27 protein-coding genes and 4 pseudogenes (2 of these 31 running past the window's edge) are annotated in these 57,671 nt (G+C 49.8%); 8 read left to right on the plus strand and 23 right to left on the minus strand.

What is annotated here, in order from left to right:
- From PVOR_RS32020 to PVOR_RS18470, 10 genes and pseudogenes are all read right to left on the minus strand, one after another.
- Nucleotides 1-1,518, minus strand: the 5' portion of a protein-coding gene (locus PVOR_RS32020) for a non-ribosomal peptide synthetase (RefSeq protein WP_006210955.1). It extends 159 nt beyond the left edge of the window; 1,518 of the gene's 1,677 nt are visible here — the first part of the coding sequence; it begins with the start codon at nucleotides 1,516-1,518; its stop codon lies off the left edge, out of view.
- The gene (locus PVOR_RS18450; RefSeq protein WP_006210956.1) at nucleotides 1,511-17,836 is read right to left on the minus strand and encodes an SDR family NAD(P)-dependent oxidoreductase; all 16,326 of its coding nucleotides are present in this window, start codon (nucleotides 17,834-17,836) and stop codon (nucleotides 1,511-1,513) included. The genes PVOR_RS32020 and PVOR_RS18450 overlap by 8 nt, the downstream gene beginning before the upstream one ends.
- Complete coding sequence (locus PVOR_RS32025) at nucleotides 17,833-23,760, minus strand: SDR family NAD(P)-dependent oxidoreductase (protein WP_234973019.1); 5,928 nt, start codon at nucleotides 23,758-23,760, stop codon at nucleotides 17,833-17,835. The genes PVOR_RS18450 and PVOR_RS32025 overlap by 4 nt, the downstream gene beginning before the upstream one ends.
- A complete protein-coding gene (locus PVOR_RS33180) occupies nucleotides 23,675-24,265 on the minus strand; it encodes a polyketide synthase dehydratase domain-containing protein (protein WP_442952230.1) in 591 nt (196 codons plus the stop codon). The genes PVOR_RS32025 and PVOR_RS33180 overlap by 86 nt, the downstream gene beginning before the upstream one ends.
- Nucleotides 24,266-24,376: 111 nt before the next feature.
- Nucleotides 24,377-28,222, minus strand: a pseudogene (locus PVOR_RS32030) (beta-ketoacyl synthase N-terminal-like domain-containing protein); the annotation flags it as partial.
- Between the two features lie 15 nt (nucleotides 28,223-28,237).
- Nucleotides 28,238-34,066 (minus strand): beta-ketoacyl synthase N-terminal-like domain-containing protein, encoded by a 5,829-nt coding sequence (locus PVOR_RS29300; RefSeq protein ID WP_052649301.1) that lies wholly within the window; start codon nucleotides 34,064-34,066, stop codon nucleotides 28,238-28,240.
- Nucleotides 34,056-34,913 (minus strand): SDR family NAD(P)-dependent oxidoreductase, encoded by an 858-nt coding sequence (locus tag PVOR_RS29305; RefSeq protein WP_052649302.1) that lies wholly within the window; start codon nucleotides 34,911-34,913, stop codon nucleotides 34,056-34,058. Before PVOR_RS29305 ends, PVOR_RS29300 begins: the two co-directional genes overlap by 11 nt.
- Nucleotides 34,914-34,991: 78 nt before the next feature.
- On the minus strand, nucleotides 34,992-37,991 hold the full coding sequence (locus PVOR_RS29310) for a type I polyketide synthase (RefSeq protein ID WP_052649303.1): 3,000 nt from the start codon (nucleotides 37,989-37,991) through the stop codon (nucleotides 34,992-34,994).
- 20 nt (nucleotides 37,992-38,011) lie between these two features.
- Nucleotides 38,012-40,427 (minus strand): annotated as a pseudogene (gene fabD, locus PVOR_RS18465) (ACP S-malonyltransferase).
- A gap of 194 nt (nucleotides 40,428-40,621) precedes the next feature.
- Nucleotides 40,622-41,197, minus strand: a complete 576-nt coding sequence (locus tag PVOR_RS18470) for a 4'-phosphopantetheinyl transferase family protein (protein ID WP_006210960.1) — start codon at nucleotides 41,195-41,197, stop codon at nucleotides 40,622-40,624.
- Between the two features lie 370 nt (nucleotides 41,198-41,567).
- On the opposite strand from PVOR_RS18470, the gene loaP reads away from it, so the two are divergent.
- Nucleotides 41,568-42,146: an antiterminator LoaP gene (loaP, locus tag PVOR_RS18475; protein ID WP_006210961.1), complete on the plus strand. Its 579-nt coding sequence runs from the start codon at nucleotides 41,568-41,570 to the stop codon at nucleotides 42,144-42,146.
- Between the two features lie 159 nt (nucleotides 42,147-42,305).
- Here the strand turns inward: loaP and PVOR_RS18480 are convergent, their stop codons facing one another.
- From PVOR_RS18480 to PVOR_RS18505, 6 genes are all read right to left on the minus strand, one after another.
- Nucleotides 42,306-44,054 (minus strand): RNA polymerase sigma factor, encoded by a 1,749-nt coding sequence (locus PVOR_RS18480; protein ID WP_006210962.1) that lies wholly within the window; start codon nucleotides 44,052-44,054, stop codon nucleotides 42,306-42,308.
- Between the two features lie 175 nt (nucleotides 44,055-44,229).
- Nucleotides 44,230-45,600: an LLM class flavin-dependent oxidoreductase gene (locus PVOR_RS18485; RefSeq protein WP_006210964.1), complete on the minus strand. Its 1,371-nt coding sequence runs from the start codon at nucleotides 45,598-45,600 to the stop codon at nucleotides 44,230-44,232.
- 47 nt (nucleotides 45,601-45,647) lie between these two features.
- Nucleotides 45,648-46,457 (minus strand): ABC transporter permease, encoded by an 810-nt coding sequence (locus PVOR_RS18490; protein WP_006210965.1) that lies wholly within the window; start codon nucleotides 46,455-46,457, stop codon nucleotides 45,648-45,650.
- The gene (locus PVOR_RS18495) at nucleotides 46,454-47,263 is read right to left on the minus strand and encodes an ABC transporter permease (protein ID WP_040680777.1); all 810 of its coding nucleotides are present in this window, start codon (nucleotides 47,261-47,263) and stop codon (nucleotides 46,454-46,456) included. The genes PVOR_RS18490 and PVOR_RS18495 overlap by 4 nt, the downstream gene beginning before the upstream one ends.
- A 90-nt stretch (nucleotides 47,264-47,353) precedes the next feature.
- Nucleotides 47,354-48,373, minus strand: a complete 1,020-nt coding sequence (locus tag PVOR_RS18500; protein WP_006210967.1) for an aliphatic sulfonate ABC transporter substrate-binding protein — start codon at nucleotides 48,371-48,373, stop codon at nucleotides 47,354-47,356.
- A gap of 61 nt (nucleotides 48,374-48,434) precedes the next feature.
- Nucleotides 48,435-49,211, minus strand: coding sequence for an ABC transporter ATP-binding protein (locus PVOR_RS18505; protein WP_006210968.1), 777 nt, complete (start codon nucleotides 49,209-49,211; stop codon nucleotides 48,435-48,437).
- 504 nt (nucleotides 49,212-49,715) lie between these two features.
- On the opposite strand from PVOR_RS18505, the gene PVOR_RS18510 reads away from it, so the two are divergent.
- Both PVOR_RS18510 and PVOR_RS18515 read left to right on the plus strand, forming a co-directional pair.
- Complete coding sequence (locus tag PVOR_RS18510) at nucleotides 49,716-50,288, plus strand: thymidine kinase (RefSeq protein ID WP_006210969.1); 573 nt, start codon at nucleotides 49,716-49,718, stop codon at nucleotides 50,286-50,288.
- Nucleotides 50,289-50,335: 47 nt separating this feature from the next.
- Nucleotides 50,336-50,548 (plus strand): hypothetical protein, encoded by a 213-nt coding sequence (locus tag PVOR_RS18515; protein ID WP_006210970.1) that lies wholly within the window; start codon nucleotides 50,336-50,338, stop codon nucleotides 50,546-50,548.
- 164 nt (nucleotides 50,549-50,712) lie between these two features.
- Here the strand turns inward: PVOR_RS18515 and PVOR_RS18520 are convergent, their stop codons facing one another.
- A complete protein-coding gene (locus tag PVOR_RS18520; protein ID WP_006210971.1) occupies nucleotides 50,713-51,579 on the minus strand; it encodes a YitT family protein in 867 nt (288 codons plus the stop codon).
- Between the two features lie 108 nt (nucleotides 51,580-51,687).
- The gene (locus tag PVOR_RS18525; protein WP_006210972.1) at nucleotides 51,688-52,296 is read right to left on the minus strand and encodes a TetR/AcrR family transcriptional regulator; all 609 of its coding nucleotides are present in this window, start codon (nucleotides 52,294-52,296) and stop codon (nucleotides 51,688-51,690) included.
- A 213-nt stretch (nucleotides 52,297-52,509) separates the two neighbouring features.
- Here PVOR_RS18525 and PVOR_RS18530 point away from each other — a divergent pair, with 213 nt between their 5' ends.
- Nucleotides 52,510-53,406: a CPBP family intramembrane glutamic endopeptidase gene (locus tag PVOR_RS18530; RefSeq protein WP_234973020.1), complete on the plus strand. Its 897-nt coding sequence runs from the start codon at nucleotides 52,510-52,512 to the stop codon at nucleotides 53,404-53,406.
- Between the two features lie 176 nt (nucleotides 53,407-53,582).
- Entirely contained in the window at nucleotides 53,583-54,233 is a 651-nt protein-coding gene (locus PVOR_RS18535) for a TVP38/TMEM64 family protein (protein WP_006210974.1), read from the plus strand.
- A gap of 85 nt (nucleotides 54,234-54,318) precedes the next feature.
- Here PVOR_RS18535 and PVOR_RS18540 read toward each other — a convergent pair whose 3' ends face one another.
- Nucleotides 54,319-55,215 (minus strand): GNAT family N-acetyltransferase, encoded by an 897-nt coding sequence (locus PVOR_RS18540; RefSeq protein WP_006210975.1) that lies wholly within the window; start codon nucleotides 55,213-55,215, stop codon nucleotides 54,319-54,321.
- Between the two features lie 290 nt (nucleotides 55,216-55,505).
- Between PVOR_RS18540 and PVOR_RS29770 the strand changes: the two genes are divergently transcribed.
- The 3 genes and pseudogenes from PVOR_RS29770 to PVOR_RS32040 form a co-directional block, all read left to right on the plus strand.
- A complete protein-coding gene (locus PVOR_RS29770; RefSeq protein WP_006210976.1) occupies nucleotides 55,506-55,778 on the plus strand; it encodes a helix-turn-helix domain-containing protein in 273 nt (90 codons plus the stop codon).
- Nucleotides 55,779-55,818: 40 nt separating this feature from the next.
- Nucleotides 55,819-56,085 (plus strand): annotated as a pseudogene (locus PVOR_RS32035) (helix-turn-helix domain-containing protein); the annotation flags it as partial.
- Between the two features lie 110 nt (nucleotides 56,086-56,195).
- Nucleotides 56,196-56,312: pseudogene (locus tag PVOR_RS32040) on the plus strand (IS3 family transposase); the annotation flags it as partial.
- 37 nt (nucleotides 56,313-56,349) lie between these two features.
- Here the strand turns inward: PVOR_RS32040 and mnhG are convergent.
- The 4 genes in view from mnhG to PVOR_RS18565 are tightly spaced (at most 5 nt apart) and all read right to left on the minus strand, a layout consistent with a single transcriptional unit that may run on beyond the window.
- Nucleotides 56,350-56,760, minus strand: a complete 411-nt coding sequence (mnhG, locus tag PVOR_RS18550; RefSeq protein WP_036637160.1) for a monovalent cation/H(+) antiporter subunit G — start codon at nucleotides 56,758-56,760, stop codon at nucleotides 56,350-56,352.
- On the minus strand, nucleotides 56,744-57,037 hold the full coding sequence (locus PVOR_RS18555; RefSeq protein WP_006210979.1) for a Na(+)/H(+) antiporter subunit F1: 294 nt from the start codon (nucleotides 57,035-57,037) through the stop codon (nucleotides 56,744-56,746). The genes mnhG and PVOR_RS18555 overlap by 17 nt, the downstream gene beginning before the upstream one ends.
- Nucleotides 57,034-57,513 (minus strand): Na+/H+ antiporter subunit E, encoded by a 480-nt coding sequence (locus tag PVOR_RS18560; protein WP_006210980.1) that lies wholly within the window; start codon nucleotides 57,511-57,513, stop codon nucleotides 57,034-57,036. Before PVOR_RS18560 ends, PVOR_RS18555 begins: the two co-directional genes overlap by 4 nt.
- A 5-nt stretch (nucleotides 57,514-57,518) precedes the next feature.
- Nucleotides 57,519-57,671, minus strand: partial view of a Na+/H+ antiporter subunit D gene (locus PVOR_RS18565; protein WP_006210981.1) — the 3' portion only. The gene runs 1,332 nt beyond the window's last position; the window shows 153 of its 1,485 coding nt (coding positions 1,333-1,485); its start codon lies beyond the right edge, outside the window; its stop codon occupies nucleotides 57,519-57,521.

A 57,671-nucleotide genomic window follows, 5' to 3' on the forward strand; every position in this document is an offset into this window, starting at 1 on the left:
ATCCATGACATGCAGGTCCGGGAACTGGCGTTCCCACTCCTTCCAGTATGCCGCTTGGTCTAGAACCGACGAATCTTCGGTTGTCGAGAAGTACGGCTCCAGCTCTCCGAAGATCAAGCCGCCCTTATTGCGGAAATAGTAGCAGGTTACGGCATCCGGGTCGGGAAGCGGCATCGCCGCATATTGATCGAATTGGTAAGCATGCTGTATCTTGACATTCGCCTCGATCATGGACACAATCTGATCCTCGGTCTTGGTGAGTCCGCGTGTGTTTCCCAGCTTAATAAGCTGCTCCAGCAGTTTGCCCTCTTCCACATTAAAGTCCAGTTCATCCCTATGAATCAGCGTCTGGATAAACTTGTCCGGTTCTTGAAAATTCCTCGAGGCAAGCGCCAAGTTAACGGCCTGCAATACGGCCGTTGTTCTTGAGACGGCTCCTTGCTGGAACTCTTTGCCGTATGGGGAGTCCAGCATCACAACCGAATTCACCGCATGCCCCAGTACCTGCAATTGACGCGTTACTTCATAGGCCAGAACCCCGCCTAAGGAGTATCCTCCCAGATCATAAGGACCGTCGGGCTGAACCGATTGAATAATGTGGGCATAATAAGCGGCCATCGCCCCGACCCCTTTTAGAGGAGTACGGTCAGTCAACCACCCTCTCGCCTGAATTCCGTAAAAGGGACGCTCACTCTTTTGCGCCAACTTCTGGTACATTTCGACACCGCCCAAACCCCCATGAAACCAGAATACGGGCGAACCTTGTGATCCTTTGTTAAGCAGGATGAGCTCGGGAAATTGCGGCCAACTGACGGGTGCAATAGACGCATTCTCAGGATGAAGTCTGGGCTGCCTGTCTTCTGTCGGCGGCAATTCAATCATGGCAGCAATATCCATCACCGTCCTGCATTCCTGCAGCTTGACGAGATCAACCGCGGGATCCAGCTGGTGCTGCAGCTGCTGCAGCAGCTGCAGCAATAGAATGGAGTCAAGCCCGTATCGATCCAAGGGCAGCCCCGGATTCATCTCAGCCGGTGCCATGCCCAGTATGCTCGATACGATATCGATCACGCGGCTGCTTATATAAGGATCAGGATCGGTCTCTTGTACATCGTCCAGCTCAGGCCAGCACCTTCTCTTCTCGAATGGATACGCGGGAAGAGATATTCTATGGACTCGTTCTTCCATATGAAGCCATTCCCAAGGGAACTGCCCGCCTTTTGTCCACTGCAGCGCTATGTTGGTCAAATTGTTTTCTGCAAAAAGCGACTGAAGCGCAGCCGAATCCAGTTTGGAGCTTGAGAAGGTTGTATCCCCGGTAAAAATGGCCGGATTCGTAATGGCCCCACCGGGGTTATCCGGCGATGCATTCAGGAATATCCTGAAACCAGTAATCAGTTCCTCCCTGCTGCTGGCAACCATAGCTAACCGGGACTCCATCTGTTCCCTTCCCACCTGTAAGGTATATGCAAATTCCTCTAATGAGAACTCGGAATGACGTTCTGCATATTCAAGCATCTGTGAAGCGTATTCTTGAAGCCGCTCTGTTTTTTTTGTCCGACAGGACGATAATCTGAGGTTTCCCTGAAGGTTCTGCCCGAAGCAACCCTTCATCTGCAGGGATATACTCTTCAAGAATGACATGGGCGTTTACACCGCCGATCCCGTAGCTGTTTATCGCTGCGCGCCGCGGAAGCGTCTTGCCGTCTGCATCGGTTAAGGCTTCCCATTCATGATGCTCTGCGGAGATTCGCAGCGGACTGCCCGCAAGCGAAATATGTTCACTCAGACTTGTAAATCGGACCACCCCCGGGATAAGTTTATGCCTTATCGCCTGTATGGCCTTGATCAACGAAGCCATGCCGGAAGCCACTTCCCCATGACCCATGGCGGGCTTCAAGGTGCTGATATAACAAGCATTGTCCTTGACTGAATCGATTGCAGACGAGCTGTTCGACGCAATCTCCTGATATCCCGCCCTCAGTGCATTCACTTCAATGCCGTCAGCCATCGGGGACGCAATGCCATGAGCTTCGATATAAGATATCGTCCGAGGATGAACTCCCGAGCCTTTAAAGGCTTGAGACATCGCGGCTTTCATGCCTCCGGCATTGGGAGAGGTCAATGACATCCCCTTGCCCCCATGCGAAACGCCTGTCCCTTTGATTACCGCATAAATGAGATTATGGTCCTTGATTGCTTTTGACAAAGGCTTGATGATCATCGCACCAACCCCCTCGCTCCGCACGAACCCGTCCGCGTCGGACTGAAAGGATTTGGCATGTCCATCCGGGCTAAGATAGCCCATGGCATCAAAACCTATGAAGCCTATTGGAGAGATCAGCAGGTTTACGGCGCCAACGATGGCTTGTTCGCATTCTTGATCGCGAATAGAGCGAATGGCACGATGCAAGGCCACCAAGGTTGAGGAACAAGCCGTTTCGTAATATTCGCTCGGCCCTTGCAGGTTTAAGGCATAGGAGATACGGTTCGGAATCAAGGATGGAACGACCCCTGTCATCGCTTGGGGATTCCCCTGCGAGATCGAAGTGATGTTCATATAATCGCCTGGACCTGCAGCCACGAATACACCTGTAGGATCTTGCGACAGCTTGCCCGGTGCAATACCGGCATCCTCAACCGCCTTCCAAACCTGGGTGAGCAGGAGACGCTGCTGGGGATCCATAATCTCGGCTTCTCTCGGGGAAATACCGAAGAATAACGGATCAAATTCTTCCACGCCTTCAATGAAGCCTCCCCATTTTAGACTGGAATGCCCTTGAGCCTCGGAAGGATCATCCAGACACTCCCTCCAGTCCCATCGCTCCTTCGGTATTTCCGTGATACAATCCTTGCCCTCCACGATGTTCCTCCAAAATTCATTCACATCCTGTGCCATCGGAAACAGACCGCTGATACCTACGATAGCCATCGGCTCAGGTTCAGCTTGAGTGTCTTGGGCAACCTGGGTTAACTGGACAGGCTGGACAACTTTCGGCGCCCATCGGGAGCGAGGTTTTCTGACGGGATTCACCTCTTCCTTCTCAACCTCAACCTCTACCTCTACTGCGTTTATCTCTATTACGTTAACCTCTGGAGCGTCCGACTGCATGTCCGATGGAGTCCCAGCGGCAAATGCAGCCGGATGTTCCGCGATCAGGTATTCGGCAAAACTATCCAGCGTTGTATATTCAAAGAACACGGTCGGAGTCAATTCAAGACTGTAGGCTTCATTCAACATGTTGGCAAATTGCGTAAGGGAGATCGAGTCGAATCCATACTCACTGAATTCCGATTGAATATCGATATCTTCCAGCTTGACCTTTAATAGTGTGGACACGTTCTGTATCAACACGGTCTCTACTCTTACCCTCTGCGTGCCGTCATCATGCTTGACGGTAGCTGTCATCATGCTCGGCTGTGGAGCAACGGCATTGGTTGGAGGGAGCATTCTGGGTTTCATTCGTGACATCATGCCTGTCATGACCAGAACCTGATGTCTTCCCGAGGCAAGCCCCTGATACAGGGCTTGAATTCCCGCAGAAGTCTGCATCGGGACGGTGCCCAGACTCTTCAGCATGATTTTTTCGACGTCATCGCCGACGCGCATACCGCCCTCTTTCCACAAGGGCCAATTGATGGATAACATTCGACCATGTCGCTGCTCGGATGCGGCAAGCGTATTTCTATACTCTGCGAAGGCATCCATGAAAGCATTGGCGGCAGCATAATCTGTCTGACCCGGATTTCCCGTCGCCCCAGCCACAGAAGAGAAAGCAATAAACAAATCCAGATGAATATTTTTACTGGCTTCGTCCAAATTTACGAGCCCGTTAACTTTGGGGGCCATCACCTCTTGCAGTTCCCCCACATCTTTTCTAAGAATAAGATTGTCCCGGATGATGCCCGCTCCATGAATGATCCCGTTCAGACGTCCATATTCATCCTGGATACTTCGGATCAAGGCGAAGACCTGCTGCCTGTCCGTCACGTCCACTTGTCTATAATCCACCTTGGCACCGCGAGCTCGCAGTTCGTCCAGCTCCGCCCGCGCCCCTGCTTGCAGCGCAGAACGTCCGGTAAGAATCAACACGGTTTCTTTGGCTGTATTCGTAATCTCTCTGGCAAAAATAATGCCCAGACCGCCAGCACCACCCGTAATCAGATAGATGCCTTGGTCCTTCCACGGAGGAACTGCTTCCTTAACATCAGCATGAAGCTCGCCCCATCCCGCAACCCATCGTTTGCCGTCCCGATATCGGATGCGCTGATCCGACGGCTGGCCGCTGTTCTCCATGGATACACCTGTCAATTTTGCAATTTCAGCAGAGCCTGATTCTATTTCGATAAATTGACACACAAGCTTGGAACTTTCCGACTGTGCTGCCTTCATTAATCCCGAAAGACCCGAGAACAACAACCGGTCATTCTGCGGAAGGGATACAACCTGAATCAGAATTTTATCTTTCGGTTTCTCTTGCAGGACGGCTTGGATTTCCTCAAAAATCCGGCTGGCATAATTTGTATACCGTTCTTCCATTCTTTCCTGAGATGATTCCAGCGTGATACAGCGTGCTTGAGTCATCTGTTGGTTCATGCCCTGCTGCAGGTCCAGACCGATCTCGCACAGGAAGACCAGATGTTTGGCATAACCCTGGGCGCTGGTGATGATAGGGACAGGCTGCTCCCTCCAGATCGGCTCCAGCATAAGAGTCCCGGGTGTCTCTGAAAGACCCTGTGACTTCACCTCACCGTCTAGCACCCTGGTTGAAAAACCTTTCATTATTACAAATACAGTCCCTTGAGCATCGCATAAATGGATATCCAGCTTCTGCACTTTGCTATCTGCTTTATTTCCTTCGCTGTACCGGATCAGAGCCCACATTTCAGACGGGCAGCGGCCAAATACCTCAAGCTCCTGAAGTGCAAACGGAAGTCCCGGCTTCAGGGCAGCGGACGACGCTGGATCTGAGCTCATCATCATGGAAATCGTTGCCTGCAGGGCCGAATCCATCAAGCTGGGATGCAGAGTATACATTTGGGTTGTTTCAGAAACCACGGCGGGAATGGACAGCTTGGCCAATGCCTGACCACTTCCCAAATAAACCTTCTGTATTCCCTGGTGAGCCGGACCGTAATGAATGCCCATGGCTCTGTATGTTTCATAGATCTGGTTTGATGAAATGACATCTCGATTACATTCAGACTGAAGGGCCTGGATATCCAGCGATATATGATCCTCCATACTGCCTAATATCGCACTCCCTTGACTGTGCAGTACAGCTTCTCCATCTGCTTCTGGTTCGCTGCTGTATACTTCATAGGCAATTTCACCATTGTCCTCATGAACAAGATCAATATAGACTTGAACGGGTTCATCTCGCACCGCAATAGGCCGAGCCCACACCACGTTCTTGAGCCGTATTCCCATGCGCTCTTCCTTCAGTATCTCTCCGGCCGTTTGCTCAACAGCCGCTCGCGCCATTTCAAGATAAGCCACACCAGGCAGGACAGGCGCCCCCTTCACCACATGATCCTTCAGGAAAAACTCGTTCCCCGTATACATCGAAGTGAAACGCAGCCCCGACAGGTCAGAGGTATTCCGATGAAGCAAAGGATGAACAACAGATGCTGCCGATGCTTCAGCAGGTCGGCTTGTTTCAGAGTCTGCCCCAGCTTCAGGGATCCAGTACGGTTCACCGGCAAAAGGATAAGTTGGCAAGCCGATCCGAGAAGGTTTAACCTCGCCATAGATCTGGCCCCAATCAACGCTCAGCCCCCTCACCCATAAATTGAGAAGTTTGGCGTGTTTTCCTCGCTGGATCCATCTAACGATGGCATCCTGGATTTCTTCATCAGCCTCAAGAAGCGACATCGTCTCCTTATTGCGCTTGACCTGCCCTCTGAACGTATCCTTAATCGAATCGCAGCCATTCGCGAACTCGTGTAATTTTGCCTTAAGATCGTCCACGGAGCCAACGATCATGGCCAAGCGATCCTCCATGGCCTCGCGTCCCACTTGAAGTGTATACGCTATATCCCGCAGGCTTGCATCCGTCAGCTGTTCTTCGCCGATGGCGTGCATTAGCCTTCTGGCCTGCTCCCGGAGCCTGTCTTCGTTTTTGGCAGATAAGAGTATTAATGCAGGGCTATGTGAATGAACGGCAATAGGAGCCTTATGGCTGTCCTTAGGGATATACTCCTCAACCACGATATGGGCGTTAGCTCCTCCTGCCCCGAAGGACGAAATTCCGGACCGGCGAGGTACCTCCTCCCCATTAATCGTGGGACGCTTCCAATACGACGTTTCACTCTGCACGACAAATGGCGTCTGATTGAAGTCGATGTTAGGGTTCAGTCTTTGTCCGTGCATGACATTTTTCACAAGCGTTTGATGTTTCATTTGAAGCAGCACTTTCGTAAGCTGCGCGATGCCGGCCGCTGCCTCCGCATGTCCGATGTTCGATTTGACCGAGGAGATGGAACAATAGCCTGTTTCTTCGGTATATCTACCAAATACGTCTGTCAAACCTTTAATCTCGATCGGATCACCAAGCGCCGTTCCGGTACCGTGAGCTTCGATGGAGCTGATGCTTCTTGGGTCAATTCCACTTTGGATGAGCGCATTCTCAATGGCCTGTGATTGGGATACCGGACTTGGAACGGTATAACCGTTCGTTCTGCCCGCATGACTGACTGCCGTGCCTTTTATGACTCCATAAATGTAGTCCTGATCTTGGATTGCCTCTTGCAAAGGTTTCAAAAAGACGGCGCCTATCGCCTCGGATGGTACATAGCCTGTGCCGCCTTCACCAAAAGCACGGCATCTTCCGTCTGAAGCGCTGAATTGCCCCTGGCATAACGTAATGTATTTGCTTGGATGAAGGGATAGATTAACGCCGCCTGCAATCGCCATCTTGGACTGTCCGTTTCGGATGCTCTCGCAAGCCAGGTGTACAGCATAAAGCGATGAAGAGCAGGCCGTATCCACCGTTAAGCTTGGACCCGTGAAATTCATGATGTAAGACACCCGGTTCGCTATCGAGAACATCTGGCTCGTCGCCAGATACATATCTTGATTGGCTTGCTTGGCCGCATCGGCCATAAACAGCTGATAGTTGTTAAATGTAGCACCTACAAAAACTCCGATTTGATTGCCATAACCGTCATGCTTCAACGATTCGCGCGTATAACCCGCATTCTCCATGCATCCCCAGGCAACCTCCAGAAACAGCCGTTCCTGTGGATCCATGTACATGGCGTCTCTTGGCGAAATATTAAAAAACAAGGGATCGAAATAGTCAATACGGTCCAAGAAGCCTCCCCATTTGCTATAACTCAGTCCCTTGGCAACAGCTTTAGCCCGGTCCGGCTCATAGAAGCCCTCCAGAGACCAGCGGTTTGCCGGAATCTCTTCAATGCAGTCCTTGCCTTCGTACAAGTTGTTCCAGAACTGCTCCAGCGTCTCCGCTTTCGGATAACGGCCAGCCACTCCAATGATGGCAATATCCGCAGATTGGCTTGGCTGACGTTCCGTTAGAGATATTGATTGTTTGTTAGACGGACTAACGGATGAGATGGAGGCTGAAATAGCTGGCTTTTTTGTTGTTTCAACCTGCTTTAGACTCTTCAGGGGCTTCCCCGCAACGGCCACAGCCGTATCGGCTGCGAGTGCGAAAACCACGTCTTTATACTCCCGGATTAAATAAGCGGCTAATGTCTTGACGCTGTTGTACGTATAGAAGAGGGTGGTATCCAATTTCCCGATCCATAACTCCATTTTCCGATTCAGGGCAGTAATCATCAGGGAATCAAGTCCCAATTCTTCAAAGGAGGCTTCCTCCTCCAATTTATCATGGGGGATCCCGGTAACCTCTCCAAGGAGCATTCTTAATCGTGCTGTGGCTGCCAATACCATCGCTTCCGTATCCACGCTGCCCTGAAGAGGAGTTTGTTCTTCATTAAGGTCATCTTCCAAATCTTCTGTTTGGCTAGCTAATGGAAGCTCTTCTACTTCCGCCACAGAATCGAAGCCCGTCTCTTTCTCCATCCCTACAGCAGCTGGCTCGTTCACGGCTGTTTCGGCAGAATCCACCCAATATTCCTCTTTTTCAAAAGGATAGGTTGGAAGCTTTACCTTATAAGGTTGATCTTCGCCAAACAGCAGATTCCACTCGATGTCGTACCCCTGGCAATACAAATCCGCCAGCGCGAACAGTGTCTCTTGGAATTCGCTTTTACGATGACGCTGGGTGAGGCTCTTCGTAAGGAGCTCCTGGATATAAAGCTGCATCGCTTTTTGCCCGGTAAAGTCCCGCGGAACCCTGCCTGTAAACAGATTTGGCACTTTCTCGCTGCTGGAGGACAACTTCAGTACATACTTCGCATCACCTAAATCCTGAATGACCACGGCACAGCGATGACTGAAGTGGCGGCGTCCCTTTAACAGCGTATAGCTTATATGCGGAAGATCTTCATCATTCCATGTCTCTTGATCAAGCGTTTGGATCATATCCCGGATTTTTTCGTCGAGTGCTTCCTTCGTTTTTGCCGACAAGGCAAGCAGATGGTATGGCGGACGGGCCTTGGACACACCACCTTTTCTATCTCTTGCATAACTCTCAAGAACCATATGCGCATTGGTCCCGCTCATGCCAAATGCGCTAACTGCCCCGGTACGAACTGTTCCTTCCGGTCTGCTCCAAACTTTGGCTTCCCTGTTTACATAGAACGGGCTCGCACCCCAATGGATATAATCGTTCTCTTGTTCAAAATGGAGGCTTGGCGGAATCATTTCATGGCGTAGGGAAAGCACCAGGTTGATCAGACTGACCAGACCGGAAGCTGCAAAGGCATGTCCGAAGTTGGTCTTGGAGGAAGTGAGTGCACAATAACTCTGTTTCCCCGTATGCGCCTTGAAAGCTTCGTTCAAGGCATTGATTTCTACAGGATCGCCTAGCTTTGTCCCTGTGCCATGGGTTACGATGTATTCGATTTCTTCGGGATTTATTTGATATTGTGCATAAATTTCTCTCAACAATTTGCTCTGAGCAACTCCGCTTGGGGCCGTAATCCCATTAGTTCTCCCATCGTAGTTCACCCCGCTGCCGCGAATAACCGCCTGAATAGGATCTCCATCCGCTTCCGCTTGCGACAAACGCTTAAAAACCAGGACGGCAACGGCTTCTCCCGGAACGGTTCCGTTCGCCCGATTGTCGAAGGCGTAACATTTGCCGTCCGCGGATAATATCCCTGCCTGACTAATGCCTGCATAGGCTTGGGGAGTAAGCAGCAAGTTAACGCCCGCCACGATAGCGGTATCGCATTCTCCATTCCGCAGGCTCATACAGGCCTGGTGAGCAGCAACCAATCCCGATGAACATGCCGTATTTATAGCCATATTCGGTCCGCTCAAGTTGAGGAAGTAAGACAATCGAGCTGCCAGGATAGCGTTATGATTAGAGGTTATAGTCCCCTTATCCTTGACCAGCAGATGATAATCGCCATCCTCAACCCCAACAAACATTCCGATCTTGCCTGTACCAAGCCGGTCTTCACCGTACCCGGCATCCTCTAACGCCTTCCAGGATTCCTGGAGCAGCAGCCGCTGTCTCGGGTCCATCGTTTTGGCTTCATTCGGCGAAATCTCGAAGAACATCGGATCGAATTCGCTAACACCCGGAATGGTGCCACACCATTTACAATGAATCTGCCCTGATTCTTGCTCGCCATCCCCGTAATATTTCCGCCAATCGAACCTCTCGACGGGAACTTCCGACACTGCACTTCTGCCTTCAGCCAGAATCGTCCACATCTCATCGATATTCCGTGCTTCCGGAAAGCGCCCGCTCATGCCGATAATCGCGATAGGCTCATGCATGGCCGGCGGTGAGAGGTTCGGTATGGCCTTTCTCACAGACCCTCGTGCCCGCTTAAATGCTGTTTGCTCCGATTCCGACCTATTCAATGGTTGTCGTAAATCCGTATGCTCGATCTGACCTTCCTGATAGAAATCAGCCACCAATTCCTTATGTTCATCCAGGAAATAGCCGATTAATTTCCCAATCGTGGATTGTCCGAAGAACAACGAAGGTGTTATATCCAAGCCATAATGCTCTGTCAATGCGTTTGCGAACTGCGCAAGATTGATGGAATCGAAGCCGAATTCAGCCAGGTTCTCTTCCAGGTCCAGCTTATCGCGAGGGATTTTTAGCAATTGGCTGACGATTTCCTTCAAATCCCGCTCCAGACACTGCTCAAGGCTCAAGCCCTTCATTTCACTCCTCCAGCCCCTGCCTGGAGCGGATAACGCTTGAACGGTCTTCGACTCCTGTTCTTTCGCTTCAATAACGGCGCCACGATCAGCGAGCCCCAAAAATCTGTGTACGCGGCTTCGCTGCCCAACCAGTATCAAATGCTGCGAGTGGCTGTTAGATAAAATGCGCTCAAATATCTGTAATCCCTCTTCGGTCTCCAGAAAGCGCTGACCGCTCGATTTTAAATACAGCTCCGTATTAGCTTTATCCTGGAAGCCCATCCCGCCGTCCTTCCACAGCGGCCAATTGATTACGAAGGTGCGACCGCTGCGTCTCTGTTCGTTCCGATAGCGGGCATAAGCCATCTGAAAACGATTGCCAACCGCATAATCGCATGAGCCGAAATCTCCGAGCACGGCCGAAGTGGACGAAAAATAACAGATAAAGTCCAGCTGCTGTTCCCCTTGAAGCAACGCCTCCAGCGCAAGTGTTCCTTCCACTTTAGGAGCGAGAATCTTATGGAAATCTTCAATCTCTTTTTCAAGAATATTCTGACTGCTGGACATGCCAGCGGCATGAATAACCCCATGAATAGCCCCAAAACGATCTTTTGCAGGGGCCAACCCTTCCCGCATGCCTTCTGCATCGCAAATATCGGCTTGAACGTATACGACATGGCCGCCCCTATTCTTCAACTCCTCCATGCTGACCCGCATTTCGTCGTTCATTGGAGATCTGCCTGTAAGGATTAAATTTGCGCCATATCGCTCAGCCATATGCCTGGCGAAGAGAAGCCCAAGACCTCCACATCCGCCTGTAACAAGGTACGTGCCTCCATTCTTTAACATGTTGGAGCCATTCGCCATCACGGTGGGCTTGATCTGCCTAACATGGCGCTTACCTTTTTGATACCAGACGCTTGTGGCTTGATTGTTGCTTATTTCCGCCAACAGCCTTTGAGTCACTTCTCTCCAGGAAACTTCATGCGGCTGTGCTTGCGACTCCAATGATATGACGCTCACGCTAATGTTAGGCAGCACAAGACCGAGTGAACGTTCAAAGCCTGTCCAAGATTCCATATAACACTGTTCAAGCCGGTTCTCATATTGACCTGCCAATAACAACCGCTTCGGCTTCAGCCTTGCAGAGGCGATGGCTTGAATCAGGTGCACAACGCAAGAAACGTCCTTAACGTAAATGGCATCTTCCATAGGCCACAGATACAGAACCGCATCGATTTCTTTGAAATCTTCCTTGATGCTGCTCAATGCCTGCACGTACGTCTCCCGATCCGTCTCGGAAATGGTGTAATCATACGTTGTGTTCTTGGCAAATCCTGTACTTCGCGAAACAAAAATAACATGGGTGTCCCCACCCAAGCCTGTCGCGGTCTCCAAAAATTTCTGTTGGCTCCCATGCTGGGAAAGGAAACAGATCATCGTCTTCGTTTCTGTATTATGGGTACCCGTTAAGACTTCTTCCTCCCATACCTCTTCAAATGTCATCATCTCGTAGGATTCTTGTGTTTGTGTTTGTTTCATTGAAGCTCCCGTATTGTCCTTGCTCGGTCTGTTTGTGATCCGCATGCTTCGTGATTTGGTTCCGGCAGCATCCGCTTTGACGTCGTTCCGGGACGTCCAATACCGTTCCCTGGCAAATGGATACGTCGGAAGATGGGTTAGCCGAGCCGAGGTGCCTGCATATAAATTTTCGCCGCTCAGCTCATAGCCCTGACAGTAGAAATCAGCTAATGCATGCAGAGCTTCCCGATATTTGTCCGGATCTTCCATCAGAGAAGGCATGGTTCTCATAAGGTCTTGGACATACTGCTGAATCATGCTTTGCCCTTCAAAATCTCGCGGCACTTTTCCGCTGAACAGGCTTGGCAGCCGTACCTTGTCTGCGCTTGTCGACAATGCATATTCCGCATCCTGTTTGTCCCTTACAACAATGGCAATCCGATGGTTAAAATGCTGTCGTCCTTCCAGCAAGGTATAACCCAGATGGCCCATCTCTTCTTGTGATAGCTTCGTGTTCCTGAACATAGCGAGCATGTCTTGAATCTTCTCCTCCAGAGCTTCACTCGTTTTGGCGGAGAACGTAAGCAAATGATATGGAGGACGGTCAGCAGACTCTTCAATCGGCTCTCTGGCGTAACTCTCCAGCACCATATGAACGTTGGTCCCGCTCATTCCAAATGCGCTTACTGCTCCCAAACGATTTTTGACGCTGTTGGAGGGCCAGGGTTTGTTCGTTTTATTGACATAAAAAGGACTTTCCGTCCAATGAATATAATCATTCTCCTCTTCAACATTCAGGCTTGCAGGAATCATTTCATGGCGGAAAGCCTGTATCAAGTTGATCATATTGACTAAACCGGAGGCGGCAAAGGTATGGCCGAAGTTGGTTTTGTTGGAAGTAATCGCGCAATAGCCTTGTTTATCGGTATTCGCTTTAAACGCATCTTGCAAAGCGTTGACTTCAACCGGGTCTCCTAATCTGGTTCCGGTGCCGTGTGTAACAACATATTCAATGTCTTCCGGTGTTACCCCGGACTGCTGATACACGGCTGTTACAAGATCCCTTTGCGCCACTCCGCTCGGAGCTGTGATACCGTTTGTCCTGCCATCATAATTCATGCCGCTCCCGCGGATGATCCCCAGAATCGAATCCCCGTCTGCTTCAGCTCTGGATAAACGCTTGAGTATCACCACGGCAACCGCTTCGCCGGGAACAAGCCCGTTTGCCCGCTGATCAAAAGCAAAGCATTGTCCATCCTTGGAGAGCATGCCAGCCTGACTCATCCCGATATACGGCTCCGGGGTCAGCATCAGATTGACACCTGCTGCAATAGCCGTGTCACACTCCTCGTGCCGAAGACTGAGACAAGCCTGATGCGCTGCTGCCAGCCCAGAGGAGCAGGCGGTATCCACCGACAGCACGGGACCGTTCAGGTTCAAGAAGTAAGACAGCCTTGCTGCCAAAATGGCATTGTGGTTGGAGGTAATCCCCGCTTCCCCTCGGACCAGCTGCTGATAATCTCCTTGCTCTGCCCCAACAAACATCCCTATCTTCCCGGCTTCGATTTTCTTGGTCCCATACCCAGCATCCTCCAAGGCATTCCAGGCCTCCTGAAGCAATAAACGCTGCCTCGGATCCATCAGCTCCGCATCCCTGGGTGAAATTTCGAAGAACAAAGGATCGAATTCACCGACACCCGGAATACAGCCACACCATTTGCTGTCTATCCTTTGAGACTCCTTACCGGAGTCTGTGTAATAATCACGCCAATCAAACCGATCCGAAGGAATTTCTTTCACCGCACTCCTTCCTTCGGTCAGGATGGTCCACATTTCTTCTACATTCCTCGCATCTGGAAATCGCCCGCTCATGCCAATGATGGCAATAGGCTCGGGGACATCCGGGGAAGCGCTGCGTGATATTACCTTAGGCCTCTCAGACGACCGTGGTTTCGTTTTGGAGACGGATGCAACGGGCTTGCTCTCTTCAGCCTCATAATAGAACGCTGCAACCACCTCTTGATGCTCCGTCATCAAGTATTCCGCTATTTTATTTATGCTGGAATGCCCAAAAAACACCGCCGGGGTAAGCTCGATCCCGTAAAGCTTCGAAAGCGATGCTGCCAAGTGGGTCAAGCTTATCGAATCAAATCCAAAATCCGCGAGATTGATTTCACTGTCCAATCGATCCCGCTGGATTTGGAGTAAAGCACCTATCTGATCCTTCAAATCCAGCTCTACGCACTGCTGTTCATTCAAACCTCTCATTTCTCTTTTTCGGCCTTTACCTGATTCGGTTCTTCGATGATCAGCCTGGCGATCCGACTGTTCCATATTTTCATTGGCATCGAATTTTACAGACTCATCCGAACCCAACGGTTCGATGAAGGATGCGGGCGTGGATATTATACGCTCACCATCCAGCTTATCAGCTATAAAATATCGTTCCCTCGCAAATGGATAGGTCGGCAGACTCCTGCGGCGCGGTTTAGGCCCTGTGCTATACAGGCTGTTCCAATCCAAACTTGGCCCTTCGACCCAAAACCTTGCTATACTCTGATAATCCCGTTGCTGCAACCAAATCTCCATGTTTGCATTCACTTCTGTTATATCCTTCAGCTCTTTGCCAGCCTTGTTCTGCCCCTTGCTCAGCCCATCAATGTCTGCCTGACCTTCCAAATAACGCATCAGCTTAGTTTGAAGCTCCTGAATAGAATCCACAACAAGCGCAATCCGCTCCTCCATGGCTTCTCGTCCGATTTGAAGGGTGTACGCTACATCCGGCAGGTCGCTGTCCGATAATTCCCCGGCCCGGATAACCGACAAGAGTTGCCCTGCTCTCTCTTTTAGACCCGCTTCGGTTTTGGCTGACAAAGGAACGATGACCTTCACATGTTTAACTTGCTTCACTTGCATCAGGGTTGGATCATTCCGGGATGCTTCCTCGGGTCTATATTCTTCGAGTATGACATGGGCATTAGAGCCTCCCGCTCCAAAGGAGGATACCCCGGCAATTCTGGGGAATTCCCTCAGCTCGCCGTCGAAATGAATGACCGGTCTTTGCCATTCTTCCAGTGATTGCTGGACAACAAAAGGTGTTTTGGCAAAATGAATATTCGGATTCAGCTCTTGGGCATGCAAGCTGGGCACCAGCATCTTATGCTTCATTTGCAAGACGATTTTGGTTAACCCCGCCATGCCAGCCGCAGCTTCCAGATGCCCGATGTTGGATTTGGCTGAACCGATGGCGCAATACCCTGTATCGTCTGTGTCTTTGGAGAACGCTTGGGTAAGCCCGGTTATTTCTATAGGGTCACCGAGATCTGTGCCGGTTCCATGTGCTTCAATATAACTGACCGCTCTCGCATTTACGCCTGCCTTGTCCAGCGCAGCACGAACAAGCTCGCCCTGAGCCACGGGATTGGGCACGGTGTAACCGTTGGTTTTACCACCATGATTCGTGCTGGTGCTTTTAATGACGGCATGGATCTGATCCTCATCCGCAATGGCGCGTGACAAAGGTTTCAGCAGCACGATGCCGACACCTTCGCCGGGAACGAACCCATTGGCTCCTTGACCAAAGCTTTTGCATTTACCGTCCTTCGAAAGCATCTTCTGTACGCTCAGCCAGTGGTAATTGGAAGGGTGCAAATACAGATTTACCCCGCCTGCAATTGCCATTTCGCAATCACCAAGATGAAGATGTTCGCAGGCTTCATGAATCGCGGTTAGCGAGGAGGAGCACATCGTATCAATCGGCATGCTGGGACCTTGCAAATTCAGATAATACGAAACCCTGTTGGCGACGGAGCTGAAGGATGTGTACGGATTGAGATGTTCCCCCTGTTCCCATAATTCGGGGCCGTACAGATCGTAGCCCGTCTTCGTAATACCTGCAAAAACACCTACCCGGCGGTTATGCTGAACCGCCAGCTGCTCCCGAGTGTATCCCGCGTCCTCTAACGCTTCCCAGCAGGACTCGATGAACAGGCGTTCTTGAGGGTCCATCAGCATGGCTTCCCGGGGAGAAATGTTGAAAAACAGGGGATCAAAATCCGCGTATCCGTCTAGAAAACCGCCCCATTTACTATAACTCTTGCCCTGTGACGCGGCCTCCTGCGGATCCGGATGGAAGAAGCCTTCCATCGTCCAGCGGTCTTCAGGTATTTCAGAAATCGAGTCTTTGCCGGCCTTTAAATTCTCCCAGTACTCGCTCAGATTGCGGGCTCCCGGATACCGTCCGCTTATACCAATGATGGCAATGGGTTCCCGCGTGTTGCGGGCAGGCTTATGGGCAGGGAAGCTATTAGATCGTTTCGTACCTCGTCTGCGTGAAACGAGTGCCGGAAAGGAATTGTCCGGATGCGAAGCTGTTGGATTGCTTGCAGGTATTTCCCTGACGACCTGCTCTTCTCCCATCCCCGTCCACTTCACGCACAACTCCGTATATTCAGCAGCCAGATAATCAATGACTTCTCCCAACGTCTGATACTCATAAAATAACGTTTTGGAAAGAGCTCCGAAGATCCTTTCCAAGTTCATATTCAATTGGTTGATCATGATGGAGTCGATTCCGTAACGCTCAAGGGGTTCGTTTATATTTATTTTGGAAGCATCGAGCTGCGTAATCTCCCCGAATAGCGCTCTGAATTGCTGAGCCGTTCTATCTCTTAAACGTTCCCGATCCACCTGGGATCGATCTGCCGTTTCGGAAATCACTTGCTTAAGGGCGGAACTTGAGAGCAAAGTATCCCTCATCTTAGTGAGTTCACCTGGCAGAATAAGCACTTGATCATGGCCGGAAGCCAGTGCTTGAAACATAGCCTGAATGCCAGCATTCGTCTCCAGTGCCGTCACGCCCCAGCTATGCATCATCCGGTCCTCAGCTTGTGGATCAATTCCCATCCCGCCATCCTTCCATAAGGGCCAGCTGACAGACAAGGCTCGGCCTTGGCGAAGCCCGGATGCCGCCAGACCGTTGCGATGCATCGCGTAAGCATCCATAAAGGCATTCGCCGCAGCATAGTCGGCTTGTCCCGGATTTCCAAAACTGCCCGCTATCGAAGAAAAGAACACAAAGAAATCCAAAGGAAGCTCCTTGGAGGCAAGATCCAGATTCACGAGACCCGCTACTTTGGGATCCAGTACTTGCTGTACCTCTTGTCTGTCCTTCTTAATTATGAAATTGTCGCAAATGACGCCCGCACTATGGATGATCCCGCTCAGCTTCCCGAATTCCTCTACAATATATCGGAACAGACCTTCTACTTGATCCCTATGGGTCACATCCGTTTGCATGTATACGATTTGGGCTCCGCTTGACCTTAGTTCATGGAGTCTGGCATCTGTTTCCCCTGACAGCACAGAACGTCCCGTTAGAATCAGCACAGGGTCTTTCACTTGCCGCACAATATCGTTGGCGAATAGGAGTCCGAGTCCCCCCGCACCCCCGGTAATTAGATATATCCCGTTGTCTTTCCATGAAATCCTCGGCTCTAACGGTGAAGCTGCAATTTCATTCCAGTCTGCCACCATTCTTATACCCTGGTCATACTGCACGCGATCATCAGGCTGTCCCTTGCTTTCGTTCAGTTGCTGCACAAGTTGGTCTATAGTCTCATCAAGTTCTGTTACGATCAATTGAACTCTTAACTGCGGATTCTCCAAGTGGGCCGTTTTCAAAAATCCAAAGAGCCCGGTGAGCAGCTTCTGTTCACCCTGCGCAGACACCACCAGTTGAATAAGGGTCTTCCCTGTCTCTTTACGCTCTAATATCGTTTTTACCCAATCGAACATTTGCTGTGCATAGGTTTGGAATCGTTCATGAATCTCCATATATGGAGAGGATTGCAGCATATGAACTTCTGCACCCGACATTCTAACCTGAACGCTTTCTTGGTATACGTGCTCCATATCGCACAGGATAACCATATGCCGGGTTTCCTCTGCTGGCATGTGTCTGTCCATCATCCCTGCTTCTCTAAAATGCGGCGTAAACAAATGAACCGTGGACGCTGCTACGGACCTATTAGAACCTGAAAGAGTATGTTGATTTCTCATAGTTTTAACCCTCCCCCAACCATGTCGTGTCCTACAGTATATTTATCTTTGCTCTCCGTAAACCGGACTGTAAGTCCCTTCAATCTTGCATATACCTTACCGTGTTGATCATACAAGTCCATATCTACTTGTATATCCTTATTCCCCTGCACGCGATGTTCGCTCTTTCGTACATGGATCCATACTTGCGGTGTGGGTTCACCGATCATTTGCATCTCTTGCAAGTAGAGCGGCAGCATGGATTGGATAACATCACTGCTCATTCGAGGATCCCTATCCGCCAAAAGACCAATAGCCGCCTGCAAAGCGGTATCTGTAATACATGGGTGCAGAATAAACGGATGAGACGAATCCGTCCAGGTTGCATGCAGTGAAAGTTTGGCAAGCACTTCATTCTGTCCGACAAACAGCTCGTCTACCACTCGATGCTCAGGGCTATAGACGGCTTCTGCCTGATCGTATGCCTTATACCAGTCTTCTTTTGAGAAATATTTCACGTTGCATTGTTCCCGTACGAGGTTCAAATCAATTGTTTCAGCTCCTGGTACAGGATAAGACGATACGCTCCCTTGATTGTGTATAACCGGTTCTGTGCTGCTCAGGTCAGAACTGCTGTAGATTTCAAACGAAATACCCTCCTCATCAGGAAAGACGTCGATATGAATCTCCAAGCCTTCCATCCCTAATTCAACCGGACTGGACCAGACCATATCCTTGATCTGGATGCCTTCATGAGGTCCTATAAAAGCTCCCGCCGACATTTCCGCCGCTTTTCGTGCCATCTCGAGATAGGTCAAGCCAGGTATGGTTTTTGTTCCATTGACATTCCCATAAACCAGATAAGGTTCGCTGCCCTTAAACGTCGTGCTGTAGCGAACTCCTGACAGATCCGAGGTATTCCGATGAAGCAAGGGGTGCAGCATGGCCTGTCCTGGTGACGCTGTATCATGGGATGATAAACGTTTGTTTTTCTTATCCGGTACCCAATAGCGTTCTGTCGCAAAAGGATATGTTGGGAGGGACAAAATTCTATAACGTTCACCTGAGAACAATGCTTCGTAGTTAAGCGCATATCCTTGAACGTATAACTCAGCAATCGCAGATAACCGTTCCACGTACCCATTCGGATCTGCTGCGAAGCACTCCTCAATGCATTGATTTCCGTACCGTTTCAGCGAAGGCTGCTCCCGCCGATCATTTTCATTCCGTTCTGAAACGTATACCTGCGGTACTTTGCTCCTGGCCAGCCATTTGCTTAAATACGATATAAGTTCATCCACACTGCGAACAACGCAAGCTAAACGATGGTTGAAATGTTTTCTCCCCGCCAATAACGTGTAGCTTAAGTTGCCGCAGTCCGCCTGCTGATTCCGTTCACAGTATTCGATTAGCTGGTCAGCCTGCTGCCGCAGCTGCTCTGGAGTGCGCGCGGATAACGCTAACAGATACCCTGGTTTCACGGAATGGCTCCCTGCAGGTTCCGGTGCTTCCTCAATAACAATGTGGGCGTTTGTGCCACTGAATCCGAAAGAGCTGACAGCAGCCCGTCTTCTGTCATTGGAGCCGGTTTCCCAATCCCTGAGCGTTGTATTGACATAAAACGGGCTGTCCTTAAATTGAATATTGGAGTTGCCCGACTTGAAATTAAGCGTAGGCGGGATTTGTTGATGCTTCATGGACAGCAGAATTTTGATGATTCCCGCGACGCCAGCCGCATGGGCCGCATGCCCGATGTTGGTCTTGATTGAACCGATGGCGCAGTATTCCTTATTGTCGGTATATTTCCTGAATGCTCTGGTAAGTGCCTGGTATTCAATCGGATCTCCCAGCTTCGTGCCCGTTCCGTGGGCTTCAACTACCTGGATGCCGCTTGGATCAATATGAAACGCATCATATACGCTGCGTTCCAAACTCTCCTGGGAAATGGCGCTTGGCGCCGTAATACCATTGGTGGTTCCGTCCTGATTCATTCCCGATCCGCGGATGACGCCGTAGATATGATCTCCATCATCCATCGCTTCGCTAAGACGCTTCAATACAAGCACGCCGGCCCCTTCACCGGGAACAAATCCATCCGCACGGTCATCAAAGGTATAGCTGTGTCCTGTTGCAGAGAGCATTCCGGCTTTGTTGGTGCTCAAGTAGTACCAAGGCGTAGACTGGATAAACACGCCTCCCGCCAGAGCCATTTCCGTCTCTCCTGCCCACAATCCCTGACAAGCGATATGAACCGCAACCAACGAACTGGAGCAAGCGGTATCGATAGCAATAGCCGGTCCCTTGAGATCAAGGTAATAGGCAATCCGTGCCGGAATGACCGACCCGGCTATGCCCCAGAAGGCCTGCGCGGGTGCATCGTCACCCGACAGCTGGTGATAATCCCCCGCTCCTCCAAGGCAACCGACATAAACGCCGCATTGGCGTCCCTGAATCCTGGAACCGGCATAACCGGAATCCTCCAGTGCCTTCCAGCACTCCTCCATAAACAATCTCTGCTGGGGATCCATATAATTGGCTTCAAGTCCGTTAATATTGAAAAAAGAAGGATCAAATTGATCGATGTTCTCTACAAAGCCGCCGCGGTTGCAATATTCGGCATCCTCCGGATAGTATGCCGTGAGATCCCAACGCGGTGACTCTTCGATAAGCTCCGCTCCATTGGACAGATGTGTCCATAATTCATCCACGTTGGCCGATTGGGCATACTTTCCGCTCATTCCAATTATGGCAATCGGCTCTTTTTGCATGGATGTCTTAAGGGCGACCCCCTGCTGTTCAAGATTAGCCATTTGAGAGTCAGGCAGTGGAGCCGCATCCATAAACCTGCCAAAGTAAGACCTAGGGGCGGAGGCGTCCTCTATATCAGATTCACCCGGCTTAGCCTCAACAACGACAGCTTCGTCTTTAAGGTTTTGTCCGAATTCACTGGCGACCGCATCTCTGTGATCCGATAAAATATATGCTGTGAGCTGCTTCACGGAACTATAATCAAAGAGGCTTGTCGTATCAAGTTCAATGTTTAAGGCTTGATTAAGCACTTGTACCAAATGAACACCGATAATAGAATCCAGACCGTAGTCGGCAAAAGAATCCTCCAGCTCGATTTCGTTCCTGTTCACCTTCAATGCCTCCGAGAGCTTCTCAATGATGGTCTCCTTCACATGATCCTCCAGCATCTGTTCGGTCACAGCCCTGGTTGTTTGCGTAGCCGCGACGTTCTTCTCATGTCTTTTTTCTGCTATAATCGTGGGCTGCAGCGTGGTCTTCGTGTCGATTCGGTTTAGCTTGGACATGCTTCTGACCTCGGCATGCGGGGAAGCATCCTGGAGTGCTATCTTCTGTCGTACAACCCCGTTGCTTCCCGCCGCAATGATCTGCTGTCCCCAATCGTGAGCTTCTTGTGCCGGAAAGAAGACGCCCTCATAGCCTTCGGATTCCAACACGGCTTTCCAGGTTGCGGGATACAGGCCGGGGCTGCCGGGAATGCGTAGAGCTGCATCTTCATACAGCCACCACCCTTCCAGAAGTCCGAAAGTTAAATGAGTGAACAGCCGATTATCGCTGAGCTCGTTGATCAGAATGATGCCGTTCTTTTTTAACACGGCTTTGGCATTTCGTAACGTGTGGCGGATATTGCGCGTCGCATGAAGAACATTGGTTGCGATCGCAATATCGAATGCTCCCGCAGGCGCATTCGGACCGGATGCCGGTGCGTCTACATTGAAGATTTTATAGGTCAAATAGGCATGCTCCGGACCATATTCTTTTTCAGCAAACAATAAAAATGCTTTGGATATATCGGTATAGCAATACTCCTCAATATGGTCACGGTAAGGCTTCAGTTTGTGGAAAAGCATGCTGCTTGTCCCTCCGGTACCAGCCCCGATTTCAATAAGCCGCAGCTTTGCCGAAGGATCTGCCTTGATCCTGTCCTCCACATATGCGATTAAGGCATCTGCAAGAGCTTCATTGAAATAGTCTGCAACCGGATTATTTTTATAAATGCCTTCCACCATGCTCATCGAGGAATTAGGAAACAGGATATCGGTCGCGAGGCGCTGACCCGTTAGAATGTCAGGTAATGCGCGCAGCACCGCCTCCGTCAGTGTCATCCATGCTTTTAAGCTTGGATCTGCCAGCCATTCCTTCTTTCTCAGCTCCCATTCCTTCCACATTGAATCCCTGTCAACGGTTACCGATTTCATGGTTTGGTACGTCTCGCCATCCTGATAAAGGAATTGATTCTCTACAAGAACACGGTGGCTTTCCTCAAGCCATCTTTCGTACATGGGAGCCAATCCCTTGCGGGCGTTACCATCACTCGCCGCCTTTATGCCCGACTTCAATAGCCCCATAGCCGTAAGCTCGCTCAAGAGCATTCTGGATAAGAGGTCAATCATTTCCTTATTCAGGCCCTGACCCTCGTTCAAGCCCGGAGCCTGGTAACCTGCCGCAGCGCTATTCCCCTTGAGGTTAAAACTGTGGATGGTTGGCGGTACGTTGTCCGGCCGGATATCGAAACGCTCCTTAGGATTCATCCCTTCCACCAGGAGGGGTTTGGTTGTTGTAATCATGGCCATCTGATGGATGGGGTTCGATACCAGCAGTTCCACGGCCTTCATTCCATCCTCCGGTGTTATGAGTCCCAATCCGATTCGAGACAGCTGCTGTACATCCTCGGAAGCAGCAGCGTCAGCGCTGCTCCAATACCCCCAGTTCATCACCTTCACCTTACACGGCCACTCACTCGCGAGCCGATGGGCGAACGCATCCTTGAATGTACACCCGGAGGCGTAAGAGCTTTGCCTTGGGTTTTTGATGAGAGCGATCAGAGAAGAGAAAAACAAAACAAAATCCAAAGGTTCCTCACGAAACACCTGAGCCATGCGTACGCTCACGTCAATCTTAGCCGAGAGGCCCGCCTGGAATTGCTCCTCCTCCATATCCGCAAGGCTGCAGTCCGACAGAACCATCGCTGAGTGAACGATGCCGTTAATTCCCGGGAATTTTGTCTTAATTGCTGTGTAGGCTCCTCTGAGTTCTTCTAAATGGGTTGCATCTGCTGCGATATAAACAGGTTTCGGGCCAAATTGTGAGATTCGATCCAAATCCGACTGGATCTGATCATCCATAGGTCTGCGGCCAATCCATACCACGTTAGCCTTATACGTCCGGACCATGTATTCGCTCCATGCTTTACCGATTCCTCCGGCACCACCAATTACGATATAAACGCCCCCGACCCTAAAGCTTGATTCCACCATTGGAGGCGGGTTCATAGGTACGAGATGCTGCCTGTACCACTCCTGATTCCGGTAAGCCCAGGGGTGTCCGCGCCGATCGGCAGGCAAGGCCAATAGATCGGTTACGGGCCAATCACAACCAGCTTCCAGATCGACGATCCTAATGTTCCAGTTGGGATATTCTTTTGCCATCGAACCTACCAGTCCGTGAATACTGGCATGTGCAGGATTAATCGTATCTGTTCCGTGAACGGATTGCGTGTTAAATGTGATTACAGTCCACCCCAAGCTGCGAGTTGAATAACCCAGACGGATAAGCGATTTAATCATTCGGAACAACGGTTTAACGCCTGACTCCTGTCCTGCGATCCATTCATCTCCCGCGGTGGGTTCAAGTGAATGTTCAGAAGGAGCCATCCATATCACATGATCTATCAAACCGCGAGCTTCCATTTGGGCTGCAATGCCTGTAATTGTATCTTGGGACGTGATGTCGATGAATTGCATCTGAGGGTATATCTGCTGGATCGTACTTCTGTTTTCCTTCCCGCCGACAACCAGAACACGATCCAACGCTTGGGGCATCCTCTCTCCCTTATCTGGCAGCACCGCATCCCATACCGGGACGAGATGAATATTCCCAACAAGGAAGCTGTGCATGGGACTCTTGCCTAATGGCATTCGACTGGCTGCTTGCTTGAGATTCCCCCTCCAGCACCCTTGTTGAGAACCCTCTCATACGGACACGGATACGGCCCTGTTCGTCGCATAAATCGATGTCCAGCTTTTGAGTTTTGCCTATCGTCGCAGCCGCATACTGATCACTGCTTCGTATCCATGCCCACATATTCGGAGTGCAATCGCCCAGTATGTATAGCTCCTGCAGGGCAAAGGGCATCACGGGTTTAACCGAATCCGGGATCCTGCCTTCGCCTTCTGAGCTCATTAGAAAACCGATGGTAGCCTGTAAGGCTGAATCCATCAGGCTCGGATGAAGAACATACTCGTTCAGGGTGCTGGTTACAATTGAAGGGATGGACAGCTTCGCCAGTATTTGCCCTGAACCCTCTTCCTTATAAGCTTCTTCAATTCCCCTGTGCGCCGGTCCATAGTCCATGCCCATCGCATTAAAAACCTCATAAAAACGAGAGGCGGGAATGGATTGTTCGCCAAACTGCTTCTTCAACTCATCAATATTCAGGACAACCTGCGTGCCAGGCCGTACCAGCTCCGCATGGCCTTTGCTGTGTACAGTAAATTCAGTGCCGGTATCCCCTCGAGGCGTGCTATATATTTCGTAGCCTATCCCTCCGTGTTCCTCGGGAAGCAGCCGAATATTCACGATGGCTGGCTCCCCCTCTACGAAGATTGGCCGAACCCAGACTACATTCTTCAAGCGAATTACTGTCTGGTGATCCGGTAGTTTGCCAAGCGATTGCAACATCGCCATCCGAGCCATCTCAAGATAGGCCACCCCCGGCAATATCTTCTGCTTCTTCACAACATGATCGGACAAGAAAAATTCATGTCCGGTAAACCTGCTGCTGAATCGCTGCTCCATGAAATCGGACGTGTTTTTGTGAAGCAGCGGGTGTATGCCCACTTCCGCTGCAGGCGCGATCGGCTTACCGGTAACAGGAATCCAGTAGCGCTCCCGTGCAAATGGATAGGTTGGCAGGCTGATCCGGGAAGCTCTGTTGTTGTCACCATAGAGCAAATTCCAATCGATCTCGATTCCCTTAACCCACCACTCAGCCAAATGCTCCATACGTCCCTCATGAATCCATTGGCTGAGGGATTCTTCATTTGCTTCTCTCGCAGAGGATAATGAAACTGTGTCCTTATCCGGCTTGATCGTCCCTTTATAGCCGTGTTCAAGTACATCTTTATTTTGCAGGAAAGCCTGAAGCCCCTTAATCAACTCCGAAATCTCCCGAACAACAAAAGCCACCCGTACTTCCATAGCTTCACGCCCTACCTGCAGCGTAAAGGCCACATCCTCTATGGAGGTTACATTGTGGTCCTGCTCCCGATCCCATGCTTCCTGGGCAATCGTTTCGTCATGAGCCGCAACCTCACTCTGGGCTCGCAATCGTTCTGGATGCTCGTCCAGAAGATGTGCCGCAACCGAAGCGATCGTGCAACTCTGAACCCATTCCCTATCGTCCATCTCAACGGCGAATTCTTCCAGAATTTTGTCCTTCAGCTGTCGGATGTGAACGGGTTCGACTCCGTATTCACTCCATGGAACACTGGCTTCAATAAGTTCTCCGTCAACATGAATGATCGCGGCTAAGATCCCCCTGATTCGCTCTTCCAAGAAGCCCGCAAGTTGCGACTCTGTATGCTCGATATCCAGCACTTTCTCACGGATAGGCAGCCCTTGCAGATGTTTGAGCAGCTCTACGGCATAGGATTTAAGCCTCTCATTGTTTTTAGCCGAAAGAGGAACAAGCACGGGCCGGTCTTGCTCACGCTTCGTCCGTGCAACTCCTCGAATTTGGGTATCTATGTATTCTTCTAGAATCACATGCGCATTTGAACCAGTGGCTCCGAACGAACTTAATGCTGTCCGCCGCGGATAACGAACCTGCCGCCCATCTTCCATCATCACGGATGGCTGCCATTCTTCGGTGACACGCTGCACATAGAACGGCGATTGCTCAAAATCGATATAAGGGTTCAATTCCTCAGCGTGAAGCGAAGGAACAAGGGTTTTGTGATAAATTTGGAGCGCTGCTTTCTGAAGACCGATCACCCCGGCTGCCGATTCCGCGTGCCCTATATTTGATTTTACAGAGCCGATCGAACAAAACTGCCGGTCTTGGGTATAACTTCCAAAAGCTTTCATCAATCCTTCAATCTCAATGGGATCGCCGAGGGAGGTTCCCGTACCATGCGCCTCCACATAACGAATCGTCCGCGGGTTAATGCCGGATTGCTTCAAGCAATCGGCAATCGCCTCCCCTTGTGCCACTGGACCAGGCACCATGATTCCACTCACAGTTCCAACATGGTTAATGGCGCTGCCTTTTATAGTCGCGTAGATTCTGTCATTGTCTTCAATGGCTTTATTTAAAGGCTTCAAGAGAACCGAAGCAACGCCTTCTGCAGACACATAACCATCGCCTCCTTCACCGAAGGTATGGCAGTAACCATCACTTGAATGCATCCCCCACATTCCATAGGTCATATACTTGGCCGGGTGCAGAGATAAATTCACACCACCCGCCAAAGCCACTTCACTTTCACCGCGTTTTATGCTTTCCATAGCCAGATGGACAGCCGTAAGGGAAGAAGAACAGAGTGTATCTACGGTCATGCTCGGACCATGAAAATTACAAAAATACGAAACCCGGTTCGCGATAGGACCTGCATTCAACGAGAGTGGAAACGCCTCCCCTTGGGACAACGCCTCTGCCCCCACCAGGGAATAATCCTTGTGCATCACCCCGGCAAAAACACCTACGTTCCGTCTCTTGTTTTTCCCGCGAGGCGTCACCAATGATTTAGGTGTATATCCGGCATCCTCAATGGCCTCCCAGCACGTTTCCAGAAACAGTCGTTCCTGCGGATCCATCGTTTCCGCTTCACGAGGAGAGATTCGAAAGAATTTGGGGTCAAAGCAATCCGGATCTTCAATAAATCCACCCCATTTGGACATTTCTTTACCGCCAGGCGATTTAATTCCGGCCAGCCGCTTCCGATCCCACCGAGATTCTGGTATCTCACTTATGCAATCTTTTCCCTCCTGCAAGTTCGTCCAGAATTCCTGGAGGTTTCTGGCTTGCGGATATCGGCCGGACATACCGATGATGGCAATATCGTCATCGGCGGCTGTCCTTTCCTTGGGAGTGGAACTCAAAGCAGTAGGGGCTAAAGGTTTAGGCAAGTCATCGAATCCAGGATGGGAAGGCGATCTGGATACGGATTGCTCTGATGCTGCTTCGATTTGCTTAAATTGTGATGCATAATGCTCTTCCAGGTAAGCAGAAAGCTCGGCAATGGTTGTGTATTCAAACAACAAGGTGGGCGATAAAGAGGTCTTGATTCTGGACTCAATCGATCTCACGATCCCCAACAAGCCCGGGGAATCCAATCCCATCTCATAGTAACCGGACTCCGGGTGGATATCCTCCGCGGAACTATTCAAAACATCTGCCATGAGCTGCCGCAGGAACCTTTCGATAGAAATAACGGGTGCCGCATCACCTGCGGCACCCGTATCGAGAGTGATCTTATCGGAGGTGGCCGGAGCTCCGCTTATAGGCTCCTGCCACGGAGATGATGGAGACGACAACTTCCGTTCCGGATTGATCAGTCCCGCTTCACGGACCAGTTTGCCCGCGAAATTTCTTAATTCTCCGACTTTTTTTCCATCCCGATTAAAAAACTCCATCGTCCAAAACATCAATTCGTTCTTATGGATCACCGAGGATTTCTGCACTCGTGTAATACATCGCTGCTGAAGAGGTTCTGATGCATGAAACGCTGCATAACTAAGAGGCAAGAATAATCGCTGTTCCTGCTCAGTGGCAGGCGCAAACATTCTCCCGGCCCCAACACCGCTGCCGTCAATCAGCGCAGGGTGGAATAAGAACTCTTGCGAGCTGGACTGAGCGTCCGGTCCGATAGAAAGATCCAGAATCACGGCGGCCTCCAGTTCATAGACCTGACCTTCTGCCTTCATAAATCCGGTATGAACCAGCTCCTGGCTTTGGTATTCTTCATATAAATCATATATGCCCAGCTCTCTGATTGCCGAGCGCTTCACGGAGCTCACGTCCAACGTCTCATCATACGACACCGGTTCTATAAGAGACATTTCGGCAGTAGCGTACAAGGTTGTCTCCGGTTCCAGTATGCCATCACGCTGATTCTGCCCTTCGAGACGAATCTTCCACAAGCCGTCAGAGGTTTCATTGCAATGAACGCCAAGTCTGACAGAGCAGCCTGGGACGGTTGCAAGCGGCTTGAAAATACTCAAATTACGAAGTTCGAGCCTGTCGAAAGAATAGTGATTTTTTTTGTAAGCTTGATATATAAGATCAATATAAGCCAGTCCAGGCAATAATTCTTGTCCATACACTTTATGATTGCTGATAATCGGATTCTTTGCAGACAGGTTAAATTGTTCGTACATCTCACTGGCTCCTTCCTAGTCGAATTTCTCCCAAAAAATATCTTGCGGAACGTCGGCTGCTATTCTGCTGCTTGGTATCGTCATGGCATGCGTCTCCCACAGCCGCTGCTTGTTTAACGCCGGAAGTGGGACAGGCTGCCTTGTATTGCGTTGGAGAGCCAAATCCGCAGCCTCCTCCAAAATCACGTGGGCGTTGGTTCCCCCATCGGCAAAACAGTTAATCGCTGCGATTCTTGATGTATGAGCATGAGTCCACTCGGTATTTTCTCTGCCAAAATACAGCGGAGATGATTCTATGTCATAATGTGCCATAGCTTCTCGGCCAGATAAGAAAGGAACAAATCGTCCATGCTGCAGCATCAATACCACTTTAATAAAACTCGCGATGCCTTCGGCACAGAGCGGATGCCCGATATTGGGTTTCATCGACCCGAGCCCCAGCGGAATCGTGCTCGACTCCCGATAAATCGTATGGATCGCCTTAAGTTCCAGCAGATCGGTCACCGTCGTACCGGAACCGTTGGTTTCAACATAACTGATCTCCTCAGGTTTCCTGCCGCTCTTGCGCAACGCGGATTGTAAAACTTCTCTCTGCGCCTGGATATTCGGAGTTGAAGGACCTGCTGTCCGTCCGTCATTGTTAACGGCCACTCCCTTGATGACAGCGTAGATTCGGTCGCCATCTGCAAGCGCCTGCTCCACGGTCTTCAACAGAACCATACCCGCACCTTCTCCCAGCACCACGCCATCCGCTCGCTTGTCAAACATATGGAAGTCCTGCACCGGACTTAAAATTCCCCGCTGCGCGAATATTCTGTGAGCACGATCCGTTGTCAGCAGACTTGCGCCGCCGACAATCGCTGAATCGATATCTCCTGCAAGGAGCGCTTGGATGGCCATGTTCATCGCTACCAGAGCTGAAGAACAGGCGGTATCCATCACAACGCTTGGACCACGGAGGTCAAGAAATTGCGAGATATTGGCAGCCAGATAGTTCTGCCCCACGGCCACAATGGGATTACGTGCTTGATGTAGGCTTGATTCTTCCGGCTGATGCTGTGTTCGCGCACCGAGGTAAACCCCGGTCGGCTTTCCCTTCATTTCTTGCATCGTATATCCCGCATGAGATAACAGCTTCAGACTTTCTTCCAGTACCATTAACGCCTGGGGATCCATGGCTTGGGCATCGGCTTCAGGAATCAGGAAGAAGGAGTGATCAAAGCTTGTAATGTCATTCAGCGTGCCCGCATAGAAGCCGCTGGAGTAACCCCATCTTTCATATGGGACCTGACGAATCGCTGATCTTCCCTCCGATAGAATCCTCCAATATTCTTCAAGTGACTCGGCACCCGGGAGTCGGCATGACAAACCTACCACGGCAATATCTGAAGAAATAACTCCATGAATGCCTTTATTGGATGGTCTTCTTCTATCTTCTGAAGCCGCTGGTACCTGTGGTGGAGATTCTTTCCCTTCGTGTTCATAACCTTCCATATTCATAGACCCAAGCAACTGAGATACGGCAGCGGGATGGGCACTGACAAGCCACGCGGCCAATGATTCTATGGTTGGATATTCAAATAGCAGAGTTGGCTCCAGATCCAGCATGGCTAATTGATTCATTCGGCGCAGTAATTGAGCGATCATAATCGAATCTACGCCGTAATCCTGAAATGCTGTATCAAGCTCCAGCCGGGAGAAAGGGATTTTCAATTCTTCTGCCAGCAATTCGGCGAGCCAGACTTGCGTTTTATTTAATAGGCTATCGCCGCCAGGCTTGGGAGATACCAGCACTGCCTTTTGCCCGCCGTGCTGCGATCCGGTGTATCCTTCCGGGCGCTCCTGAATCGCATTTTGCATAAGAATGCCAGGATTCCATATCTCCGGATTAACAACAGCCGGCAGAATCACCGATTCTGTTCTGCTGGAGAGAATCTGATCCAACAGCTGCAGCCCCTCTTCATTTGTGACGCTCAGTAAGCCTGTCTGCGCATAAGCCTTGCTCCTTACCTCGCCCATACCAGCCTCTTTCCAGCTTGGCCACTGGATACTGATTACGGGATTCGCATGCTTCTCCTTCGCCGCAAAATAGTCCATATAAGCATTTGCCATGGCATAATCGCTTTGTCCGGAACCTAAAACAGGAATCGTTGACGAAACGGACGAGAAAAGCACAAAAAACGATAAGGCTTCATGTCTAAAGCAATCATAGAGTACTTGAAGTCCCGCCACCTTCGGGTCAAAAACCCGCTCGATTCCTTCAACCGGCTTCCTTACAAAGGCAGGATTATGCGAATCAATTACGCCGGCACAATGTAAAACGCCTCCAATTGGCCCCATCGTGCTTTTAACCGCTTCCAGGCTATGCCGCATCTTACGTTCATCCGTTAGGGATACGGAGAGGACCCTCACTTCTACCTGTTGTGCTTCCAAAGCCTGGATCGCTTGAATTTTGTGGGCCACAGCCGTATTCTGACCCTTGTAAAATCCCCATTCCTCTCGGGGAGGCAGCTCTTCCAGTCCAGTTAGAACCAGCTTTCTAACTCCGTATTTCCTTACAAAATGCGCGGCGCATACGTATCCAATTCCCCGCGTCCCGCCTGTGATCCATAGTACATGGTCCTCTGGAAAAGCGAACGGTTCCTTGCCGGGGCCGAAGCCCTGCAACTCATCCAGCGCTGCACGATATCGCGTACCGCTCCGGTAACCAACTTCCGCATCCTGACTTTCAGCTGCGAATTCGCTGACGATTTGCTCAGCTAGGGCAAGAACATCATATGCTGCATCCACATCCATATGACGTGACCTCAAGCGGCTGTACTCACTCTGCAGCATTCGATACAGCCCCGCCCGATCAGCGCCCGACAAATTCACTTCGGTACTGAGAAATGACTCCAGCCCTTGCGTAACACTAAGGAGTGCCAGACCACCTGCGTCCGCATGCTCAATTACTTTTTGAAGCCAGGGAATCCACCCGGTCAACCCCGTCCCATTCCTGCCGCAGCCAACAACGTCGATACAGCCGCCATATTGCTTCCAATCCCGCTCGGTCTGATGAAATTCCTGTGCCATATCCTGAACATCAATGATCCGGCTGCGTGTGAAATGTCTCGACACATGCGCAGCTAATTCCATCGTTTCCCGGGTCGTCAATATGGCAATCGTTTGATTCTCGAACCTGCTCATATCAAGGGATGTTTCTATGCTTGCAGGTATCCACGTCTTGTTCAAAAAGCACATGTTACGCTCGACCGGATGATTTGGGATGACAGGAGGAGCTGCATCCTGTTTCGTTCCCGAACTTCTGTCCAACCGATCACGGCGATCATGACTCCCTTGGGGATACCAGTAACGCTCTTGAGAAAACGGATAGATCGGCAGGCTGATCCGTTGCGGGAGATTCTCGCCATATAGCAAGCTCCATTCCACATTCAACCCTTTCACCCAGAGACTGACGAGTTTGTTGTACTTTCTGCGCTGTATCCATTTAACAATGGCTTCCTGCAGTTCTTCATCCCTCGCAAATACAGATAACGTATCTTTATTACGTTTAACCTGGCCATAATGCACGCCGTCCCCATGCTCACGACCTTCGATGTAATCCGTTAGTTTATCCACCAGTTCTCTCATCGTGGATACAATCACGGCCAATCGTTCCTCCATGGCTTCCCGTCCGATTTGAAGGGTGTAAGCCATATCAATGAGGCTGTATTCTTCATACTGCTGGACCGCGATATCCGCCAGAAGGCGCTGCGCCTGCAACTTCAGCTGCTCCTGATTCTTCGCGGACAATACAATGATGGCCGGATAATGGCTATCTGCTATCACTGGCGAAGGTTTCTCGTATCTTGGGATATATTCTTCAATCACGATATGGGCATTAGACCCGCCCGCTCCGAAGGACGAAACGCCCGCTATTCTCGGGTATTCCTTCCGTTCTCCGTCTATTTCTAACACGGGTCTTTTCCAATCGGCAAGATCCTGCTGAACAACAAATGGAGTATCGGCAAAATCGATGTTGGGATTCAGCACGCGGGAATGAAGCGAAGGAACTAACTGCTTGTACTTAAGCTGAAGCAGCACTTTGGTCAAACCTGCAATTCCCGCAGCACTCTCGCAATGCCCGATATTTGATTTAGCCGAACCGAGCGCACAGAACTGCTTGTCGCCCGTGTACTCCCGGAATATGCTGTTCAAGCCGGCAATCTCAATGGGATCTCCGAGCGATGTTCCGGTGCCGTGCGCCTCCATGTAACTGATCGTCCGCGGCTCAATCCCTGCCTTCTTAATAGCCCGGCCAATTACGCTCGCTTGAGCCTTGGGATTTGGAACCGTATATCCGTTCGTTTTCCCCCCGTGATTGATTGCGGTCGCTTTTATAATTCCATAGATCTGGTCCCGATCCTCAATGGCTTGGGCCAGCGGTTTAAGAAGCACCGCGCCTACGCCTTCACCGGGTACGTATCCCTCTCCTCCCTCGCCAAAACTCTCGCATCTGCCCCTGCTGGATATGAACTTCCCTTGAGACAGGTAGAGATATTTATTGGGATGAATCGAGACGTTGACCCCGCCTGCAATGGCAGCCTGGCATTCCCCTCTCTGCAAGCTTTGACAAGCCAGATGGATCGCTGTGATGGAAGAGGAGCACATCGTATCTACGGTCATGCTCGGACCATGGAAATTGCAAAAGTAAGAAACGCGATTAGCGATGGATGCCGGAAGTCCGGGCAGCGCGAGAGGATTCCCCTGTATTTGTTCCTGAGCCCCATACAGCTGGTATTCCTGGTACATGGATCCGACATAAACGCCGACATTTCCCTCCAGACCAAAATCATTGTATAGGCCCAAATTCTCCCGGGTATATCCCGCATCCTCAAGCGTTTCATAAACGCATTGCAAAAAGAGGCGCTCTTGCGGATCCATCATTTCCGCTTCCCGCGGCGATATATTAAAAAACAATGGATCGAAGCGGTCTACGCCTTGAAGAAATCCGCCCCACTTGCTGTAGGCTTTTCCCGGTTTGTTACGATCCTCATCAAAATACAACTGGGAATCCCAGCGGTCTTTCGGTATTTCCGTAATGCAATCCTTGCCATTCTTCAACACCTCCCAGAACTGGCCGATATTCTCGGCGCCGGGATAACGTCCGGACACACCGATGATGGCAATATCCATCGCTTCGGTTGTCCGTTCGTTCCGCTCGCTCCTGGTTGGCGACAAGAACCTTGAACGCCTGAGACTGGCAACGTTCCGAAAGGCCTCTCCCTGTATTGAAAGGGGGGGCTCCGCTTGCTGAACAGCAGCAGGTTCTATGGGCTCTGCATCTTCCCTCTCTCCCAGAACCTCCTTCAATTGATCCCGGTAGGCTGTAATGAAATACCCCGTTAATTCCCGTATATTTTGATATTCAAAAAATAGCGTTTTGGACAATGAGCCGAAGGTTTTCTCCAATTCGTTGGTCAATTGCGTGGTCATGATGGAATCGATGCCATACTGCTCCATCGGAGCATCCGTTTCTATTCGCTGAACGGGCAGCTTCAAGACGGCTGATATCTGTCTCTTTATAAAATGTACAGCTTTTTCCGCGAACACCTCTTCGCTCTTTTGAAGGGAATGGTCATTGTCCGAAGCTGGCAGCGACGCCTGTAACCGAACTGCAGGCTTCACGACTTGCTTCTCTGTCAATTTGGCATAGAACAGCTCAGGATTACCTGCCATGACAAGAACCTGGTCTTTACCGGACGTCCATGCACGATGGAAAGCAATCATAGCTGAAGGTGTCTCTATTGCGGCCATTCCCAGCCGCTGTTTCATCATCTGTGCGGACTTTTCATCAACCTGCATGCCGCCATCTTTCCATAAAGGTCCAATTGACGGACAGCGTATGCCCACTTCGCTCGTTCGCGCGTACAAGTTCATTTCGGTATGAAGCGTAAGCGTCCATAAAAGCATTGGCAGAACAATAATCTGCCTGTCCCGGATTGCCCAAAACCCCATATATCGATGAAAAAACGACAAAAAGATCAAGCTTCAAATCCTTGGTTGCCTGATCCAAATGGACAAGTCCTGTCACTTTTGGCGCCATCACCGCCTGCAGTTCTTCCGCTGTTTTATTGAGAATAAGACGATCCTTAATCACGCCAGCGCTGTGAAGGATTCCATTCAGCCCGCCAAACTCGGTGGCAATGTTACAAACGAGTTTCTCCACCTCTTTGAAGTTCGACACATCGACCTGCCTGTATTCCACCCTAGCCCCTTGAGTTCTTAATTGCTCCAGTTGAAGCGCTGAGTCGCTACCGGACGCAGATCGGCCGGTAAGAATTAAGGTCACATCCTTCGTGTGCCGGGCGATCTCATTCGCAAAAATAAACCCGAGACCTCCCAGCCCTCCCGTAATCAAGTACGTTCCGTTCTCTTTCCAAGGAGGGCTCTCTTCGAATGCCGGTGTCTCCATGACGTCCCAGCCTTTAACGAAGCGCTTCCCTTCCTGGTATCGAATATGAAATTCCTCCGGGCTGCAATGGTTCTCCCTCAATACGCCAACCAACCGCTCCGCCGATACATGCGGCTCCATCTCGATCATCTGTCCTACGAATTTGGGATTCTCCAGCCTGGCCGTCTTCAGAAGTCCCGATAAACCGGATAACAGACGATGTTCCCCCTGCGCAGGAATGACAATTTGAATGAACACGTTCTTTTTGGAGCCGTCTTTAAGAATACTCTGAATTTCATCAAGCAGATTGCCCGAGTATGCTTGAAACCGGTCCTTCTATGTTTTTTCGTTTTCGTATTGCAAGGACAGGATGCGGACACCCTCCATTTGCGTTTCAAGACTCTTCTTCGCCGTTTCGTCCAATTCACACAGCACGACACAGTGGTCATCATAACCGGATAACACCTCATGAGCCGCAACGTCCTGTTCCTGCCATGTGGGATGCAGCATGATCATGCCCGTGCCTGCCCCGGATTTGAGCAAGGCCTCCTCTTTACTGAGTATCCTCCAGGATAACCCCTTCATCCTGACGCATAACATTCCTTGTCCGTCATAGAGTTCAATATCAACTTTCTCAGACTTTCCTGATGTCGTGTCCTGCAGACTATACTGAACCTGAGCCCACATGACTGACGAGCATTCGTGTACAATATCGAGCTCCTGCAGTGCAAAAGGCAGGAACAGCCTTGATGCAGACTTGCCCTCCAACACACCCAACATGTCCGAACCAAGCATCAGAATCATGGCGACCTGGAGGGCCGAATCCATTAAGCTGGGGTGCAGGATAAACGGATCTTCGGTGCCCCGAATGGAGGAAGGAATCGACAGCTTAGCCAGGACTCCGCTTGCTCCCGTATATACTTCTTCAATCCCTTGATGTGCAGGTCCGTAATGAATTCCCATAAGCCGGAAAACCTCATAGTACTGCGCTATTGCAGTATCGGGTCTGACAAACTGTTTTTTTAATCCATCGATGTTCACCTGTGGCGTCCCGCCAATCAAGTCGGCATCCAACACGATATGGCCCTGGCTATGAACAATAGACTCTTCAACGCCATCTTCCGGCTCGCTATAAATTTCGTAGGAAACATCGCCCTGTTCATCTGGATAAAGCGCAATGTTCACATGAGCATGGTGATCTCCAACCGTGATCGGCCTGGCCCAGACCACATGTTCCAGCCGAATCGGCGAGTATGCATCAGCTGATTGTCCTGAGGCCCTCGAAGCAGCTTCCCTGGCCATTTCAAGATAAGCGACGCCGGGCAAGACACGCTGATTGTTCACGATATGATCCCTCAGAAAAAACTCTTCGCCCGAAAAGGTTGAGCTGTATCGCTGTTCTGAGAAATCGGACGTGTTCCGGTGCAGAAGCGGGTGTATACAGGAAGCTGCTGCACCCTCGGATACCAAGCTGACATCCGTGGTACCTTCTTCGGGTTCGGATATCCAATACCGCTCCCTGGCAAAAGGATAGGTAGGAAGATGAACATGCTGTGTCTTCTCGGCCGGGAAGATGGCCTTCCAGTCCACCTCATACCCTTTTACGTATAATTCTGCCAATGCCATCAATTTACTGCCGTATTCCTGCACACTGCTCTTCTTGATGGATTGAAGCTCGGTGACAAGCACCTTGCCCAGATGTTCAAAGAGCGGCTCCTCCTTCTTCCCTGTTAAAGGGATTCGATCGTGGAAATACCCCTCAGGCTCATTTTTAGCAACTACCTGCTGCAGCTTCTCCCGGAGCTCACGTACATCCCTAACAACATAAGCAGACCTTACTCCGAAATGCTCCCGGTGAAGGAGGAGGGTTGCGCTAACCTCCGTAAGCGCGATGTCCTGTTCTTGTTGGTCGAGCCAGCGTGCCAGATCCTGTTCCCGTTGGCGAAGCGATCCTTCTGTTTTGGCGGATAAACAGATTACGTACTGAGGAAGCTTTTTGCTCGATTTTTTCTTGGCAGCGGGGGCTTCTTCAAGCACGACATGCGCATTCGTTCCACCGAACCCAAAGGAACTGATCCCAGCACGCCTCGGATAGGTCTGTCCATCTTCGCTCTCAAGCAGCTTCCATTCCCTGAGCTTGTCCACCATGTAAAACGGGCTTTCATCGATTGAAATACGGTGGTTCAGCTTTTTGAAATTTTGCAATCCGGGCAGCTGTTTATATTTCATGGACATCAGGACTTTGATAACCCCGGCAATGCCTGCCGCTGATTCCAGATGACCGATATTCGTTTTCACCGAGCCCAGTCCGCAGTAATTGGTGTTCAGCTTTTGAGGCTCTTCCGGATGGAGTAATTGAAAAGCTTTCACAAGCCCTTGAAACTCCATGGGATCTCCCTTGGGCGTACCGGTCCCATGAGCTTCGATGTAACTGATGCTTTCCACGGGTACACCGGCTTTCCGATGGGCTTCGGCTATAACATCCGCCTGAGCTTCCGGATTGGGATAGGTGAGCGTATGCGTTTTTCCGCTATGATTAACGGCCGTTCCCTTCAGGACGCCATAAATGGAGTCCCCGTCTTCCAGGGCCTTCACCAGCGGCTTAAGCAGCACGACGCCTGCGCCTTCACTGCGCACGTAACCGTCAGCGCTGTCGTCGAATGTTTTGCATGATCCGGTTGGGGACAGCATGCCCGCTTTGGAAAAGGAAATATGGCGGGAAGGGGTGAGTATAAGGCTGATCCCGCCTACAAGCGCCATGTTGCTCTCTCCAAGAAGTATGGACTGGGCTGCGGAATGGATTGCGTTGAATGAACTTGAGCAAGCGGTGTCGATAGGAAAACTCGGGCCCTTCAGGTTGAAATAATGCGAGATCCGATTCGCAATTACGGCCGAAGCTGTCCCTATGGAATGATAGGTTTCAATAGTCTGATTGCTCTGCTCCTGCAATCCTTTGTAATCAAAATTAAAGACCCCCATGTAAACGCCGACCTTGTCCCCAGACAGTTGTGAAGGACGAATCCCGGCATCCTCCAGGCAGGACCACGATAATTCCAGCATAATCCGCTGCTGAGGGTCGGTCGCCTCCACTTCCCTTGCTGAGAGACCAAAAAAGCCCGGATCAAAGGCATCTGCGTCTTGTATAAAACCGCCCCACTTGCTGTTGCTCTTGTTCTTCCCTTGGGGATCGCCCCAATATTCCTTCCAGTCCCAGCGCTCCTTCGGTATCTCCTGAATGCTTGAACGACCTTCCTTCAGATTATCCCAGAATTCTTCATAATTCTGCGCTCCAGGGAATCGGCAAGCTATGCCAATAATCGCGATCTCGTTCTTCATTTATACGGTACACCTCACTTTTAATAAACCTCTTGTGTGCTTCGGCTGTTCTCCATTGCGATGTCATCCGTCTCCGAAAGCTTGGAGAAGCTCTTATATCTTTGATTGAGCAGTGCTGCCGTCTCCACCATCAGTTTCTCCGCAATCTCATCAACGCGCCTGTTCCGCCACTGCTCAAGCTCGGTTCCTTTAACCCATTGATTAAAAGCACCTAAGGCCGGTCCGCAATGAATTTGATAATCCACTTTATTTTCAGGGTCGCCCTGCAAAGCCAACCGTGTGCTGTAACTGAAATACCACCGGAATATCATGGCCATTTTGTATTTCGGGTTCCGCTCCGCCTTCTCGACGATTTGTGGATAGCGCGTTCTGACCATGTCATATACGCTCTCAAAACTGCGCTTGAAATACTTGTCCTGTATCTGTGCCTTGGTCTTCTCGTCGATTTCATCAATGGAGTTGTACTGACGGTACAAATCGTATAACTTATTGGAGCGCGCCGGGAAAAAAAGCCCCTTTTTCAGCACCTGCACCCTCGCCCCCATCTCAAACATATCTCCCGCAGGCGCGTATTCCGTGTCCTGGACGTTCATTTGCTGCAGCAGGTCCTTTGCTTCGTCGCTCGTTCCGGCCTCCACGGTGCATTGATTGATTGAACCGGTAACAATAAAGTCGGCACCCAGTGTAAGGGCTGCCGATATCGCATCCGGTGTACCGATCCCACCTGCTGCGCCTATTCTTATTTTTTTGTGATATCGATACTTATCCATCATTTCATCCCGTAATTTAATCATGGCCGGCATTAATGCATAAGCCACTGCACCGTCCGTATGACCACCGGAATCCGCCTCGGCGCAAATATCATCGGCAACCGGCATTTCCCTAAGCATCAGGGCCTCTTCCGGCGTGATTTTGTTTTCCTCCCGCAGCTTTGTAATGATCCGCTCAGGCGCCGGACTGAGAAATGCTTCCGCAACTTCCGGCCGCGATACCTTGGCAATAATTTTCTTAGAAGAAACAATCCTTCCATGTACGTCACACGTCAAGCCTTTGGCCCGGTATTTAACCAATGCAGGCGTAATGTTCATGAAAGCCGCCGCCTCCATAACCCTCACGCCGCTTTGCAGGAACAGATCCACGGTTTGTTCTTCGATCTCCGGCTCGGTCGGATTGTGAACCAGGTTCATGCCGTAGGATTGGCCTTGAGAAAGCTCTCGTTGTATGTATTGGATTGCATCCGCGATCTGCGGTAATTTCAAGCCGCCAGCCCCGAAAAAACCCCAATCATTCCTGCTTGACCCACTTCTTACAACCATTTCCTTGGAAGCAATGCCGCGGTACATGGCTCCGGTCATATAGGCGTATTTAAGGTTATAGTCTCTGCGGAATTCAATGCTTCCTAGGGAAGAAGGGAGAATATGATATTCTGCCGATGGTACCGGAGCGGGCGGTTCCGCCCCCGATGCTTCCATAGTCGTCGATTCCAATACTGACGGTATCTGTGCGGCACTCTCGATTAGTTCTTCATTCACGCTTTCTGCAACGGACTCCTCAACCACTTCCGGTTCATCCACGATCAGCGGACTTGCCTCTGTCCTGATTCTCGCTATTAGATCCGTCAGAACCCTCCCGGGCCCAACCTCTTCATATTCCTGTACGCCAAGCCCCATTAAATAGCGAATGCTTTCCGTCCATTTAACGGAACTTGTAATCTGTTGAACCAGATTATGTTTAATTTCGGTTGGTCGATAACGTCTGGCATGCACATTGGAGATGACCGGAATCCGCAATGACTGGAACGTAAAGTTTTCCAGGAAAGCTTCAAATTCTCTCGCTGCATCCTCCATATGCCGGGAATGAAAGGCACCGCTCGTTCGCAAGGGGATGCACATCGTCACGTCCTTGTGGGACTCAAGAACCTTCATGGCATGATCCATGTCTGCTTTCGCCCCGGAAATCACGATCTGATGGGGGCTGTTCAGATTGGCAATGTCAATGCGGTCCAGTTTATACTCCTGCAGCACCTCTGCAAGCTTATTTTCACTTAGGCCGATGACTGCTGCCATGCCCCCCGCCGGCAGCCCGGCTCATCAATTCGCCCCTTTTTTGCACAAGCTTCAGTCCTGTTGCAAAGTCGTAAGCTCCTGCTGCCAGCAGGGCGTTATATTCCCCCAAACTATGTCCGGCAACAAAATCGACCCTGCTCCCGGAATCCATGACCTTCTTGAAGTAACTTAATGCACTAACGGTGTATAATGCGGGTTGGGTGAATTGCGTCTTATTAAGTTCAGAATCCGGATCTTCCAGACATAGTCTCTTAATCGAATATCCCAGAATACGATCCGCTTGCGCAGTCAAATCCTTGAATTCGTCAAACAACCCTTCGCCCATTCCTTTTTTCTGGGCACCCTGCCCTGGAAATACGTAAGCCAGCATAAGTTTCTACCATCCTCCCAATTAGATTTGTATAGGTATGTTTAATCCTTTTTTGATCGCCTTCATGTTCAGCCGCATCCCCTTCGGATAAGTCATGGAACAGACAAAGGAATCCAGCATGAAAGAAGTCGTTTCATATTGAGAAAAGTTTTCATAATAACTCACAAAAACATCATCCTTGAGGTTGATTTGCTTCAATTCAAAGATAGCGAAGGGGTGGATAATCCCGTTTTCAGCACCTTGGATAGCGCCTCTTTAGCCGTCCAGACCAACGTCAGCATGCTGTCCGCAGAATAAGGCAGCGATTGTATCAAGCTTAATTCTCTCGCGGTTGCTTGATCTTGCAGAACCTCCCGATTGCCCTCACAGATTTGTTCGATATCGATTCCCATAAGGAACTTCTCCGAAAAAGCAACGGCGGCGGCGAGATGGCCAGAATGCGTTATACTAACTTGCGCATTCTGTGAATGAACCACGAGGGGCTGGTTAAAAATACCCCGTGCAATGAGAATTTGTCTCAAATCATCCTCGTTTTTGTACAGAGCAATCGCTTTTTTGGCTGCGTACCTGCCTGCCAGATAACTTCTGATCCTTCGTTCAAAATGGAGTGAGCGATAATACTGCCATTCTTCAACATGAAGAAATTCTGTCGTCTTCAACAGCTGTTCCTCTTCTGAACAAGAGAAAAAACATAGACTTGCCACGTTCGAACCCGTTCCTTCTCCAGACATTAAATGCTCAACCGTCATTTCCCAGGATGGACTTGTCATTCCCTTCAGGAGGCCTCCTCGATACAGAATAAGGTCGATTCATGCGCATCATTCTTTTTAAAAATGAACATAAAAATGCCTACGAGGTCCTCCCCTAAATTGCGGGAGGATTCGTAAGCATTAACACTAGTCACGTGTATGTTATGGCCCTTAAATGCTCTTAACGCGCCGAAACGTCGATTAAGTTGATTTAAGTTTCTGTTAATTAAAGTCATTCATTACCAATATATTATTATATAATTATTTATTTGTAAACTATTAATCTTATATGATTAGTAGTTTATTTTTTGTTTAAATTCCTTATTTCGACATTTTTTTCTCGAATTGTTTGATATGATCTTCATCATCCAATAAGAAGGGAGGATCACATATGTCATGGTACGCTTTATTTGTTAAAACCGGTTACGAATCTTCCATCAAACGATGGCTTGATACAAGGTTCGATAACAACTTGCTGCATAGTGTGATTCCTAAAAGAAAAGTGCCGGAGAAAAAGGACCGTACCGTCCAGCACGTAATAAAAACACTTTTTCCCGGATATGTGTTCATCGAAACCAAAATGAGCTTTTCCATTTATTATACATTAAAAGAAAATCCTTTCATTTACAACACACTGAACTATCTCAATAACAAGGATAAAAGATCAACCCTCCCTGATGTGCAAATGGCTAGCGTCGCTTCTGAAAGACCAGCAGCAGAATCGCATTTTTTCAAGGAAATTCCCAGTGAGGAGATGCTTGTCGTGCTGCAGCTGATTAACGAGAATGAGGTTATCGAGTATTCCCAGGTCTATTTCCAAGATTCCAAGGTGATCGTCCAATCGGGTCCCTTGAAAGGTTTGGAGAGCCACATAAAAAAAGTCGATAAACATAAAAAGCGAGCGAAAGTGCTTATGAATATTATGGGGAAAGAACAGTTGGTCGACGTTGGAATTGAGATCATTGAATAATCCATCGAAGTTTACTTACACAAAAAAGGGGCTGCAAGCAGCCCCTCATTCACAAACGGAAGCGCGGTAACGACAAAAGCCCCCTCTCCAGCCCGCAGAGTAGCCACCCGTCGAGGTGTACAAGCTTCGGGTAATCGGTGACTTCTGTTATCCCATAGCTTATTTAGTCAATTTTGCATAAATCTCTTTCAATTTAGCGACAGCCTTAATCTCCAGAGCTTTGATATCCTCTACCAACGTTATCGCCTTGGTCGATTGATCTTCGAGATTGGGCTCGCCCCCTACCGGGAAAGGGAACATCTGATGCAGCACATTGAACCGTTCACACATCCCTGCATACAACATGTTTGCCTCCTCGAACAGCCCCGTAAGCTCCGGCTCTTCACCGTTCTCTTGCGGCCAAGCTGTAATCAATTCCTTGAAGAACTCTGCCGCGTAATAACGGGCATCTCTCAGCACTTCAATGTTGTAGGCGTGACCATTGGGCTCAATCTGCCGCCCCTGCAACGATTCAAGCCAGGCATCATATGCCGCGATTCCTTTGACGGCTGTGGGTACGACGCTTTCTTTTCCTTCATATTGCTCAACGGCAGTCTCAAGGGCAAGTCGAAGCTGCTGACGGAGCGTTATATCAACGGAGCCCTCGATGACCAGAACGAATAGATCTTCCATGACACTCCTGCCCAGATTTTCGTAAGGCAGCGTATCCACTCTGCCGCACTCCTCCGCGTACAGGGTTCTGGTCTCATCATCGTACCCATACAGCGTACCGAACTCCGGGAAGAAAATATCCCATGCCAGCACAGGGTATCCCCGGTCCAGCGAGCTGTGAATGAGATCGAGGGCTCTTGGCAGCTCTTGGTGAATGCTGCGTTTGCTCATCGCTCCTTTTTCCATGAGGGCAGGATCCAGCAGGTTGGTGTTAGGTCCGATTCCGTCCGACATCCCGTCAACGAATTTGGAATGGAAACCGATGTTATGAAGTCCACGGGATAACGCTTCGCCAAAGAAATAAGCGGTCGGACCGGCAATATGAACATTATTCGGTATGATGTTGATCCGGAAAGCATGCCCTGTAAGCCCCATCACCATAGGCAGTGAGAGCTTCCGGTCAGTGAATTGTAGTATTTTATAGGTGGCATCTGCAGCACTCGTCCAGGTTTTTGTTTCTTTCAGCGATCCTTCATACGGCAAAATTTTCTTTGTCATGATTCCCAAATCCCTTCTCGTCTTAATATAAGAGTCAACGGTGATACGGATTTTTTCCTGAATCACTTTCTTGCGTGACCTGGATATTATCTGATACACATTGGCCGAAGAGAGCTGAAACAGGTTGGCAATTTCTTGCGGCGACAGCTGATCGAAGAAATGGGATTCGAAAATAAGCCGTTCGCGAGGCTTGAGGCATTGAATGATGCCTGTCAAGACACGCAGCGTTTCCTGCTGGAGGATTCGTTCCTCCGGCACGCTGGAGCCTGCGCTTGCTTCATTTGCGGAACGGTGGAGCCGTCCTAGAATGCTGTCCAGATTGCCCCAATTGTGCGAGCCTCCAGTGCCATCTGCTCTTCCCACGCCCTCAAGCTCGGTAAATGTCTGCTCTTTAACAGCAGAGCTCCCTCTGAGTCGGGTATAGGCCTGGTTCCGGACGATCCGGTGCACCCATGGCAGGAACCGCTCTACATCAACCAGCTTGCCAAGATGCATGAAAGCGCGGATGAGCGCATCCTGCACAACGTCCTCTGCCAGATAGGACTCCCGGGTTATAGCTCTGGCATAGCCATACACCTTCGACCGATGACGCCGGACGAGTTCCCCGAATGCTTCCCGCTCTCCTGCCTGCGCATATTTCACCAACTCGCGATCTTCCATCTCATCCCATTGGACCTTGCTGTCTGCTGTCGTTGCCAATTGCTTAAACCCTCTTTCGTATCGTTGACTACTTATATGACCGGAGAAGTTCGCCATTTCTGACAATGTGATTGAAAAACATTATACCTTTTTTTGATTTTCCTTTCCTGACAAAAAAACGTCCCAAGATGACCTGTACTTCAGTCACTTGAAACGTCTCTTTAATCCCCATAGGTTATCTAACATCCACTGCTGCGCGCTGGACCTCTTGGCGGAAGTGCCCCACATCCGGGCGCTGAAGACCGAGATGCTCTCTCAATGTTCGTCCGCTGTATTCGGTACGGAACAATCCCCGTTCTTGCAGCACAGGGATGACGGTATTCACGAAATCGTCCAGATCGCCCGGCAGAACCGGAGGCATAATATTAAACCCGTCACAGGCGTAACCTTCAAACCAATCCTGCATCATGTCAGTCAATTGCTCGGGGGTTCCGACAAACTGCATATGTCCCCTGGAGGTTAGTATCTTTCTGCCCAGTTCCAGAATCGACAGATTGTCTTGATAGGCCATATCCATATATAACTGGACTCTGCTCTTCATGCCGTTGGAAGCCGCTACAGGATCCGGAATGTCTCTTGGCAAGGGTTGATCCAGCGGATAACCGCTCAGGTCATAATTAAGGAAACCCGATAGAACGGTAATCGCGGAAGATGGCGGTATCAACGCCTGCAGCTCATGAAACTTGCGCCACGCTTCCTCCTCGGTAGCTCCAATAACAGGTGAAAGACCCGGCATGATTTTCAGGCTTCCGCTTGCTCTCCCATACTGCGACAGCTTGGAATTGACACTGGCATAGAAATCCTGTGCAGCCTTCTTGGACTGCTGTGCCGTGAATATAACTTCACCATATTGGGCGGCAAAATCCTGCCCTGGTCCCGAAGAGCCAGCCTGAATCAGCACAGGATAACCTTGCGGCGGCCTCGGCACATTCAGAGGACCCTTCGTGGAATACCACTGTCCGGTGTAATCCACAGGCTGCACTTTGGCTCCATCGGCAAACCTCCCCGACTCACGATCAAGAACAAGCGCATCATCTTCCCAGCTGTCCCATAAACGGGTGACCACCTCCACGAACTCACGCGCCATCTCATAACGAAGACCATGTTCTGGATGTTTCGGCTTGCCATAATTATGGGCTTCAATATCAAGCTGGGACGTGACGATATTCCAGCCTGCTCTTCCTCCGCTTATAAAGTCCAGGGAGGCAAACTTCCGGGCTACATTATATGGCTCGTTGTACGTGGTGGAGACAGTTGCGGTAAGCCCCAGTCTGTCCGTAACGGTAGAGAGGGCCGATAATAACGTCAGCGGGTCCAGCATGCCGGAAGCGGAATTTTCGACCTGTGTCACATACAGCAAATCGGCAAAAAACATCATATCGAACTTTCCCCGCTCCGCGGTGGCGGCGAGTTTCTTGTACAGCTCGATTCCAAACATCCCCTCCACATCGGAATCGGCATGACGCCATCCGGCATGATGATGACCGGCATAATAGATAAACGCACCCAGATGCATTTGATGATCTCTGCGGCTCGTTGTTCCCATCTGTGTAACACCCCTTTTTTCCATATGGCCCAGCGAACGATCGCTGATCAGCCTTTATATGTCTCTCTCCACCTCAGAAGCTTGGATTCCAGCAGACGCACAACCGAATCCGACAGCTTGCCCACGATGGCAAAAATAATAATGCCCACAAACACGATATCAGTCTGCGAATACGCTCTCGCGTCTTGAATCATGTACCCGATTCCAGCACTGGTGCCCATCATCTCCGCAACAACCAGGACGAGCCAGGATACCCCGAGCGACAAGCGGATGCCCAGCAGAATGTTTGGCAGCGCAGCCGGTATGATCAGGCGGATTACCAGCTGCAGCTTCGAATATTGAAAAATTCTTGATACATCATACAGCTTCACATCCACACTGCGGATGCCAAGGAAGGTGTTCACATACATCGGAAAAAACGCCCCAAGCGAAATCATGAGAATCTTCGAGAATTCCCCGATGCCAAACCAGAGAATGAACAGTGGAATCAGCGATAGCAGCGGCACTGTACGAAGCATCTGCAAGGAAGGATCAAGCGTGCGCTCTGCCATTTTGCCAAGCCCTGTTGACAATCCAAGTGCCAGCCCCGTCAATCCCCCCAGCACAAAGCCGGAGAGCGCCCGAAGGATGCTGATCTGAAAATGCTCCCACAGCTCACCGCTTAAACCCAAACTCACAAATTGCTTGGCAATCGTTAACGGTGTCGGGAGCAGCGTTGCCGATATCCACCCCAGTCCACCGGCTATTTGCCATAACGCTACAATGGCTATCGGTACAAGCCAGGCATGAAGCGGTCCGGGTACCGCCCTCAGCCAGTCCTGCCCCGCAGCTTTGCTGGCGGCTATTTCACTTTTCATGACTTGTCACCACCCTTGTAGCTATCCTGCCAGCGCAGCAGCCTGCCCTCAAGCCATTTTACGAGAGAATCCGAAAGCTTTCCGACGAGTGCGAACACTATGATTCCAACGAATACGACAGTCGTCCATGAGAAAGAACGCGCATCATTAATGATGTAGCCGATGCCGGAGCTGGAACCCATCAGCTCAGCCACCACCAGTCCAAGCCATGCTACGCCAATCGAGAGACGGATTCCGAGAAATATGTTAGGCAGCGAGGCCGGAACGATCAACCTGCGGATCAGATCCCACCGACTGAACTGCAGCACACGCGCAACATCAAACAGCCTGTTGTCCACTGATCGTATGCCAAGGAAAGTATTCACGTATAACGGGAAGAACGAGCCTTTGGCGATTAACAGTATTTTCGATGTTTCGCCGAAACCAAACCATAGGATGAACAGCGGCGCGATCGCTAGATGAGGAAGCGTCCTCAGCATTTGCAGCGATGGATCGACAAGCCGTTCCGCCTTATACGAGAATCCCACCCATATGCCAGCTGCCAAACCCAAGCTGCCGCCGAGTAGAAATCCGAGCAGCGCGCGCCAGGACGATATGCCAAGATGTTGAATCAATTCGCCTGTGCTCGTTAAATGAACGAGCTCATTCCAGATCGCAAGCGGAGTCGGCAGCAGGATCGGATTGAGCCAGCCCAATGCTCCCGCAGCCTGCCATACCATGACGATAACAAGGGGGACCATCCAGCCTATCAATGCATTTGTGAACTTGATCAGAAATCGTCGATCTATTCGTTTCTGGCGCCTCATCGGTTCGGCGGGTATGGCAACCGCCCCTTTGCTGATCCCTTCTTGGAGCATGTAACACGCCTCCTCTCACCTTCGTATTGTTTGTTTGTACTATTTGGATACGGCCTCTATATATTGATTATCAAAAACCTCCTTAACCTGGATTTTCTTGCGAATGGTTTTCTGTTCGAATTGAAAATCAGCCGTTTTCTGCTGCTCAGCTATAATTTCGTCTGTTACCGGTATGTTGATGGATCTGGAGCGGTCAAAGGTCCCCTGGATCACTTCCTGGGGAACGCCCCGCTCGTCAGCATATCGCTTAAGTGCCTCTGCTTCATTCTCCTTCTCCCAAGCTAGCGTCTGGTTCAGCACTTTAAGATAGAGCGTGACGAGATCCGGGTATTGCTCGGCAAAATCCTTCCGGACAATATTGAAAGATGGGGACAGAACGCCAAGCTGCTCACCATCGGCCAGCACTTTGCCTTTCCCTGTCAATGTATTCAAGGTTATATAAGGGTCCCAAGTGGCCCATGCTTCTACTCCGCCCGATTCAAACGCAGGCTGAGCTTCATCAGGCTGAAGCTGAATAATCTCAATGTCAGACACCTTGACCCCCGCGTCTGCCAATCCCCGGTAAAGAAAGTTAAACGCGTTGCTTCCCTTCGTTACGGCTACCTTCTTGCCTTTCAGATCACTCAGAGACTGCGCCGTACTGTCAGGCGGCACAATAATGGCCACATTCTTCTGACCATGCAAGCTTTGGGAAATCACCTTAAATGGAATATCTGCCGCCTGGGCCGCGATAATCGGCATATTCCCTAAACCCGCAAAATCGAGACGATTCGACGCCATCGCTTCCGTCATCGGCGGTCCGCTCTGAAACTCTGCCCACTCCACCTTGACACCCAGCTTGCCAAACTCCTCCTCAAACCACCCTTCCTCCCGGGCCTTGCCAAACAAACCTCCGCTTCCCTGTACGCCGAGCCTGACAATCAGATCTCCATACTGGCCGTCCGCTCCCTTCTCCACGGCACGAGTCTTGGATTGACTATCTGTGCTTGCACATCCGGAAGCCAGTACAGAAATGATGAATAGTAGAATAAACACGACTTTCTTGTTCATTGGTCTCATGATTAGCTCTCTCCCCTGTTATCTATCGTTCTGCCCGTTCAATATCGAATCGTCATGGATATTAAATGCCCGCACCTGTATCGAACTCCGGCTCTTCTACTTTCTCGAATTCACGCAGTACTTTGGTCCGCAGCTCTTGAAAAGATGATCCCGTCCGCTTGCGTGGAAACGGCAAATCGATTGGCAGGATGGAACGAATATGGCCAGGTCTGGGGTTCATAATGACCACGCGCTCGCCGAGGAATACCGCCTCATCCAGATCATGGGTAACAAAGAGCATGGTCGTGCGGTTGTTTTGCCATATATCCAGCAGGACCTCTTGCATATGGGAACGTGTGAAGGCATCAAGCGCACCGAACGGCTCATCCAGCAGCAGCACATCCGGATTCCGCAGCAGCGCTCGGGCAATTGCTACCCGCTGGGCCATTCCTCCGGACAGTTCTCGGGGATATGCCTTTTCAAAGCCTTGAAGCCGAACAAGCTCGATGAATTCATCCACTTTTTTGCGTACAGCTGCCTGCTTCAACGACAAATTTCCGGCGATATTCTTCTCCACGGTCAGCCAAGGAAACAGTCGCGGCTCTTGAAAAATGAACCCCTTCTCAATGCTTGGACCCGATACAGGTTTATCATTCAGCAGGACATTCCCCTCATACGAGGTATCGAGGCCCGCCACGATTTTGAGCAAGGTGCTCTTTCCGCATCCACTCGGTCCGATCAATGTAATGAATTCCCCTTTTCGAACCCGAAGATCAATCCCTTTCAATGCCATGACATTTCCTGTTGGGGCTTGGAAAATCTTGTTGACCTGCTCAATGATCAATGTATCCGCAGACATTCCGCTCACCATCCCATACATTAATTATTCTTACCTGATTACTTGGTTAAAAGAGTGCAAGAAAAACGTCTAGCGACGTAATTTCCCAGAAGACAGACCGGATAATAGCGAAACGCTTTCTTATGAGATAAGGCGACAAGCCTCTTCAAATACATGCATATGCTTATCTCAATAAAAAAGGAGATATTACGCTTGTCTAAGTACTTCCAATAGCTCGTACTTGTTCACAGGCGCGATATCTCCAGTTATCTGGTCGATTATCTTGGTATTCATTTGGTATGCCGTTATATTACAACTGCTGATACAGGTTGTCAAACCTTTTTTCGTTCCGGACTCACTCCCCTGCATGTCAGAATATGTTCATACCTGCCAATGGACACCGGCGCCCAATAATGCGACAATATACTCTGCATGTCATACGATATATAATGTAAAAAAAGTGTTTCTACGCAACACCCGCACGCTTATGCTTCAAGTCGCATTTATCAGGAAAGGAACGAAAGCATGGCTCAATTATTTTTCAAACACGGTTCTATGAACAGTGGTAAATCGATCGAGATTCTAAAAGTTGCTCACAATTACGAAGAACAGAACAAACCTGTGCTTCTCTTCACATCCGCCATTGATGACAGGGATGCCGTCGGTTATGTATCCTCACGCATCGGTCTGCGCCGGGAAGCGATACCCGTTACGGAAAGCACCGATATCTACGGCATCGTGAAGGACCATCAGCCTAAGCCATACTGCGTTCTGGTGGATGAATGCCAATTCCTTACCAAGGATAGCATCCTTCAGCTTGTTCGGATTGTAGATGAGCTTGACGTGCCTGTAATGGGCTTCGGGCTGAAGAATGATTTCCGCAACGAGCTGTTTGAAGGCAGCCGCTGGATGCTGATTTACGCCGATAAAATCGAGGAAATGAAAACGATCTGCTGGTTCTGTGAGCGGAAAGCTATCATGAACCTTCGGGTCATTGATGGGAAGCCCGTATATGACGGCGAGCAGATTCTGATTGGCGGGAACGACACCTACTTCCCTGTCTGCCGGAAATGCCATACCAATCCCCCATTATCATAGGACGTTGTATTCAATCCATCATTCAAACTTAAGGAGCAGAATGATCCATGCCTATTGTCAGACCATTATTGACCGATCAGGATTTTCAGGAAGTAATGGAGCAGCAGATCCGTATCCGCATATTCAAGGACAATCATCTGATCGATTCCGGGAGTCTCGTTATTCGGTTTACCGACGACACCATCATTACGCAGTCCAGTGTCAGTTCGCTCGGTTATCATAAACGGGATGCATGCGAATTTTTCGAAGTACGGAAGTAATGGAGCGATTGCCTGAGCGATTGTCCGAGCAGACCTTGATCTTAAGTCTCTCCCATAGCTTCAGGCAATCAAATCTCCTCCCCTCCCCAATAAAAAAACGGTCTTCTGCAGAAAAAATCTGCAAAAAACCGCTGATCATCCATCCATAACTGCTGTAACGGCTTCTAGTGAATATCGGCCTTCGCCATACTTCCACCAAGCACGTCCGCTACATTCTGAATCGAAATAAACGCATTCTTGTCAATCTCCTGCACTACGGTCTTCAGCTTCGCAATCTCAAGCCTTGTCACAACGCAATATATCATTTGCGTGTCCTCTTGAGAGTACCCGCCCTTTGCATATATCATGGTGGTGCTGCGGCCCAGACGCTGCACGATCGCACTTGAGATTTCTTCGTATTCATTGGATATAATCGTAACGGATTTGGACTCGTCCAAGCCCTCTACCACAATATCCATCACTTTTGCCGCTATATAGTAAGAGAAGATTGAATACATGGCTGAATCTGCACCGAACACAAACCCTGCCGTGATGAAAATAAAGACGTTGATGATCATGATGATCTGTCCGACTGGCATTCGCAGCTTTTTGGACAGCAGAATGGCCACGATCTCCGTCCCGTCAAGAGCCCCCCCATAACGGATAACAAGGCCTACTCCAAGACCCAGAATCAGCCCACCGAACAGTACCGCCAGAATTTTCTCGTTCGTAAACGGTTCTACATGATGAAGGAATGTTGTCGCGAGCGACAGCACTACGATCCCGTACAAGGTCGAGAACGCAAACGTTTTGCCTATCTGCTTGTAACCGATAAACAGAAACGGCAAGTTGATGATGAAGAGGAACACACCGAGTTTGATAGGTGTAATCGATGATAATACGATAGAAATACCGGTAATACCACCGTCGATAATTTCGTTTGGCACGAGGAATATCTCAAGCGCCACGGCCATCAGGATAGCCCCGATCGTAATAAAGATGAACCTTTTTAGAATCTCGCCGACTGTCATTTTTTTGTGATGTTTGACCATGCCATTCTCCTTTTGTATCTTTTTTCACACGATAATACCTGTCGAAGAACCATTGTATTAAAAAATTGATCGGCATGTCAATATTGACACAGTAATACGCACGGAACTTTAGGGCATTATCAGCTCATCGATACACAAGGATTGCAGATGCTGATCGATGATCTTCTCGATCTTATCCTGCGTAAGCTGCTGCGGTCTCATGATATGGTGAATCGCCAATCCATCAACCAATGCGTATATTCGCTCCTTCTCATATTCAAGATCCAGCTCCGGTTTAGCAAGCTTATGGGTGACAAGGGAATCGATGACGAAATGACATGCTTTCGTTAAACCATCATACATCTCATCGTTTATCTTCCGTAATTCGGGATAGATGAGCGCTTTGGCAACAAACGACATCCATACCTCCATTTCCATCGTTCTATCCTCATCCATCGGAAGAAATTGCATCAGCACCAGCTTCATATCCGAGAACACTGGCCCCTTCAATGATAAGGACGTTAAGCGTTTCTCAATCCGTTCAATAATGAGGTTCATGCAAAAGGCCAGCAGCTCAGCCTGACTTGAGAAATAATGCCGCATGGAGCCTACGGACAAGCCGGCCTCTTCCGCAATATTACGTACCGTCGCTTTTTCCAGTCCACCCTTCTGAATAACCCGCAGAGCCGCTTCGGCAACCCATTCTCTTTGTTTATCATGATCTACTATTTTTGGCATACCTCCATTATACACCTCCAACTTTTTTTAATACAGCGTACTATAATCAAGCATTAATCTCTCTTCAGCTGGAGCCAGATACTCCTAAAAATGGGTTTCCTCTGTGGAACACCTTGATAGAAAAAATACTATACATATTAATGGTACAAGAGAAACGAACACCGCATCGTGTTCCAGGAGAGGAGAGATCTGGTCATTCGTACATCAACTGAATTGAGTACTCATCATGGAATATCCCGGATATTCCGTGATCAAGAAGGCCGATTGAATTTGTTCTGGCGTATCGCCTTCGGCTGGCTGGCATTTGTAATAGGGCTCGGACTTGCCGTAGTCATTGCCACGGCCGCAGGCACTTACGGCATTCCCACACTCGGTCTGCAAATCCTCCTTGCCGTTGTAACGACTAGCGTTACAGTGCCGCTGATTTATCTGCTTAGGCGTTATGCGGACCGGCGTCCATGGAGCGGGCTTGGTCTAAGCTCACCGCCATCGGGGCTTCGTTATTTCCTTCTCGGCATTGGCTTTCTGGCACTTGTTACGGCAGTGGCCCTGCTGCTGGGAAGCGCCTTCGGATGGCTCCGGGTTGTCGCTCTCCATTTACCGGCAGTTACTCTGCTCGTCATGCTCATCAACATTCCCATTGCCTTTTTCTACGAAGCCTTTCCTGAAGAACTCACCTTCCGGGGGTATTTGTTCCGTAATTTAAACACCCGTTATCCGCGCTGGCTTGCGCTAATCCTCCAGGTCTTCTTATTCGTTCTTGCACCCATCGCCGTAACTGGATTCATGGTGGCGGCAGGACTGGGTACTTGGGATCTGATTACGGTAGAGTATATCGTTAATTTAATCGCTTTTGGCACGGTACTGCAGCTGCTCCGTATCGTATCCAACAATCTGTGGATAAATATCGGCTTTCACCTGGCTTGGCTTGAGATGGTCCGATACGTTGTCGTGCCTTCCGAATATGCCATCGTCGAGATCGAATACGTATCCATCTGGGGCAATTATATGGTAACGATAGGTTCCGTCATCATCGGGATCATTGTACTCATTATTTGGTCCCTGCGGGGCAGGCACAGAGTCGACTGGAGCCGAATAGAACCGGATTAATCAAACATGAAGCAGATAAGCTCAAACTCAACCGAAATCGGAAGAGTTTGAGCTTATTTTGTAGCAGGACAACTGCGATTTATAATATAGCTTCCGGTTATGCTATAATGTAATTCATCTGTAATCGACCAGAAATTACATAATTTTACCCTAGGCAGGGAGAGGATTCACTCATCATGTTGGAATGGCTTCAGAACGTATGGACCCATATGAAAGATATTGATATGGATCAAGTGCAGGGATGGCTTCAGCAGTACTCCCAGCTGGGACCCATCCCGGGCATATTGCTTCCATTTATAGAGGCGTTTCTTCCCATCCTGCCGCTTATCGTGCTGGTGATGGGGAATTCCGCTGCTTATGGCTTATGGTGGGGATTCTTCCTGTCATGGATTGGCGTCTGCCTTGGATCCATTACGGTGTTTTGGATTGTTCGCAAGCTGGGAGGCAAGCTGGGCCTGCTTATCCAAAAAAGAATGCCGGGATCTCAGCGTTTTTTCCACTGGATTGAGGAGAAGGGATTTACCCCCATCTTCATGCTGTACTGCTTTCCCTTCACCCCGTCCTCGCTGATTAACATCGCCTCTGGCATCAGCACGGTATCGGCAACAACGTTCACGATAGCCGTAATGGCGGGAAAGTCCGTTATGATCTTTATGGTCGCTTTCATCGGACATGACTGGAGAGCGTTCGTTGAGCAGCCCTGGCGCATTCTCATCGCCGCTTTGGTACTGTGGCTGCTGTGGCTGGCCGGCAAGAAGATGGAGAACCGCTACCACCATGAAGACCAGCCTGACGGCGCGTCAAGCAATAAGAATACGAAGCCATAGTGGACTCATGACAAGACCCGCCCATCCCATAACAAGGACAGGCGGGTCTTGTCGTGAAGAAGCAAGCGTTCATCCCGTTATCTGATTACACTCCACTCGATTTAACGCGCAGGGCAGTAAGCTTATGTACAGTGTCAAACCCGGTGCTGCGGTACAGCTGGATCGCTCCTTCGTTCCCCAGTTCCACGCATAACGAAATCTCCTCCAACTGGATGTTATGGAATAAATAATGCAGCGCTTGTCCGAGCAGCGCGCGTCCGTAACCTTTTCTTTGGAATTGGTCGGACACGGCCAAGTATTCAATGCTGCCTTCCTTGAATTCAGGATCTCCTTCCACATAAACATAACCAGTGAATCGGCCTTGTTCAGTAAGGATAAACAGCCTGTGATTCTCATCCAGCTGCTGCATAATGTGCTCTGCACTGTAATAGGTATTCGGAAAGCTTGCTGCATGGAGTTTCTTAAACTCTTCCGTGTACGCAGGCGTCATGTTCTGCAGAGAAATGGAGCCATCCGGGATGAAGTCGGCGTTTCGCATTCGCAGAATAGCGTGATCTCCCGATCTCACCCCGCCTTTGGCCTCCAGGAATTTAATGGCAGACTGATTATGAATATTATAAAAACCAAAATATCGATCCACGCTGTCCTTAATCTTTTTAATCCCGGCAGTCCATAGCTGCTCCGCCATCCGATCCCACTCAGCGCCTTCCGCATCGATGAAAGGGCCCCATAATTCAGCTGCACGCTCTTCATCGTCCACGTTGAATCCTAGAGCTCCTACCATCTCATCTTGATCATACATAACCGTAAACCATCGGTTTAGCTCCCCTGATTCACCGAACTCCTCCTGGAGTGTGCTGTATATCTCCTCTTCCTGTTCACCGCAATAGCCTACATGATGTTGATGGATCGCATTCAATCTTGCAATAAAGGATAACAGCTGCTTCAGCTGGAGACGACCGTTCTCACTGCTTATTGTCATATGAATTCTCCTTGCCATGAATAATCTTATTTCTGGTGGACAGCCATCAAAAGCATGCCCTGCACCATGGACCCGGACCACGCATCATGCGGACAGGGGACACTACGCACGATGTCACACCCCTGTCCTTGCTGCCAATGATTTACTTCATGATCCCCTATTGCAAATTCTACCACATGAATGAAACTACCTGCCTGAAACAGAAAAAGGGCTGCCCCGATTCTGGTATGCTCCCCTTACGGTAGACAGGTGAAATAATAACACCTGTTTTCGTGAGGGGAGCATTTTTTATGTGTGGAATAAAGCGAAGTGCATCAGAGAAATATGCCATTATTCAAGAGATCAGGTTGGGCAAAATTGGAGTTAAAGCTGCAGTTGAAAAATACGGTATTTCTAAATCAACCCTTGCCAAATGGAGACGCCGTTATGAGATTTACGGCTATGAAGGGCTAGAAGATCGGACCCATAATCGAAGCTACTCTGCGGAACTCAAACTTCAAGCCGTACTGGATTATTTAAATAGTGGACGATTAAAGTATCAGATTATCGACAAGTATAAATAGTCATAGCAGCTTAAAAACCTATTCAGGGGGAACAAAAGCTATGACAAAGGGTCGATCTACAACATGGCAGGAACGGATCGATATCGTTCTGTATTGCCTTGCAAATCAACACGATTGCCAGAAGGCAGCAAAAGAACATAAGGTCTCCTACCAACAAGTGTACCAATGGGTGAAGAAGTTCGAAGATGGTGGTGAAGATGCATTACAAGACGGATGGGGAAAAAAGAAGGCCCTGGAGGAACTAACAGAGACCGATCTCCAAAAACTCGAAATCAAGAAGATGAAATATGAAATGGAGCGACTTCGGGCGGAGAATGCTTTCTTAAAAAAGTTACAGGAACTCGAGAGCGAGGCGTCATTAAGACAGTATCGCCGGAATAATATTCACCTTGCTATTCAAACGCTTATTTGCATACATACCCTACCTTTGAGGAGCTTGAGAAAGACATTCACGCATATATTCACTTTTACAATAACGAACAATTACAAGTTAAATTAAACGGCCTTAGTCCGATGGAATTCAGATCTAAGGCCGCCCGCATTCTATCCGTAAATCGTCCACTCATAAACTTCAGCTTTCTTCATTTACCCCTGCTTTGGAGGAATCCACCGCCTGAGACTCGCGCATCCGCTCCCGTTCGCGTTTAAGTGCAGGCTTCAGGTCGTCGTGGACACTTTTGTCCCACATGGATACACCCGATCGATAAGCGGCCCTTCCGTTCAGGTGACCCGCCACCGGTCCCGTAATGAACACGAATACGATACCCAGCAGCAGCTTGGCGCTGACATGCTCCAGGTAGAACGTGAAATACAGGAATGCACCTGCAAGGATCAAGAGGACGCCCAAGGTAGCGCTTTTCGTAGCTGCATGGGAACGCATGTAAACATCCGGCAGGCGAATCAGGCCGAACGCACTCAATGCACCGAGCAATGCACCGAGCAGCACTATGAGTGCAATGATAAACTCACCGATCTGACTCATCATTTGTGCGTTCAATGACATCACCCCTCTCAATATATCTCGCTAGTGCAGTTGTTCCGATGAAAGTCAAAATTCCAATTAACAGGATAATGTCGAAATAGACGGTTGTCCGAAAGAGCATGCACAGGACAGCAATCATGGATAACAGAATAATACCGATCGTATCCAGCGACATAATCCGGTCGTTCATCGATGGCCCCTTAATCAAACGGTACAAGCAGCCCAGTATCGCAAGAGACAGTATGACCAGCGAAGCAATCAGCATACTGTTGATCATGTGCGGGTCACCTCCTTGATCGCCCTTTCAAAGGTACCACGGATCTGGTTCGACAGCTCTTCAACATCCTCGATGTCCATCGCATGAATGTACAGCGTCTGTCCTTCACGCGACACCTCCAGTGTCAGTGTTCCCGGCGTCAGGCAGATCAGGCAGGACAGCACCGTGATCTCCCAGTCCGATTTCAGCTCGGTTGTATAGGCGAAGATGCCTGGACGTACGTTCAGCTTCGGCCGAATAATCTGACCGATGACGGTGATGCTCGATTTAAACAGCTCGCTTAGAAACAAGAGCAGCAGCAAGATGACCGACCACAGCTTGCGCAGATAGAAATCATTCGGCCAGAAGCGTCTCAACAGGTAAATCAGCAAGATTCCGATCAGATATCCGACAATAAACTGCTGAGGGGACCAGTTATTGTTCAGAAACATCCAGACAACGGCAATGATGATATTTAACAGGATTTGATGGCCCATATCCACTACTCCTTTAATACGGCATTAATATATAGTGATGGATCGGATAATACGGCGCCGGCTTGAGAGGTATAGGAATAAATCCACTCCGAGCCGACTCCAAGGACAATCACCATAACCGATAACCCGATAACGGCCGCATAAGCTGTCCGATGGAT

The sequence above is a fragment of the Paenibacillus vortex V453 genome (assembly GCF_000193415.1).
GTDB lineage: Bacteria > Bacillota > Bacilli > Paenibacillales > Paenibacillaceae > Paenibacillus_AQ > Paenibacillus_AQ glucanolyticus.

Excerpts from the sequence above, each read along its gene's own strand:
- PVOR_RS18470 (WP_006210960.1), bottom strand. The coding sequence starts at position 41,197 with ATGACAAGTCCATCCTGGGAAATGACGGTTGAGCATTTAATGTCTGGA.
- PVOR_RS29300 (WP_052649301.1), bottom strand. The coding sequence starts at position 34,066 with ATGCAGGTTGATGAAAAGTCCGCACAGATGATGAAACAGCGGCTGGGA.
- PVOR_RS18540 (WP_006210975.1), bottom strand. The coding sequence starts at position 55,215 with ATGACAATAAGCAGTGAGAACGGTCGTCTCCAGCTGAAGCAGCTGTTA.
- loaP (WP_006210961.1), top strand. The coding sequence starts at position 41,568 with ATGTCATGGTACGCTTTATTTGTTAAAACCGGTTACGAATCTTCCATC.
- mnhG (WP_036637160.1), bottom strand. The coding sequence starts at position 56,760 with ATGAGTCAGATCGGTGAGTTTATCATTGCACTCATAGTGCTGCTCGGT.
- PVOR_RS18505 (WP_006210968.1), bottom strand. The coding sequence starts at position 49,211 with ATGTCTGCGGATACATTGATCATTGAGCAGGTCAACAAGATTTTCCAA.
- PVOR_RS18490 (WP_006210965.1), bottom strand. The coding sequence starts at position 46,457 with ATGAAAAGTGAAATAGCCGCCAGCAAAGCTGCGGGGCAGGACTGGCTG.
- PVOR_RS18485 (WP_006210964.1), bottom strand. The coding sequence starts at position 45,600 with ATGGGAACAACGAGCCGCAGAGATCATCAAATGCATCTGGGTGCGTTT.
- PVOR_RS32025 (WP_234973019.1), bottom strand. The coding sequence starts at position 23,760 with ATGCCATTAGGCAAGAGTCCCATGCACAGCTTCCTTGTTGGGAATATT.
- PVOR_RS18450 (WP_006210956.1), bottom strand. The coding sequence starts at position 17,836 with ATGAGAAATCAACATACTCTTTCAGGTTCTAATAGGTCCGTAGCAGCG.
- PVOR_RS18500 (WP_006210967.1), bottom strand. The coding sequence starts at position 48,373 with ATGAGACCAATGAACAAGAAAGTCGTGTTTATTCTACTATTCATCATT.
- PVOR_RS29770 (WP_006210976.1), top strand. The coding sequence starts at position 55,506 with ATGTGTGGAATAAAGCGAAGTGCATCAGAGAAATATGCCATTATTCAA.
- PVOR_RS18555 (WP_006210979.1), bottom strand. The coding sequence starts at position 57,037 with ATGATCAACAGTATGCTGATTGCTTCGCTGGTCATACTGTCTCTTGCG.
- PVOR_RS18515 (WP_006210970.1), top strand. The coding sequence starts at position 50,336 with ATGCCTATTGTCAGACCATTATTGACCGATCAGGATTTTCAGGAAGTA.
- PVOR_RS18520 (WP_006210971.1), bottom strand. The coding sequence starts at position 51,579 with ATGGTCAAACATCACAAAAAAATGACAGTCGGCGAGATTCTAAAAAGG.
- PVOR_RS18535 (WP_006210974.1), top strand. The coding sequence starts at position 53,583 with ATGTTGGAATGGCTTCAGAACGTATGGACCCATATGAAAGATATTGAT.
- PVOR_RS18525 (WP_006210972.1), bottom strand. The coding sequence starts at position 52,296 with ATGCCAAAAATAGTAGATCATGATAAACAAAGAGAATGGGTTGCCGAA.
- PVOR_RS18495 (WP_040680777.1), bottom strand. The coding sequence starts at position 47,263 with ATGAGGCGCCAGAAACGAATAGATCGACGATTTCTGATCAAGTTCACA.
- PVOR_RS18560 (WP_006210980.1), bottom strand. The coding sequence starts at position 57,513 with ATGGGCCATCAAATCCTGTTAAATATCATCATTGCCGTTGTCTGGATG.
- PVOR_RS29310 (WP_052649303.1), bottom strand. The coding sequence starts at position 37,991 with ATGAAGAACGAGATCGCGATTATTGGCATAGCTTGCCGATTCCCTGGA.
- PVOR_RS18510 (WP_006210969.1), top strand. The coding sequence starts at position 49,716 with ATGGCTCAATTATTTTTCAAACACGGTTCTATGAACAGTGGTAAATCG.